At 37.8% G+C, this 57,671-nt stretch carries 70 protein-coding genes and 2 pseudogenes (1 of these 72 running past the window's edge); 62 read left to right on the top strand and 10 right to left on the bottom strand.

What is annotated here, in order from left to right; translation table 11 throughout:
- Positions 1-53: 53 nt before the first annotated feature.
- The 3 genes from ACFSMW_RS15890 to ACFSMW_RS15900 all read right to left on the bottom strand — a co-directional run bounded on the left by ACFSMW_RS15890 (position 54) and on the right by ACFSMW_RS15900 (position 3,910).
- Positions 54-329, bottom strand: coding sequence for an IS3 family transposase (locus ACFSMW_RS15890; RefSeq protein ID WP_390357663.1), 276 nt, complete (start codon positions 327-329; stop codon positions 54-56).
- 203 nt (positions 330-532) lie between these two features.
- Positions 533-844: a helix-turn-helix domain-containing protein gene (locus ACFSMW_RS15895; protein ID WP_390357282.1), complete on the bottom strand. Its 312-nt coding sequence runs from the start codon at positions 842-844 to the stop codon at positions 533-535.
- A gap of 621 nt (positions 845-1,465) precedes the next feature.
- Positions 1,466-3,910 (bottom strand): YheC/YheD family protein, encoded by a 2,445-nt coding sequence (locus ACFSMW_RS15900; RefSeq protein WP_390357283.1) that lies wholly within the window; start codon positions 3,908-3,910, stop codon positions 1,466-1,468.
- A 243-nt stretch (positions 3,911-4,153) separates the two neighbouring features.
- On the opposite strand from ACFSMW_RS15900, the gene ACFSMW_RS15905 reads away from it, so the two are divergent.
- The 6 genes from ACFSMW_RS15905 to ACFSMW_RS15930 all read left to right on the top strand — a co-directional run bounded on the left by ACFSMW_RS15905 (position 4,154) and on the right by ACFSMW_RS15930 (position 10,867).
- Positions 4,154-5,017, top strand: a complete 864-nt coding sequence (locus ACFSMW_RS15905; protein ID WP_390357284.1) for an ROK family protein — start codon at positions 4,154-4,156, stop codon at positions 5,015-5,017.
- A 196-nt stretch (positions 5,018-5,213) separates the two neighbouring features.
- On the top strand, positions 5,214-5,525 hold the full coding sequence (locus ACFSMW_RS15910; RefSeq protein WP_390357285.1) for a PTS sugar transporter subunit IIB: 312 nt from the start codon (positions 5,214-5,216) through the stop codon (positions 5,523-5,525).
- A gap of 32 nt (positions 5,526-5,557) precedes the next feature.
- Positions 5,558-6,886, top strand: a complete 1,329-nt coding sequence (celB, locus tag ACFSMW_RS15915) for a PTS cellobiose transporter subunit IIC (RefSeq protein ID WP_390357286.1) — start codon at positions 5,558-5,560, stop codon at positions 6,884-6,886.
- A 112-nt stretch (positions 6,887-6,998) separates the two neighbouring features.
- Positions 6,999-7,304, top strand: a complete 306-nt coding sequence (locus ACFSMW_RS15920) for a PTS sugar transporter subunit IIA (RefSeq protein ID WP_390357287.1) — start codon at positions 6,999-7,001, stop codon at positions 7,302-7,304.
- A gap of 74 nt (positions 7,305-7,378) precedes the next feature.
- The gene (locus ACFSMW_RS15925) at positions 7,379-8,767 is read left to right on the top strand and encodes a glycoside hydrolase family 1 protein (protein WP_390357288.1); all 1,389 of its coding nucleotides are present in this window, start codon (positions 7,379-7,381) and stop codon (positions 8,765-8,767) included.
- A gap of 165 nt (positions 8,768-8,932) precedes the next feature.
- A complete protein-coding gene (locus ACFSMW_RS15930) occupies positions 8,933-10,867 on the top strand; it encodes a BglG family transcription antiterminator (protein WP_390357289.1) in 1,935 nt (644 codons plus the stop codon).
- 534 nt (positions 10,868-11,401) lie between these two features.
- On the opposite strand, the gene ACFSMW_RS15935 is transcribed toward ACFSMW_RS15930, so the two are convergent.
- A complete protein-coding gene (locus ACFSMW_RS15935) occupies positions 11,402-11,533 on the bottom strand; it encodes a Uma2 family endonuclease (protein WP_390357664.1) in 132 nt (43 codons plus the stop codon).
- 91 nt (positions 11,534-11,624) lie between these two features.
- Between ACFSMW_RS15935 and ACFSMW_RS15940 the strand changes: the two genes are divergently transcribed.
- The 34 genes and pseudogenes from ACFSMW_RS15940 (at position 11,625) to ACFSMW_RS16105 (ending at position 37,234) form a co-directional block, all read left to right on the top strand.
- On the top strand, positions 11,625-12,140 hold the full coding sequence (locus ACFSMW_RS15940) for a hypothetical protein (RefSeq protein ID WP_390357290.1): 516 nt from the start codon (positions 11,625-11,627) through the stop codon (positions 12,138-12,140).
- A 15-nt stretch (positions 12,141-12,155) separates the two neighbouring features.
- A complete protein-coding gene (locus tag ACFSMW_RS15945; protein ID WP_390357291.1) occupies positions 12,156-12,749 on the top strand; it encodes a hypothetical protein in 594 nt (197 codons plus the stop codon).
- A 482-nt stretch (positions 12,750-13,231) separates the two neighbouring features.
- On the top strand, positions 13,232-14,218 hold the full coding sequence (locus ACFSMW_RS15950) for a sugar-binding protein (protein WP_390357292.1): 987 nt from the start codon (positions 13,232-13,234) through the stop codon (positions 14,216-14,218).
- Between the two features lie 31 nt (positions 14,219-14,249).
- Entirely contained in the window at positions 14,250-15,689 is a 1,440-nt protein-coding gene (locus tag ACFSMW_RS15955) for a sensor histidine kinase (RefSeq protein WP_390357293.1), read from the top strand.
- A gap of 2 nt (positions 15,690-15,691) precedes the next feature.
- Positions 15,692-17,101, top strand: coding sequence for a response regulator transcription factor (locus ACFSMW_RS15960; RefSeq protein WP_390357294.1), 1,410 nt, complete (start codon positions 15,692-15,694; stop codon positions 17,099-17,101).
- Positions 17,102-17,268: 167 nt separating this feature from the next.
- Positions 17,269-18,123 carry a GNAT family N-acetyltransferase gene (locus tag ACFSMW_RS15965; RefSeq protein ID WP_390357295.1) on the top strand — a complete coding sequence of 285 codons (855 nt, stop codon included), beginning with the start codon at positions 17,269-17,271 and terminating at the stop codon, positions 18,121-18,123.
- A gap of 368 nt (positions 18,124-18,491) precedes the next feature.
- A complete protein-coding gene (locus ACFSMW_RS15970; RefSeq protein ID WP_390357296.1) occupies positions 18,492-18,824 on the top strand; it encodes a hypothetical protein in 333 nt (110 codons plus the stop codon).
- Between the two features lie 184 nt (positions 18,825-19,008).
- Positions 19,009-19,506: a DUF402 domain-containing protein gene (locus ACFSMW_RS15975; RefSeq protein WP_390357297.1), complete on the top strand. Its 498-nt coding sequence runs from the start codon at positions 19,009-19,011 to the stop codon at positions 19,504-19,506.
- Positions 19,507-19,624: 118 nt separating this feature from the next.
- Complete coding sequence (locus tag ACFSMW_RS15980) at positions 19,625-20,449, top strand: alpha/beta fold hydrolase (RefSeq protein ID WP_390357665.1); 825 nt, start codon at positions 19,625-19,627, stop codon at positions 20,447-20,449.
- A 212-nt stretch (positions 20,450-20,661) separates the two neighbouring features.
- Entirely contained in the window at positions 20,662-21,012 is a 351-nt protein-coding gene (locus ACFSMW_RS15985) for a GNAT family N-acetyltransferase (RefSeq protein WP_390357298.1), read from the top strand.
- Positions 21,013-21,072: 60 nt separating this feature from the next.
- A complete protein-coding gene (locus tag ACFSMW_RS15990; protein WP_390357299.1) occupies positions 21,073-21,315 on the top strand; it encodes a hypothetical protein in 243 nt (80 codons plus the stop codon).
- Between the two features lie 47 nt (positions 21,316-21,362).
- Positions 21,363-21,524 (top strand): GNAT family N-acetyltransferase, encoded by a 162-nt coding sequence (locus ACFSMW_RS15995; RefSeq protein WP_390357666.1) that lies wholly within the window; start codon positions 21,363-21,365, stop codon positions 21,522-21,524.
- 227 nt (positions 21,525-21,751) lie between these two features.
- Complete coding sequence (locus ACFSMW_RS16000; RefSeq protein WP_390357300.1) at positions 21,752-21,952, top strand: hypothetical protein; 201 nt, start codon at positions 21,752-21,754, stop codon at positions 21,950-21,952.
- A gap of 463 nt (positions 21,953-22,415) precedes the next feature.
- Entirely contained in the window at positions 22,416-22,847 is a 432-nt protein-coding gene (locus ACFSMW_RS16005) for an HIT family protein (protein WP_390357301.1), read from the top strand.
- 228 nt (positions 22,848-23,075) lie between these two features.
- The gene (locus ACFSMW_RS16010; protein ID WP_390357302.1) at positions 23,076-23,297 is read left to right on the top strand and encodes a hypothetical protein; all 222 of its coding nucleotides are present in this window, start codon (positions 23,076-23,078) and stop codon (positions 23,295-23,297) included.
- Between the two features lie 147 nt (positions 23,298-23,444).
- Positions 23,445-23,756 (top strand): DUF3784 domain-containing protein, encoded by a 312-nt coding sequence (locus ACFSMW_RS16015; RefSeq protein WP_390357303.1) that lies wholly within the window; start codon positions 23,445-23,447, stop codon positions 23,754-23,756.
- Between the two features lie 46 nt (positions 23,757-23,802).
- The gene (locus tag ACFSMW_RS16020) at positions 23,803-24,165 is read left to right on the top strand and encodes a hypothetical protein (RefSeq protein ID WP_390357304.1); all 363 of its coding nucleotides are present in this window, start codon (positions 23,803-23,805) and stop codon (positions 24,163-24,165) included.
- 139 nt (positions 24,166-24,304) lie between these two features.
- Positions 24,305-24,580, top strand: a complete 276-nt coding sequence (locus tag ACFSMW_RS16025) for a YesK family protein (RefSeq protein ID WP_390357305.1) — start codon at positions 24,305-24,307, stop codon at positions 24,578-24,580.
- A gap of 321 nt (positions 24,581-24,901) precedes the next feature.
- The gene (locus tag ACFSMW_RS16030) at positions 24,902-25,567 is read left to right on the top strand and encodes an HAD family hydrolase (protein ID WP_390357306.1); all 666 of its coding nucleotides are present in this window, start codon (positions 24,902-24,904) and stop codon (positions 25,565-25,567) included.
- 554 nt (positions 25,568-26,121) lie between these two features.
- A complete protein-coding gene (locus ACFSMW_RS16035; protein WP_390357307.1) occupies positions 26,122-26,445 on the top strand; it encodes a hypothetical protein in 324 nt (107 codons plus the stop codon).
- A gap of 705 nt (positions 26,446-27,150) precedes the next feature.
- Positions 27,151-27,438, top strand: coding sequence for a hypothetical protein (locus ACFSMW_RS16040; RefSeq protein ID WP_390357308.1), 288 nt, complete (start codon positions 27,151-27,153; stop codon positions 27,436-27,438).
- 131 nt (positions 27,439-27,569) lie between these two features.
- Positions 27,570-28,016, top strand: coding sequence for an NUDIX domain-containing protein (locus ACFSMW_RS16045; RefSeq protein ID WP_390357309.1), 447 nt, complete (start codon positions 27,570-27,572; stop codon positions 28,014-28,016).
- Positions 28,017-28,459: 443 nt separating this feature from the next.
- A complete protein-coding gene (locus tag ACFSMW_RS16050; protein WP_390357310.1) occupies positions 28,460-29,707 on the top strand; it encodes an MFS transporter in 1,248 nt (415 codons plus the stop codon).
- Positions 29,708-29,850: 143 nt separating this feature from the next.
- Positions 29,851-30,054: a hypothetical protein gene (locus tag ACFSMW_RS16055; protein WP_390357311.1), complete on the top strand. Its 204-nt coding sequence runs from the start codon at positions 29,851-29,853 to the stop codon at positions 30,052-30,054.
- A gap of 456 nt (positions 30,055-30,510) precedes the next feature.
- Positions 30,511-30,723, top strand: a complete 213-nt coding sequence (locus tag ACFSMW_RS16060) for a hypothetical protein (RefSeq protein WP_390357312.1) — start codon at positions 30,511-30,513, stop codon at positions 30,721-30,723.
- Positions 30,724-30,788: 65 nt separating this feature from the next.
- Positions 30,789-30,974, top strand: a complete 186-nt coding sequence (locus ACFSMW_RS16065; RefSeq protein WP_390357313.1) for a PspC domain-containing protein — start codon at positions 30,789-30,791, stop codon at positions 30,972-30,974.
- 97 nt (positions 30,975-31,071) lie between these two features.
- Complete coding sequence (locus ACFSMW_RS16070; protein WP_390357314.1) at positions 31,072-31,377, top strand: hypothetical protein; 306 nt, start codon at positions 31,072-31,074, stop codon at positions 31,375-31,377.
- A 211-nt stretch (positions 31,378-31,588) separates the two neighbouring features.
- Entirely contained in the window at positions 31,589-31,798 is a 210-nt protein-coding gene (locus ACFSMW_RS16075) for a hypothetical protein (RefSeq protein WP_390357315.1), read from the top strand.
- Positions 31,799-32,071: 273 nt separating this feature from the next.
- Complete coding sequence (locus ACFSMW_RS16080) at positions 32,072-32,254, top strand: hypothetical protein (protein WP_390357316.1); 183 nt, start codon at positions 32,072-32,074, stop codon at positions 32,252-32,254.
- A gap of 814 nt (positions 32,255-33,068) precedes the next feature.
- On the top strand, positions 33,069-34,100 hold the full coding sequence (locus ACFSMW_RS16085; RefSeq protein WP_390357317.1) for a DUF418 domain-containing protein: 1,032 nt from the start codon (positions 33,069-33,071) through the stop codon (positions 34,098-34,100).
- A 421-nt stretch (positions 34,101-34,521) separates the two neighbouring features.
- Entirely contained in the window at positions 34,522-35,691 is a 1,170-nt protein-coding gene (locus tag ACFSMW_RS16090) for a VanZ family protein (protein ID WP_390357318.1), read from the top strand.
- 173 nt (positions 35,692-35,864) lie between these two features.
- A pseudogene (locus ACFSMW_RS16095) lies at positions 35,865-36,237 on the top strand (LbetaH domain-containing protein); the annotation flags it as partial.
- A gap of 93 nt (positions 36,238-36,330) precedes the next feature.
- Entirely contained in the window at positions 36,331-36,810 is a 480-nt protein-coding gene (locus ACFSMW_RS16100; protein WP_390357319.1) for a MerR family transcriptional regulator, read from the top strand.
- On the top strand, positions 36,791-37,234 hold the full coding sequence (locus tag ACFSMW_RS16105) for a hypothetical protein (protein ID WP_390357320.1): 444 nt from the start codon (positions 36,791-36,793) through the stop codon (positions 37,232-37,234). The genes ACFSMW_RS16100 and ACFSMW_RS16105 overlap by 20 nt, the downstream gene beginning before the upstream one ends.
- A gap of 399 nt (positions 37,235-37,633) precedes the next feature.
- Here the strand turns inward: ACFSMW_RS16105 and ACFSMW_RS16110 are convergent, their stop codons facing one another.
- A complete protein-coding gene (locus tag ACFSMW_RS16110) occupies positions 37,634-37,951 on the bottom strand; it encodes a hypothetical protein (RefSeq protein WP_390357321.1) in 318 nt (105 codons plus the stop codon).
- Between the two features lie 167 nt (positions 37,952-38,118).
- Here ACFSMW_RS16110 and ACFSMW_RS16115 point away from each other — a divergent pair, with 167 nt between their 5' ends.
- The 5 genes from ACFSMW_RS16115 (at position 38,119) to ACFSMW_RS16135 (ending at position 41,076) form a co-directional block, all read left to right on the top strand.
- Complete coding sequence (locus ACFSMW_RS16115) at positions 38,119-38,466, top strand: hypothetical protein (RefSeq protein ID WP_390357322.1); 348 nt, start codon at positions 38,119-38,121, stop codon at positions 38,464-38,466.
- 367 nt (positions 38,467-38,833) lie between these two features.
- Entirely contained in the window at positions 38,834-39,127 is a 294-nt protein-coding gene (locus ACFSMW_RS16120) for a TIGR04104 family putative zinc finger protein (protein WP_390357667.1), read from the top strand.
- Between the two features lie 69 nt (positions 39,128-39,196).
- The gene (locus ACFSMW_RS16125) at positions 39,197-39,655 is read left to right on the top strand and encodes a GNAT family N-acetyltransferase (RefSeq protein ID WP_390357323.1); all 459 of its coding nucleotides are present in this window, start codon (positions 39,197-39,199) and stop codon (positions 39,653-39,655) included.
- 262 nt (positions 39,656-39,917) lie between these two features.
- Entirely contained in the window at positions 39,918-40,439 is a 522-nt protein-coding gene (locus ACFSMW_RS16130; protein ID WP_390357324.1) for a hypothetical protein, read from the top strand.
- Complete coding sequence (locus ACFSMW_RS16135; protein ID WP_390357325.1) at positions 40,414-41,076, top strand: hypothetical protein; 663 nt, start codon at positions 40,414-40,416, stop codon at positions 41,074-41,076. Before ACFSMW_RS16130 ends, ACFSMW_RS16135 begins: the two co-directional genes overlap by 26 nt.
- Positions 41,077-41,094: 18 nt before the next feature.
- Here ACFSMW_RS16135 and ACFSMW_RS16140 read toward each other — a convergent pair whose 3' ends face one another.
- The 4 genes and pseudogenes from ACFSMW_RS16140 to ACFSMW_RS16155 form a co-directional block, all read right to left on the bottom strand.
- On the bottom strand, positions 41,095-41,535 hold the full coding sequence (locus ACFSMW_RS16140) for a DoxX family protein (RefSeq protein ID WP_390357326.1): 441 nt from the start codon (positions 41,533-41,535) through the stop codon (positions 41,095-41,097).
- Positions 41,536-41,607: 72 nt separating this feature from the next.
- A complete protein-coding gene (locus tag ACFSMW_RS16145) occupies positions 41,608-42,261 on the bottom strand; it encodes a Vat family streptogramin A O-acetyltransferase (RefSeq protein WP_390357327.1) in 654 nt (217 codons plus the stop codon).
- Between the two features lie 25 nt (positions 42,262-42,286).
- Positions 42,287-43,177 carry a Vgb family protein gene (locus ACFSMW_RS16150; RefSeq protein WP_390357328.1) on the bottom strand — a complete coding sequence of 297 codons (891 nt, stop codon included), beginning with the start codon at positions 43,175-43,177 and terminating at the stop codon, positions 42,287-42,289.
- Between the two features lie 174 nt (positions 43,178-43,351).
- Positions 43,352-43,849, bottom strand: a pseudogene (locus ACFSMW_RS16155) (DUF6022 family protein).
- A gap of 146 nt (positions 43,850-43,995) precedes the next feature.
- On the opposite strand from ACFSMW_RS16155, the gene ACFSMW_RS16160 reads away from it, so the two are divergent.
- From ACFSMW_RS16160 to ACFSMW_RS16170, 3 genes are all read left to right on the top strand, one after another.
- Entirely contained in the window at positions 43,996-44,679 is a 684-nt protein-coding gene (locus ACFSMW_RS16160; protein ID WP_390357329.1) for a MerR family DNA-binding transcriptional regulator, read from the top strand.
- A 260-nt stretch (positions 44,680-44,939) separates the two neighbouring features.
- Positions 44,940-45,110, top strand: coding sequence for a LysR family transcriptional regulator (locus tag ACFSMW_RS16165; protein WP_390357330.1), 171 nt, complete (start codon positions 44,940-44,942; stop codon positions 45,108-45,110).
- Positions 45,111-45,181: 71 nt separating this feature from the next.
- Positions 45,182-45,604 (top strand): LysR substrate-binding domain-containing protein, encoded by a 423-nt coding sequence (locus tag ACFSMW_RS16170; RefSeq protein WP_390357331.1) that lies wholly within the window; start codon positions 45,182-45,184, stop codon positions 45,602-45,604.
- 44 nt (positions 45,605-45,648) lie between these two features.
- Here the strand turns inward: ACFSMW_RS16170 and ACFSMW_RS16175 are convergent, their stop codons facing one another.
- The gene (locus ACFSMW_RS16175; RefSeq protein WP_390357332.1) at positions 45,649-46,404 is read right to left on the bottom strand and encodes a methyltransferase domain-containing protein; all 756 of its coding nucleotides are present in this window, start codon (positions 46,402-46,404) and stop codon (positions 45,649-45,651) included.
- 398 nt (positions 46,405-46,802) lie between these two features.
- Here ACFSMW_RS16175 and ACFSMW_RS16180 point away from each other — a divergent pair, with 398 nt between their 5' ends.
- From ACFSMW_RS16180 to ACFSMW_RS16245, 14 genes are all read left to right on the top strand, one after another.
- A complete protein-coding gene (locus ACFSMW_RS16180) occupies positions 46,803-47,798 on the top strand; it encodes a serine hydrolase domain-containing protein (RefSeq protein WP_390357333.1) in 996 nt (331 codons plus the stop codon).
- Between the two features lie 974 nt (positions 47,799-48,772).
- On the top strand, positions 48,773-48,955 hold the full coding sequence (locus ACFSMW_RS16185; RefSeq protein WP_390357334.1) for a DUF4190 domain-containing protein: 183 nt from the start codon (positions 48,773-48,775) through the stop codon (positions 48,953-48,955).
- A 164-nt stretch (positions 48,956-49,119) separates the two neighbouring features.
- Positions 49,120-49,302: a hypothetical protein gene (locus ACFSMW_RS16190; protein WP_390357335.1), complete on the top strand. Its 183-nt coding sequence runs from the start codon at positions 49,120-49,122 to the stop codon at positions 49,300-49,302.
- Positions 49,303-49,410: 108 nt separating this feature from the next.
- The gene (locus ACFSMW_RS16195) at positions 49,411-49,791 is read left to right on the top strand and encodes a hypothetical protein (RefSeq protein WP_390357336.1); all 381 of its coding nucleotides are present in this window, start codon (positions 49,411-49,413) and stop codon (positions 49,789-49,791) included.
- 429 nt (positions 49,792-50,220) lie between these two features.
- Positions 50,221-50,766 (top strand): GNAT family N-acetyltransferase, encoded by a 546-nt coding sequence (locus ACFSMW_RS16200; RefSeq protein WP_390357337.1) that lies wholly within the window; start codon positions 50,221-50,223, stop codon positions 50,764-50,766.
- Positions 50,767-50,957: 191 nt separating this feature from the next.
- Positions 50,958-51,410 carry an immunoglobulin-like domain-containing protein gene (locus ACFSMW_RS16205; RefSeq protein WP_390357338.1) on the top strand — a complete coding sequence of 151 codons (453 nt, stop codon included), beginning with the start codon at positions 50,958-50,960 and terminating at the stop codon, positions 51,408-51,410.
- Positions 51,411-51,791: 381 nt separating this feature from the next.
- A complete protein-coding gene (locus ACFSMW_RS16210; protein ID WP_390357339.1) occupies positions 51,792-52,643 on the top strand; it encodes an ATP-binding cassette domain-containing protein in 852 nt (283 codons plus the stop codon).
- Positions 52,640-53,356 (top strand): ABC transporter permease, encoded by a 717-nt coding sequence (locus tag ACFSMW_RS16215; protein WP_390357340.1) that lies wholly within the window; start codon positions 52,640-52,642, stop codon positions 53,354-53,356. Before ACFSMW_RS16210 ends, ACFSMW_RS16215 begins: the two co-directional genes overlap by 4 nt.
- 376 nt (positions 53,357-53,732) lie before the next feature.
- On the top strand, positions 53,733-54,485 hold the full coding sequence (locus ACFSMW_RS16220; protein ID WP_390357341.1) for a MerR family transcriptional regulator: 753 nt from the start codon (positions 53,733-53,735) through the stop codon (positions 54,483-54,485).
- A 22-nt stretch (positions 54,486-54,507) separates the two neighbouring features.
- On the top strand, positions 54,508-55,152 hold the full coding sequence (locus tag ACFSMW_RS16225; protein WP_390357342.1) for an ATP-binding cassette domain-containing protein: 645 nt from the start codon (positions 54,508-54,510) through the stop codon (positions 55,150-55,152).
- A 234-nt stretch (positions 55,153-55,386) separates the two neighbouring features.
- A complete protein-coding gene (locus ACFSMW_RS16230; RefSeq protein WP_390357343.1) occupies positions 55,387-55,704 on the top strand; it encodes a PadR family transcriptional regulator in 318 nt (105 codons plus the stop codon).
- On the top strand, positions 55,691-56,260 hold the full coding sequence (locus ACFSMW_RS16235; protein WP_390357344.1) for a DUF2812 domain-containing protein: 570 nt from the start codon (positions 55,691-55,693) through the stop codon (positions 56,258-56,260). Before ACFSMW_RS16230 ends, ACFSMW_RS16235 begins: the two co-directional genes overlap by 14 nt.
- Positions 56,261-56,511: 251 nt before the next feature.
- On the top strand, positions 56,512-56,985 hold the full coding sequence (locus ACFSMW_RS16240) for a stress protein (protein ID WP_390357345.1): 474 nt from the start codon (positions 56,512-56,514) through the stop codon (positions 56,983-56,985).
- A 533-nt stretch (positions 56,986-57,518) separates the two neighbouring features.
- A protein-coding gene (locus ACFSMW_RS16245; RefSeq protein WP_390357347.1) for a TetR/AcrR family transcriptional regulator crosses the window boundary here: on the top strand, positions 57,519-57,671 show its 5' portion. It continues 720 nt past the right edge of the window; 153 of the gene's 873 nt are visible here — the first part of the coding sequence; the start codon lies at positions 57,519-57,521; the stop codon falls past the right edge of the window.

The following is a 57,671-nucleotide window of genomic DNA, read 5'->3' on the forward strand; positions in this document are numbered from 1 at the left end:
AATAAAAAACTGAACTGCGAAGTAAGAGCCGTACGCACTCTCACTTACACAGTTCAGTTTACATTCCCGCGAAATAAACGGTTTTTCGCCACTTTTCCAACGTTTCCCTTATAGGAATTGTATTTACGAGATATCCGCATAAACTTTACACCTTTCAATCCTGTTTCTCGCATAAGTCGATACACTTTTTTATGGTTAACACAATGCCCTAGTTTCTTTGATTCCTTCGTGGTGCGTTTACAACCATATCGTTCATGAAACTTCTTAAACAGCTCGGTAATGGGTTCTTTTAGTTCTGTGTCCGGATCTTCTTTCTCAAAGTTCTTTATATGTTAGTGATAGGTTGCTTCAGGTATACCGCCAACTAAAAAAATTATCTCTTAATCGAAATCCTTCTTTTTTGAGTTTGGATGCCATTTCTGCTTGTGCTTTTCCTGAAAGGTATTCGGGTCTTCCCGAAAAGCTTTCAACTTTTTTAGATATGTATTTTTTAGCCTTAGTAGTTCATTCTCTCGTTCTAATTCTTCTTGCGTCAGCTTTTTCTTTTCGTTTTTCTTTTTGATTGGTTTTGAGACATAGAAGGTCGCCCCTTGTGTTTTGGATGCAGGCCTTCTTCCCCTTGTTCATCAAATGTTTTCATCCAACGGTGAATTAACGAGGAATTATTTAATCTAAATTGTTCAGCAGTTTCCTGATAAGAAGCACCTGTTTCTAACATAAAGTGTAACGTATCTAATTTAAATTGAACAGAATAGGCCACCTTCACTTTTCTTCGTTTTAAGCCCTCCACTCCTTGTGTATTATAGGCTCTTATCCAATCTCGTAAAGGGGTTTTAGAGGGCATATTGGATTTCTCCGCTAATAATTTATAACCAAGATTTCCATACAAATACAAATACTCGGTAACAAGTTTTACTTTTAAATTCCTCGCTATATTTAGCCATAAAAAACACCCCAAAAAGTTAGATTTTTCACTAAACCTTTCGGGGTCGGTACCAATTCTCCGGGTTCTTTTTTTATCATACGTGAAAGAGATAAATTGGGCCTATGAAACATAAAAAAGTTAAATCAGAGAGACAGAAGTTTTGGCCCTCAAGTTCCTTTTAATTAACGATGAATTGTAATTATATAGAATTTTTTAATAGGTTGCGAAGTAAATATATATTCTCCTAGAAAATTCTGGCTTGGATAACGAAAATCATAAAATAATATGCGTCTATTAAATATGATCTGTCTCTAAAAAAATTAATAAGTTTAAAAATCATTTACTGTATTCTGCAAGTGATTTAACATAAAAATGTCTTGTGGAACATTAATCGCCCTTAGAGGTTGTTTTGGTTGTGGGCGAAATAATTATGTTGCATACAAATTCATACATCATACAGATAATTGTAAATAAAATCCTATTTGAACCTCTTATCTGGAGATTCAAATAGGATTTTTGATAATGGTAAGATATATTTATTCAATTTACTAAAGTGCGGCAGTAATCAAGCACCGCCTCTGCCATTACCTCCTCCTCATGAAAATTACTAGGGCTATCTGGATTAATTTCAATTATGCTTATTTGACTATTACAATCAAGCAAAAAGATTATAGTCAATTCATTAATAAATTCTGTTGTGTTTTTTTCAACCATGCCAGGAACATACTGATAAAGTTCTTCTCGGCGCGCTTCAAACTCATTAACCTTATCAGTACTAAATTTATGTTTTAATACATCCGATGGATTTTGATTGACATTCTTATTATCTTGATTAGTGCTATTGACGTACTCGCTGACAACTATCCATTGCCCCAAACTATTCTTCATCATATGTGTATGAATTTCTACTCCAAGATCTGTAATAGGGTATTGCTGGATAATAAATGAATCATCTTTCAATAATTGCTTTAAAAAATGCTGAAAAGCAATCCGGTTATACTTCTTTTCCTTTTGCTCAGTTGCAACGATGAACTCTCCTGAAGAGTTTGGTATAAACTTATAGCCATTGCAAGGATATGATGCTTTATTTTGATTTAATAATGATGTACCATGGTTTTCAATGAATTTTGTAACATCTCTCGGCTTGGTAACCTGCATATAAGGCACAAGTAGGCTTTTTAATCTCTTGTTTTCTCCCCATTTATTGAAAAGCTCAACACGTGTATAGGTATGAGCAGGCCATTCATTTGTAAATGGAATATCAGCAAATTCATCGTAAATCAATTCCATATTTGCATTACCCCTTTGTTTTAAACGGTCGAAAATGACATCTGGATATGCTGTTATATGAGGAATCCATTCACCATTTTGAAAAAAATACCCTCGAATCAACATTTCGTCAAAATCAATATCTGTCGGTGAGAACGAGAATAAATGCATATTGGCTTTTTCTGCAGCTTGGGTACTTGCAATTGCCAGTGAATCAAACGTATTCTTCCCTACAAGCATGCCTAGCAAGGGCTTGCTACTACTCTCATGTATTGTTATATTGCTTTTTTTAGCTTGAAACTGACCAGGGTTGTTTATCCTCGCGGGATCTGTATGAAAAATGCCATTTTCTGCAATATATTTAGCGTAAGCTATTGTATTTACGGCTCTTTTTTGTTCGTGGTATGCGGTTTGTGGCCCATTGTTAGCTTCATGCATCCAATACTTGCCCTGGTCATCTATGGCTAAATCTATTCCTAGTTCATCAAGTGCTAACCCATATAGCTTATCTAGATGACGCGCAATTTCTAAAGAAAGGCCTAAGATGTTTGTTTCGTGAGTACTTCCAATGCTTTCTCCATACTCATTCATGAGAAAATCATGAAAATCTTCCACTCTGCCATCTGTGACAACATTACTTAGATTACTTTTCTTACTGCCGATACGTGGATAAATATGTGTCAGAGTCCAACGTCCTTTTCCGTCTTTTTGAACATGAGCCCGAAAATGATATGGCTCATCCTGCTTAGTACGGGTATGAATATATCGCTGCATAATAAAGCTTCCTTTTTCTCTCAAAATAACAGCTTGTAACCACTGATTAAAGGCTTCATGATTCATGATCTTCTCTTTTTTATGTGTCGATATGATATACCGACTGCCTTTTTTTGTCACAAAGTAAATGTTTTCTCCACGATTAGATAGCAGGTATTTAAATACAACTTTATTATTTTTGTCCAAAAAGTCATAGACATTCTTTTCATTCTTGCATACAAGGAAAGGAACAAGTAAATCAGTATATTTTCTGTATTCAGCCATCTTTTTAGGCAGCGTGTATTTATTTCCGACATGAAAACTAGTAAATGGGATTAATTTTCTCAGTTTTCTATCTGTCTGCGTACGTTTTCCTGCCCCAACATTATTAATTACATCAGGGAATGGAGATTTAACATGTTCCCATTTCCCATTGACCCATACTTTAGCGTCAATTTCCTCTTTATCAAAATTCACATCGTTTGAAGTGAAAAATAATAATCTAGCATGCTGACGCTCACTCTCCTTAACCATAGCATTCACACGTTCTTCTGGATAAAAATCAAGAGGATTGTAGAATGAATGGAACACTCCGATAGAGCGAATTTCATTCGGCTTTATTGGTGCTAGTTCATGCCTGATTATTGTCTCTATTCGTTTCAACTTTGGCATGAACGCGAATTGCACAATCTCATTAATTTTTATGAAATTACCTTTTTCGAAATGCCTGCTAATCATCAATAGGTATTCTTCTACATCTGTTATTGCTTTCGTAAGATCAACAGAAGCAATAGTTTTTGTAAACTGACTTACCGCCTCAAAACCCTCCACAATAGAAGTAAGGATAAAGATGCTCTGATTAACTTCCTTTTCTTTGACAAGGTTATGGAAGTGTTCTGTTGCCTCCAATAATGTTTTGATGAGGTTATGAGACTGCACTAATTGTTTATTATCAACGGACATAATACTGCTCCTATCAAGTGAAATTGTATATTAGCCTAGAAAGCCCTATTGATAATATCGGTTTAACAGTTGGTGTTGTGAAGTAAAGAAGAATTTGTTAATTCTTTGTATAGCTTAGAATAAATGGCTTATTCGTAAAGATGCTAAAAACATTTTGATTTACTTGAAACTTTGTCAATTCACCAACACCCCCACATATCTGCTATAATAAACCTAAACCCCACCACCAAAGGAGGCACTCTCATGAACATCGGCGCTATTGAGGCTGGCGGCACAAAATTCGTTTGTGCGGTCGCAGATGAATCCGGAAAAATTACAGCAAAAACAACATTTCCAACAGAGGATCCTGAAACAACTTTTCAAAACGTACAGCGTTTTTTCGGCGACCATCAAATACATGCACTTGGCATTGGCAGTTTCGGTCCGGTTGACTTAGATAAAAGCAGCAATACATATGGCAGTATCCTCAACACACCAAAAACAAAATGGAAAAACTATGATGTGCTCGGGCGATTAAAGAAAGATTTGCAGATTCCTATCTTTATAGATACAGACGTCAACGCTGCGGCATTGGCAGAATACCAGTATGGTGCTGGGAGAGATGTCAGCAGCTGCATGTACATTACAGTTGGGACAGGCATCGGGGCAGGTTTTGTCCAAAATGGAAAAACATATATTGGAAAGAGCCATCCGGAAATGGGGCATATTCTTGTCAGACAACACGCATCTGACCAGTTTGCTGGCAACTGTCCATACCATGGTAATTGTCTGGAAGGGTTGGCATCAGGTCCTGCTATCGAAAAACGTTATGGCAAAAAAGGAATAGAACTAGCGGATGCGCAGCATGTCTGGGAGCTGGAGGCATTTTATCTGGCGCAGGCGATCATGAACTATTTCCTAATATTGTCACCGGAGCGAGTGATCCTCGGAGGCGGCGTGATGAAGCAGGGGCAGCTATATCCGCTTGTAAGGAAAAAATTCCTTGAACTGGTCAATGATTATGTGGCTGTGGATGATATGGAAACGTTCATCGTCGCACCCGAACTCGATGACGAACAAGGCATAAGGGGAGCAATGGAACTGGTTCGTTCGGCGGATAACGTATGATTCATTAAAGCAAGTGGCTGAATTTCATACTGGGATGTGAATAGGATAGCACTCTAAGTGAGCCAGGGGATTTGTTCCTCTGGCTTTTCTTGAAGCATTTCCGCCTTATGAAGGAAAAAAGATATGTGTAGTTGTAAGCGCTTTTAATCTACAATGACAGTGTAAGGAAGTTAAACGATGGAGGGGGGAATAATCCGTGAAACGGATTTTATTAGCATGTTCATCAGGTATGTCAACAAGCCTGCTGGTTTCAAAAATGAAAGAAACAGCCAAAGAAAGAGGCATCGAAACGGAGATATGGGCGGTAGCACAGGATAAGGCAATGCAGGATATGAAGAGGGCTGATGTGTTGTTGATTGGGCCGCAAATGCGTTTCATGAAAAAGAAGCTCGGAAAAGCTGCCGAAGAAGCAGGCATCCCGCTGGATGTCATCGATCCTGTCGCATATGGACGAATCGATGGACAGGCGGTTTTGAATAAGGCTTTGGAATTGATAGACGGAAAATGATAGAGAAAAAAGGATAATTGGGGGGAACCACAATGAATAAGTTCATGGAGGTTTTAGAAAATATTCTGATGCCGGTTGCGGACAAATTGAATAACAACCGGTACCTGACAGCATTGCGCGATGGCTTCATGGTTGCTTTGCCACTGATTATTTTCGGTTCCATCTTCGTCGTTATCGCTAATTTCCCATTTTTGGACAAGATCATCAGCAAGGGAGCATTTGAAACCTATCAACAGATGCTTGGCCCTGCTTCAGATGCGACGCTTAGTATTATGGGACTGTTTGTGATCATGGGGATTGGTTACAAATTGACACAGCATTATGGCTTGGAAGCGGTATACGGCGGTGCAGTGGCGATTGCTTCATTCCTCATTTTGACACCGCAGACATTGGAAAATGCGACGGGTGTCATCCCGACGGAAGTGCTTGGGGCTAAGGGCATGTTCCTGGGAATATTCACTGCTTTCATTTCAGCGGAATTATATCGATTCTTTGTACAAAAAAATTGGATCATCAAGATGCCTCCAGGTGTTCCTGATGCGGTATCTAAATCGTTCAGTGCGCTGATACCGATCACGTTCACATTAGGTGCATTCCTAATCGTTCGGATCATCTTCGGCTTTACATCTTTCGATACGGTGCAAAACTTCATTTATACGATCATTCAACAGCCATTGACACATCTTGGCAGCGGTTTGACTGCAACAATTATCGCTGTATTGCTTATTCAGATATTCTGGTTTTTCGGATTGCATGGCCAAATCATCGTCAATTCGGTATTCGACCCGATTTGGTACGCGTTGAATGATGAAAATCTGCAAGCGTTCAAAGCTGGTGCTGGAGAGCTTCCGAATGTCGTCACCAAACAGTTTGTCGATTCATTTTTAGTTGGGATGGGCGGCTCGGGTATGACATTAGCTGTCGTCATTCTGATATTCATTATCGGAAAAAGCAGGCAAACAAAAGAGTTAGGCAAACTCGGGGGACCAGCAGGTATTTTCAATGTGAACGAACCGATCATTTTCGGGCTGCCGATTATCATGAATCCATTGATATTGATTCCTTGGCTGGTTGCGCCGGTAGTTGTGACGCTGACGACGTATTTCTCGATGTCCTGGGGATTGGTACCAAGACCGGCAGGGATTATCGTGCCGTGGACAACACCAGTTATCCTGAATGGGTTCCTTGCAACTGGGAATGCGTGGCAGGGTGCGGTACTGCAAGCCTTCAATCTTGGACTCGTTGTTTGTATCTGGTGGCCTTTCCTGAAATTATTGGACAAAAACTACTATGAAACAGAACGGGAAGATAAAACGAATGAAGTGAAAGCGAATCAGGAAAAACATCAGGTTCTTGGATGAACATCAAGCGGTTTGTTTACAAACTGGCAATACAGCTATTTTGAAAATTGCTGGCCATGCACAGTACAGCGCTTGACTGAACCAATTAGACGAAGCACAGAGGTGACTGGATATGGAACGTACAACAGAGATAGCTTTTCAAATCATTTTATATGCAGGCAACGGAAAATCGAACGCAATGGAAGCTATTCAGGCGGCAAAAGAAGATGATTTTGAGGAAGCGGATCGATTGATCGAGGCGGCTGGAGAAGAGCTGAGCAAAGCACATGGTTTTCAAACACAGTTGCTTCAAGAAGAAGCAAACGGCCAGGAGGCTTCTGTCAACGTTATGCTGGTTCATTCCCAGGACCATTTGATGACATCCATGACAGTCAGGGACCTTGCTGTCGAAATCATTGAAATCTATCGCCATAAATAAACAGGTGAACAAGGGACTGGTATGTGGATAGCCAGCTCTGCTTAAGTATCTATCAGCATATGGGAGGTATGTATATGTCTATGGAATATAAGTTTCCGGAAGGCTTCTGGTGGGGCAGTGCGACTTCAGCTACACAAATAGAAGGTGCCGCTAATGAGGGAGGAAAAGGGGAAAATATTTGGGATCATTGGTTTCAGACAGAACCGAATCGCTTTTTCGAAAATGTGGGGCCCGAAACGACGTCTGATTTTTATCATTGGTATAAAACAGATATACAGCTCATGAAGGAAATCGGCCATAATTCTTTTCGTATGTCCATCTCCTGGTCGCGGCTGATTCCGGGGGGACGCGGTGAGGTCAACCAGGAAGCGGTTTCCTTTTATAATCGTGTCATTGATGAACTTATCGCCAATGATATCGAGCCGTTCGTGAATCTATTTCACTTTGATATGCCATTGGCGCTGCAAAAAGAGGGGGGCTGGGAAAATCGTGAAGTGACAGATGCTTTTGAAGTATATGCTCAGGAAGCTTTTCGTTTATTTGGTGATCGTGTGAAAAAATGGTTCACTTTTAATGAGCCGATTGTTCCGGTAGAGGGAGGGTATTTGTACGACTTCCACTATCCGAATGTGGTGGATGGCAAAAGAGCTGCACAAGTCGCATATCATACGATGATCGCCCATGCAAAAGCGGTGCGAGCATTTAGAAAGAGTCAAGCGAAGGACGGCACTGTCGGCATCATTTTGAACCTCACTCCTTCTTATCCGAGGAGCCAGCATCCCGCAGATCTCAAGGCGGCCAGAATCGCTGATCTTTTTTTCAATCGCAGTTTCCTGGATCCAGCCGTCCTGGGATACTATCCCCAGGAATTGGCAGAGCTTCTTCGGGAACATGGACAATTGCCTGAAACAAAGCAATCAGACAAGGCACTGCTGGAATCCGGGAAAGTGGACATGCTCGGCGTCAATTACTATCAGCCCAGACGTGTCAAAGCGAAGGAGCATATGCCGAACCTGCATGGTCCATTCATGCCGGACTGGTTCTTTGATAACTATGAGATGCCTGGAAGGAAAATGAATCCATATCGTGGCTGGGAAATCTATGAAAAAGGTATGTATGATATCATGATGAACTTAAAAAAGAACTATCATAATATCCCTTCCTTCATTTCGGAAAATGGCATGGGTGTACAGGATGAAGCCAGATTTGCGGTAGACGGGGAAATCCAGGATGATTATCGGATAGATTTTATCCAGGAACATTTAAAATGGCTGCATCAAGCTATAGAAGAGGGCTGCAATGCCAAGGGATATCATTTATGGACCTTTATGGACAACTGGTCATGGATGAATGCCTATAAAAATCGCTATGGATTTTTATCAGTGGATTTGGATACACAGGAACGAACGATGAAAAAAAGTGCCCATTGGTTCAGTGTAGTATCCAAAAACAACGGATTTTAAGCTGTGGCGGGTTGTCTGCTGTGTTGGTATGAATCTTACGTGCAGCCAGATATGAACGGAAGCGCTGCAAAAAGTTCTGATCCGATTGGTCAGGACTTTTTGCACGATGTATTTCGCTTACTGCATCAAAACAAGAAATCTATCTGCTAAAAAAGGATGATAGATATGTTGAACACTAGATTGCAAACAATTTTACGGCTTTTAATGGGGGCAGAGCAGCCACTGACAGGTGACTACCTTGCCAATCAAACGGAAGTGACTGCCCGCACGACAAGACAGGATATTAAAAACCTGGCTGCACTGCTCGACGGCCATGGTGCTGTGATTCAATCCATCATGGGCAAAGGCTATATACTTGAAATCACCGAGCAGGATAAATTCCGTACTTATCTGCAATCCTGTATTGGTGAAGAGGACACGGGTGATGAAAAAATACCCGCTTCTCCGGAAGAACGGGTAGCCTATATGATGAAACGACTGCTGCTATCCGACTCATTTATCAAATTGGATGATGTAGCTGATGAAATGTATATCAGCAGATCTACCGTACAAAATGACTTGAAGCAAGTGAAACAAATCTTAAGCGATTATGATATTCAGCTGCAAACCCGTCCGAATCATGGTTTGAAAGTGGCTGGAAGTGAAATGAAATTGCGCTTTTGCATTGCGGAACATGTTTTTGACCGTGATACTTCTCCTGGAAATCATGTGGCAAATTTGCCGTTGCTGCCCCAAAAAGAGCTAAAGATCATTCAGGCGATCATCCTTAGACAAATCAAGGAGAACCACATTACTCTATCAGATATTGCCGTGCATAATTTGCTGATCCATATTGCCATTGCATGCAAACGGATCAGGAGCGGGTATCATGTATCTCTGGTGAAAACGGATATACAGGAAGTGGCAGGACAGATTGAGTACGGGGTCGCCGAGCGAATTGTCAGCGAAGTGGAAGGTATGTTGGATGTGCAGTTTCCGCAGACAGAAACAGCCTATGTCGCCATTCACCTGATGGGGACAAAAATGCTCAGACAAAACGGCGATAGTGAAAAAGTGGTTGCACATATCATCGATGAGGAATTATTGCAGCTGATCCATATTGCCTTGAAAAAAATAAACGAGGAGATGCATATGGATCTGCTGGATGATGATGAGCTGACCATTGGACTGGGGCTGCACCTGAAACCTGCCAGGAATCGCTATAAATATGGCATGAATGTCCGGAACCCTATGCTTTCCGAGATCAAGCGTAATTATCCGCTCGCATTTGAAGCGGGTGTCATTTTCGGGCTTGCTTTTGAAGATGTGACAGGCATCAAAATCGATGAAAACGAAGTGGGATACCTGGCGCTTCATATAGGTGCAGCGATAGAAAGGAAGAAAATGAAATCCGGACCGAAAAGGTGCCTGATTGTTTGCGCATCAGGACGCGGTACATCCCAACTCATTTACTATAAATTGAAAAATCATTTTGGGAAAAATTTGGATGTAGCGGGCACGACAGAATATTATAATCTGAACCACCATGATTTACACAGCTTCGACTTTGTTGTCAGCTCCATTCCGATAGCGGAATCACTGCCTGTTCCAGTCATTGAAGTGAACGCGATTGTGGACGATCAGGATTTGAAAAAAATTGAAAGCCAGATTCTCGGCACCTCCGGAAGAATGGAAAACTATTTTAAAGCGGACGTCATGTTCTTGCAAATGAACTTCACGACAAAAGATGCAGTACTGGAATTCATGTATAACAAACTACTGAAAGAAGGACTGGTGGAGCCGACTTTGCTTGATGCGATAAAGGAGCGGGAAAATATCGCTCCGACAGCTTTTGGCAACCTGGTGGCGATTCCACACCCAGTCACACCACAATCAAATGAAACATTTTTAAGTGTCTGCACACTGAAAAAGCCGATTATGTGGCAGGACAAGCCGGTCCAATTTATCTGCCTGCTTTGTGTGAAGAAAGATAGCCAGGAAGATTTACAAGCAATGTATGACCTGCTTGGAAAAGTCATCGAAAGCAGCACAGTTGTCCAAAAACTCATCAATGCCAAAACATACACCGCATTCATGAACATACTACTCACCGACACGTAAAGTCAGGGGGCCAGACTCCCCTGGCTTTTTTTGAAGGTAGGGAAAGTAAAAGATTTGCAGTTTATCTGTCTTGCTCTGTCGCCTGGTCCTTGAGGTCTTAGGCAGCTGCCTTACGTGACAAAAATGCCCATCCAAGGGCTGAAGCTTCTCGGGGCTTGCCAAGATGCTTATGCATTTCTCGAAGCATTTCCGCCTTATGAAGAAAAAAGATTTATGCGGTTGTAAGTATTTTAATATAGAATGACAGTGTAAGGGGGTTAAACGATGGAGGGGGAATAACCCATGAAACGGGTTTTGTTAGCGCGTTCAACAGGGAAGATTTTTTAGACATAGAAAAGCTTCCCAAAGGTAAAACAGATTTTTAATTTAATCTGTCTACCTTAAAAGGGAGCATGTCTCTTTTTAAATCTTCTTTGCTATGAAAGGTATCTTTTGAATTAATTGTCAAATTTTTTAAAACACAGACCAAGATATATTCTTCCCTCGAACAAACAATCTTTAATTCCAAGACCCCATTTTCCAAAAGATACACTTTTACCAATTGGTTTGCTGGACCCACTTCCAATATTCTTTCACTCCGCCCTTTCCATATGCTTGTTTATCTATTCGGTCAATTGTAGCAGTTGACGGAGAAATGATTTCAATGATTAAATCTGGACAACCAATAACACTTTATTTTTGTCACAAACAGCAATTAAATCAAGGATAACCCAATTTCGAATATACTCATCTATCCACTTTTTCCGATAGTCTTCAAATGAATAAAGGAGCTGCAAAAGAATTGGGGTTAATGTCTTCTATGGTGTTCTCTACTGTAGTACATGCCGAAGAAAGAGCTGGCAACGATTTTTTGGTTAACCCAATGGCAAATGATATGACCGGATATGAGTATGTACACAAATCAACATCCAAAAGTAAAAAAACTGAGTTTATTCATGATGCGTCTAACCCAAGTAGTACAACTGATTCCGTATCATATTCCGTTTCTGTAACTCAGTCATCGTCTGCTAATGTAACAGCAAGTGCTACATTTAAAACGATGGTTGCGAAAGCAGGTGTTTCCACCCAAGTGGGTTTGGGTACCAGCAAGACAAAGAAAGTGACGATGACCTGGTCCATCCCAAAAAAATCCAAATACCGGCTACGTGCAGGAAGCCAATGGGTTAAAGAGTCAGGCACAGAGAAATACTGGAAAGCAGGAAAATTAGTTAGTTCAAAGACTGTAGCAGGGAATTGGACATTTGCAAGTTGGAGTGACAAAGTTAAACAGTAGAGGGTAGGATACCAAATGAAATATTACACAGTATTTATAATTGCTCTTTTTATTATTTTTACCCAAGGTTGTGACAGTTTAGATGCGGCGGATGCCAAAAAAGATAGACAAAGCAACAACTTACAAACAAAAATAGATACGAATGAAACAAGAAATTCGGGTGCTGGAATATCATTGGAGGAAAAGTTCACTCCACCAAACTTTATGATTAGAGATTTTTCAGTAACCCCAAAGAAAAAAACCTTGGACTTGGAAATTATTTATTTGATTAACGAACAGTTATACGCAACACTGGAACAAAATGTTAATTATTATTTTCAGGTTGCTTTGCCTGGAAAAATACAGCGTTTTACCGGAGCAGATAAAACTCAAATTGTGCAAGGTCAAAAGGTGGAAAAGAATAGACTCGACTACAGTGTGAAGGTTAAAGTGAAATTAAAAAAGCCGGTTGAGACGCAGCAAATGGAAGAAATTAGGGAAGATAGAGAAGGGTATCAACTATACATTTTGGATCAGGAAAAAGACCCAATCCACTTTTTTGACGATATTGAGTTGTTTTCAACTATGGGCCCATTGAAATCTAAGCACGAGGTTATTAAGTCGAAGTAACTCTTCCAAAATGGGGGGGGTTTTTTGTTCTCGCAGAAGGGCAAACTCCAGTGGGTGAAAGTTCCAAATATGAACTTGTAGCGGTAAGTATTCAGCCAGAAGCAAGGGTGTCCATCACGACGTGGAATCTGAATAAAGCTAAAGGAAAACCTTTGGTCTGACGAATAGAAATCATATAGAAGGTAACGCAAAGGACAAGACTGCAAAAGAAGTTAAAATCCAATAGCTGCAATAATTATACGATGGTATATGGCAGATAGATGGAGAGGAAGAGCTCGCACTGGTCTACACCAAAATTCAGCAGAGAATTATGAGGAAGTACATGCTTAAGATGAAATAGAACCGCCGAATACGAACCTCATATGTATGGTGGTGTTAGAGGAGGAAGACTGTTTTCCCTCTCCTACTTGGAGAACCATTGGCCCTGTCCTCATGCTTTTATGATAAAATGAAGATACATTAATTTTTCTGGTGGGGTCGCGATGAACAATGATTCGAAATTCACCTTGATTGTAATTGGCTGTGTCATTTTTTTCATCAGCTTGATCGGTATGATCATTTACGGCTATAAAACGTTTGCCATCTCACCGCTGGACCAGAAAGCGGAGAAGGACTACAGTCATCATTTTGCTTTGGTTGCGGAGGAAAATGAAAACGATTACTGGCGCCTGGTAAAAAAAGGAGCAGAGGAGTCGGCGGAGAAAAATCATGTCAATCTGGAGTATGTCGCACCGAAAAAAGCCGATAATGATGAGCTGAATCGGCTGCTGGACCGGATGATTGCTGCCAAAATGGACGGCATCATCGTGCAGGGAATCAAGGGGCAGCGTTTTAAAGATCTTGTACATAAATCCGTTGAACGAGACATTCCGATAGTGACCGTGGACACGGATGCAAAAGCAAGCGAGCGCAAGGCTTATGTCGGGACAAATAATATAGAAGCAGGTAAGCTGCTTGGCAAGTCTTTGCTCGAAAATACATCTGGTGAACAGTATGTCGGCATTATTACGGGACGCAACGAGGCTATCAATCAGCAAGAACGTATCCAGGGATTTCGTGAGATGGTGAAGGGGCATAAGCGGATCCATATCATCGCTATCCGCGAGTCGCATATCACGAAAAATGGTGCGACGATCGCATCCTACAAGTTATTGAAGCAATATCCGAAAATCAACGCATTTGTCGGAATGAGTGCGCTTGATGGCCCTGGCATTGTGGAAGGCGTCAAGGAAGTCGCTCCGTTTAAAAATACCTATGTGCTGGCGTTCGATACGTTGCCAGAAACAATGCAGTTAATGAAAGCGGGGAAAATTGATGCGACCGTCGCACAGTACCCAGAGCAGATGGGCAATGATGCGGTGGAGGTGCTGATTCGTTTGCAAGGCAAAGATTTGCTGGACAATCTCATTTATACGAAAACGAATATCATCACGAAAGAAGATGTGCAAAGGCAGGATAAGACACAGTGAACATGCTGGAAAAGAAGTGTGGTGAAAAGCGATGAAGACGATCCAGGGGAAGCTGCTTGTGTATTTTCTTGTGTTTGTCATGATGTTCGAATGGACAGCTATATTCATTTTTATCAGCTCCAATAAATTGACCAACACCTATCAAACCAGTATTCAACGGTTTTTAATATTGAACCGGATATCACAGCATACCAATCACCTTGCTGACGATGTGAAAGCGTTGGTCACCAATCATGGGATAGAAAATACCAGCACCTATTATCGCGATAAGCGAAAATTGGGGGATGCGCTGGAGCGTTTTTCTACCGAAATGAATGAAGGCAATCACAGTGAATTGCAAAACTATCGTCATCTATTGGAGACTTTTTTGCATGAGACAGAACTGACTGTCGGATTTGTCATATTGAATGATGTGGAACAGTATACATTCCATCTGGATGAAATGCGCAATGCCGCAGATTATATCCAGGAAGCGACACTGGAGCTGATTGACACGGAGCTGACAGCTTATCAGCCATTTTTTGAAAAGCTGAAGGAACGCAATGATTATTTTCTGATTTTTATCATATTTCTTTTTACGACGATGGGGTTGTTAGCTGTATTTTTTGCATTCTGGTTTTCTAAAGGAATCACCAATCCGTTACGTAATTTATCTGCCTCGGCAAAAGAAGTTGCTGCAGGGAAGTTTGATGGGGAGCCGGTAGAAATCACTTCGAAGGATGAATTGAAGCTGCTTGGGGATACGTTCAACAGCATGCGCAGCAATATTTTCGAGCTGGTCCAGGAAATCAGGGACCAATCCGAACTGGATCGCCTGGTCAAAGAAATGGAACTGAAGCAGCTGCAAAATCAGATCAATCCGCATTTTTTATTCAATACATTGAATACATTATCCAAAATGGCATATTTAGAAGATGCGAAAACGACTTCCAATTTGATCGATTCTGTAGCGACGTTGCTGCGTCACAGTCTCACAGATATAGAAAAGCATGCCACATTGCGTGCAGAAGCAGAAGTGGTAAAAGACTATTTTCTCATTCAAAAGACACGGTTCGCCGAAAGAGTCACCTTCCACTTGAAGGCAGATGAATCCTGTCTGGATGTCGCAGTTCCCAGGCTGACACTGCAGCCGCTTGTTGAAAATGCATTCATCCACGGCATTGAGGGCAGGGAAGAAGGAGGAACGATCGAGCTGCATATCGCAGGAAATGGGGATAGGGTTCTTGTAGAGGTGACAGACGATGGCGTAGGGATGACGGAGGAGAGACGCAGACAAATTCTATCATTGGCGAAGGAACCTGATAATCATACAGGTCATTCCACCGGAATCGGATTGACGAATGTGATTCGCAGACTGCAGCTTTTTTATCAGGAAGACAACATCGTCGAAATCATTTCTGGGGAAGATCAGGGAACGACCATCCGGCTGATGCTGCCAAGGCAGGCTCCAGAGGGTACAAAAGGGGGATGATTATGCGAATCATCATTGCTGAAGATGAGCTGTTGGAGAGAAAAGCGATGAAAAAATTCATTCATGATCGATTTTCCGACATGGAAGTCATCGCAGAAGCAGCAAACGGCAGAAAAGCGATCGCATTAGCTGCCGAAATGAAACCTGACTTGATCCTGATGGATATTAAGATGCCAGGAGTCAATGGTTTGGAAGCTATCGAAGCCATCCATACCGCCGATCCGGCTATCCAATTCATTTTGGTATCCGCTTATGATTCCTTCGCATATGCGAAGGAGGCTATGCGGTTTGGCATCAAAGATTATATTTTAAAACCCGGCAGGAAAGAGGAAATCATCCAAGCATTATTGCGGGTGGAAAAGGAAATCAAAGCTGACAGACAAAAAAGAAACGAAGAAAGGAAAACGGTGCAGCTCTTGAAACAACAGTTTATGGCTGATGTGATGCATCATCCTGTAACCGAGGAGGCAAAACGGCTGCAGCAGCAATTATTTCCCTCCTTCAAAAGCTGTACGTTCATCGTTGCAAAAAACGCAAATCAAGATACATTCGCTGCACATTTGCAGGGGATGGCTGGTGTGGATTGCATCATCAACAAGAAAGATGGTGTTGTCATCGCCTGCTTGATTGCACAGCATGTCCTGCAAAAAGCGGAAGTGTTGAAAATTGCCAGGTATTTGCAGCAGGGGGAAACATTTATCGGGCTTGGTGATATCTGCACGCACATCGATAAACTGCCAGATGCTTATCAGCTTGCGTATAGTGCTTGTCTCCAGCATGCAAGTCAACAGACAAGTGGTTATGGATTTCTACATAAAAAAACGTTGATGGAAGCAGATATGAACTGGAAAAGGGATGTTTTTACAGCAATTGAAAAAGGCCATAGCGAGCAGGCAGCGGATCTGTTGAAAAAATATTTACCCCATGCAGCAGCAGACGAATTGGAAGGGCTATATATCGATGTCATGAATCTGCTGCGATCGAAAAACATGGAGCTGGAGAGCGGGATGTTTTCTTTAGAACAGGCTGCGCGTGACTGGCAGGCTTTTACCAAGCTTTGTGCTATGAAAATGAATGGCTATTATCAATCCAAAAAATATGCCGCGCAAATTGAAAGGTACATCCGGGAGCATTTTCAGGAAAAAATCAGTTTGGATGAGGCTGCTGATGCGGTGGGGTTGAGCGCAAGCTATTTTTCCAATCTGTTCAAACAGGAATTCGGGATCAATTTCACGGATTACATCAACAGGCTGCGAATGGAAGCAGCCAAAACGATGATCGAGGAAAATAAGCTGTCTATCAAACAAATCAGTTATATGCTCGGATATAAGGATCCCAATTATTTCAGCCGCGTATTTAAAAAATATTTTGCGGAGTCGCCAAAATCATTTCAAAAAAGCATCTTAAAATAAAGAATCGTAAGGGCAGATGCAGCTTTGAAATAGAGGTTGATAATGAGTGCGGGAACGGGTGCCGAGGATTTATAGCATAGTTTATCAATCGGGTTGACGGGCGGATGGATCGTGGATGCTTGATTGGTACGATGAATCTTATTTGATTAGGAATGGAGATATTGAAAATGAAATTTAAAGTGTATGATCATGCGTATGAATTTGAAAGAAAGATAGAACAAATTTTATTGGAAAAAGAAGATGTATACAGCCTCTTTTTGGGAGTACTGCAAGCGATTAAAGCCGGTAAATATGAAAACCCATTTACTGCAACAATTGAGGAGGATGGCAAGGTATTAGCCCTATTCCAAATGACACCACCGCAACCGTTAAATCTTATTTTTGTCGATGAAACTCGTTTAGAGGAGCTCATAGATTTTTTCATAAAAAGTATGATTGAACTTGAAATTGACGTTCATTCAATCATCAGTTCGAAACCGTGGGCATACAAAGTTGCGTCGATGTGGGAAACGAAAACAGGTATGCCCCATCATCTACTCATGAAACAGGGGGTGTATCGATTAAATAAGGTAAATGAAACGCTTGAACACAGCCCCGGTGCTTGGCGCTATGCACAAGAAAGTGATTCGCCACTTATTGAGAAGTGGTTCAACTTATTTGAACGTGATGCCGGCATGCCGATTTCACCAATCGAACACGTGCAAAAACGTGTCGCATTGTTTCTAAAGGACCGAGAGATTTTTCTTTGGGAGGATAAAGGAAAGATTGTATCCATGATGAAGAAGTCACGTCCGACCAAAAATGGTGTAACGGTTAGTTTGGTTTTCACACCAAAGGAAGAGCGCAAAAAAGGATATGCACGGACGCTCGTTGCTTCGATTTCAAGGGAATTACTCAAGGACTATGCGTTTTGCGTACTGTATACAGATATGATGAATCCGACGTCGAATAAGATTTACAGGGAAATTGGTTATGAAAAGATCGCGGATTCGGTTCATCTGGGGTTTGATAAAAGTGAATGATTTTGTTTCGACAGTTTTTCAATTAAAGCACATTTTGATGATTGGGCGCGGTTCCAGAACAAACGTGTTCAAAAAAAGCTCTTGAGCGAAAAAACAGAATGTATGGAGGTTTTGTCGTGAGTAGATTAAGCGTAGGAGCGTCTATATTTACAGCCATATTTACGGGGATAACGGTTTTTTTATGCTTTTCTTTTTTTCCTGATAGCCATGTTATTATCAAGGCTCTTATCGCTGGATTATTGGCCTTGCTCGGACAATTAATTGGAGGCGAATTATTTCCAAAGATAAGTAGGACTGACTGAACCCGCTCAAAAGATAATTCCAGAAGTAGTTCAGGTGGTTGCATACGATCGGAGGGATGAGGTGAGATGTCAAAGACGTTGAAAGCATTAGCAATCATTGTTTTGCTAACTATTGTTGGATGTGGTTGTTCTAATTCAATAAACAGAAGTGTAGAGAAAACCAATGGCGGCAAAACGACAACCCACTTTTTCACAGGGACAATCAAGGAAATCAACGGTGACCATGCGCTTGTTCACGCTGAATTAGGAGGCGGAAAAGGGGATATCCTTGTAGACCTTTCCGTTAATAGCGATAAAACATTTCAAATCAGAGACGAGATAAAGGTAGCATATGACGGCACAATTAAAGAATCAAATCCTGCTCAAATTAATACGCTTACTGTTGATTTGGCTGATTGATGAGTGTTCCGTTATCGGATGTGATTGCTTAATAAGCGAGCGCGTCCATACCGTACAATCGGGTCATACTGTGGAATAAAGTATGAAGGCGGATGAACCACTGATTTCGGGGTTCAGGGCTTGATGTAGTGGTTCATAAGCCGGATGAATAGGATGTGTTCAACGGTACAAAAGGAGCATGAAGATGGCTGGTAATATCGTAAAGATTAAAGCTTTGAAGTATCCTAATCTTCCCCATTACGAATGGGAGGGCGAAATTCTTCAAATATCATCTGATTACGTGCTAGTAAAATCTAAACCGGGACGGCAATTGATCCACCACACGAAAAATGCTGTTTTTACAATAAATAATACATCTTTAGAGTATTTTTCATTGAAAGAGTGGTTTACGGCTGCAATGGAAATTGATGAGGGAAATATCGTATCTTATTATTGCAATGTGGCAAAGCCTTGTCTATTAAATAATAGTGTGCTTAGCTTCATTGACTTAGATTTGGATCTAGTGCGAAAAAAGAATGAGAACTGGAAAGTTGTCGATAATGAGGAATTTGAAACAAATAGTATTAAATATGGATATCCCCTTGAATTGAAAAAAGAGACAATAAAAGCATTGAAAAGATTGAAGGCCAGGGTAAGAAAAGGTGATTTTCCTTTTAATAGGCAAATAGCTAAATGGATGTAAGTCTTTCAACTAATTGTATAAATTTCCATCACAGAAGGAGAAATATTATGTCTGGATATATTACAGTTGAAAATAAGAATATTTATTATGAGGTTCATGGTGGGACTCATTTGCCTGTATTTTTGTATTTACATGGGGGCCAGGTGCAGGTTCTTATGATTTTATTGAACATCAAAGTCAACGACTTTCAAAGTTTATGAGAGTCATTGCAATCGATCAAAGAGGGGTACTTCGATCGGAACCTATTAAAGATGAGGAGTCATTCGGAATCTTTGATCTGATAAAGGACTGTGAAGCTATTCGAGAGCAATTGGATATCGAAAAATGGGGTATTATTGGCCACTCATTTGGTGGTTATTTAGCTGTACAATATCAATTGCATTATCCTGAAAGAGTGACGCAACTTCTTTTAGAATGCCCTATGTTTGATTTTGAAAGCAGCGCACGCTCACTTTTGATGGGCGCTATTCAGGAATACAAGAGACTGGGACAAGATAAAATGGCGGGAGAGTTTTTGGTTTCTACAAAAATAACTGATACTAAAAAGATTTGGTACAAATGTATAGAGGCTCTCCGTAACCTGGGCGATAATAAGGACAATTTATATGTCTATGGGGAGCAGAAACATTTTTTTGATCGTCTTGTTGAAGAGTCTGGACTTCCACAAGAAAACTGGGAACGAGCCGTGAACCATCAACAAAAGTTATATCAGGAAGGGAGCGTTTTTGAATCACTTCTTTCTAAACTTGATTCCATTCGCTGTCCAATGTTGTTGATGAAAGGCAAATATGACTGGGTAACTGCAGAAGATCAACTTGCTGTGTTCGCTAACAGTCAATCCAATCGTAAAATATCAATGTTTAACTACAGTGGGCATTTTCCCAGGTTTGAAGAACCTGAACTGTATGCCCAAATAATAAAAGATTTCTTAATCCAAACTTAAGTGATCGGGCAATTTAATTTAATTAATGGAATAACGTACATTTTTTATGGCCTCAAGCAATCAAAATTATAAAAGCTGATAAAAGGCACACAAATGAAATTGCAAAAGTGTGTGCCGAGGGGTATTGGGCAATTTACGGTGATACGCACCCTAAAGAATATATCAATAGAATTGTAAGTGAGTTTTATAATATTGACAGAATATCTGAAGAAGTGACTGTATCAAACAGGCATTGGGGTGGTTATTTTGTTGCAATAGAGAATGAAAAAGTCGTTGGTGCAGGTGGTGGCGGTATGATTGGTGAGACTACAGGGGAAGTTTTTGTATTATATCTTGATCCTACAAGAAGAAACGAAGGGATAGGTACGTGGATATTAAATGCAATTACCTTCCAGCAAAAGAAATTTGGTGCTGACGAACAATGGGTTTCTGTGCAAAAAGGAAATCAGAAGGGGATTCCTTTCTATGAAGCGAAGGGTTTTTCTTTTAAATATGAAAAGGAAGGTTACGGCAATGAGAAGGAAGAGAAATTCGTATCGTTGAGGTACTGCCGACCGATATAATTCTTTAGACAAAAATCGTGTGCAATTGTTACAAGTATAATAAAACATGGGGAGTAGTGTATGGGGGAATATGAGATTGAACAGGTTATTAATCTGTTGAGTTATGATTTGGAAACTTTAGTAAAGCAAAGTAAAGAGGAAGGTTTTCGTTTTGTAGAACGGTTATTGAATGATTACAAAAATGGTAGTAATATGTTTAGCCATTGTGGTGAAGGGATTTTTGGTGTATTTAATAATGAGGGCGTCATTGTCGCTATCGGAGGCCTAAACAAAGACCTGTTTTCTAATGAGCACAATATATAGGCAGACTGAGAAGGTTTTATGTTAATCGGGAGTACAGAAGGAACGGTATCGGCAGCATGCTGGTTAAAAGGATAATTAACGAAGCAAGAAAGTGTTATAAAATTTTAGTGTTACATACGGATACTAGGCAAGCAGATAATTTTTACACCTCTATTGGATTTTCAAAGGGTAATCTTTATCCAAATTCAAGTCACTTTATGGAACTTTAAAGCTAAAATATGTATTAAGCTGTTGAAAATATTTAAGGTTGACCTTCATCAATCAGGCGATAATCGCATAATATGGTGTTCTGGAATCGAGCCAGTTAATTGAATAACATATTGTGAAAAGATAGTTTGAACCTAAATTAGATTATCGCACGCAGTATGCGAAAATTATGGGGAAGGGACTGTAAAAAATGAAGAAGCTTGCACATTCCGAGTGGAGATTAAGTGTAATGGCTCTAACGGCACTTCTTGGGACATTTGGTGCAATCTTTATCCTCCAACGTGAACTGAACTTAACATTTGTGATATGGTATCTGTCCGTTTTTGCATTAGTGGTGGCTAGTAATGCGATTTACGTGTTCTATAAGAAAAAGAAAAAAACAGGGCGGAAAACGAGAATCAAAAAAACGGTTAGTTCTGAACCAGACTGAGAGAAAAGCCCGAACCCCTTAATGGACAGAATTCCCGGTTGGATTTACTTGCTATGGATCATCTCGAACTTAACGTTTAAACAAACAGGCATAATTGTGGCATATCGGTAGTTTGAATCGGTCCAGGTCGTTTAATAAGTAATTATCAAAAGGAGCGGATGGGAGTTTAGAATGAAATATATAATTACTAGTATTGTCATGTCTTTGGTAGGCTTATGCCTGATACTTGTAGGATTATTTTCGCTAGAAATGATTTACGGTTATATTATTGCCGGCATCATTGTCAGTTATCTAGGTTCAGCTATATTGGTGGCTGGAAGTATTAAAAGGTATAAAAGTAAGTAAAGAAAAGAATCTATACCCAATCGGCGCTTTAAGGGAGTAAGGAGTGTCAAAAATTCATATCGGGCCGTATTGTTAAGCAGCTCATGTAAAAGGGACCCGGACAAATATAGGGGGAAGAATGGAGAATTGTATCTTTTGTAAAATAATATCAAGAAATGAAGGCGCCTTCATAATTTATGAAAATGATTATGTTTGCTGCTTTTTAGATAAATACCCTATTAGTAAGGGCCATATTCTTGTGGTTCCCAAAAAGCATTATCGAGAATTTAAAGAAGTTGATCAAGAAACTTTAAGCGAGATTATTCTTACAGCGCAACAAATTGCGATTGCTGTTGAGAAGTTGCTAAAAACAGATGGAATTACAATCATGCAGGAAAATGGAGCATTTAAAGATGTGGAGCATTACCATATGCATATTGTTCCCCGTTTTATAAATGACGGGTTTACTTGGGTGGAACCGAAGACTAAGATTCCTAAAGAAGCATTTAAATCATTGAGTGACAATTTGGAAAAGACGTTAGCAGAAACTTTTAAATACCTGGGGAGCTAATAGGAGGAACCACAGCAAACGGGTACGATGGTGGAAGATCATAAAAAACTCATGATTACATGGAAACAAAGTAACGAAAATCAAAATGATCGTTTTCCAACGTCGTCTTCAAACTATCTTTTTAGTTTACCGATTATCATTCAGTGTATAGTTTCCTTCGAGTATAGTATTTGCAATGTTCCTTAATATTACGCAAGATGAGTTTATCAATAAGTTGGAGGTGATATGATGAATTTGCTTAACATCTCTCTTGTAATAGTTTCAATGGCGGGACTGCTACTGCTCGTTTTTAGTTTCAAGAAGAAATCCCAATCCCCTATTCTGCTGGGTGGAATTGCTTTCATTGCGCCAATATTTTACTTCCTGGGGTGGATTTCCTTTTTACCTATTGTTCCTGTGATTGCATTGGCAATTTCGTATATAGGAAAGAAAAACGTACATTATACTTAAATTATTTAAATTGTATAAAAGGGACCCAAAATTTGAAATATGGAACTGCGCCCATTCAGCAATGGAGCTAGATTGTAATAAGTGAGGTACTAATACTAGGGGGTAAAAATTATTACCATAATTATTATTTTTGCTTTTATTGTTGTTTTGATGATTTTGTTAGGAGTTATATTTTTTCTGGGGAAAGGTCCTTCGCTGATAGCTGGATTTAATACATTATCAAAAGAGGAAAAAGAAAAATATGATACGGTTGCACTTGGGATATTCATGGGGAAAATGATGTTCGCCTTATCTTTTAGCGTAGTTCTTTGGTTAATCAGCCAAATTTATGACATGAACTGGTTATTTTATTTTGGTCTAGTTTTATTTATCGGATTATTTGTTTTTTTGCTAGAAACAGATTTAAAAAGATGTAGTACAGCAATCGGGCCAGATTGTGAAGGAATTACTAAGTCTTAATAAGAATATTACTAATTGAGGAATTGAAATAGAGGAGAGGATAAAATTGAAGCAATATACGTGGTACTTTAATCTTTCAGGTCAGGTACAAGTTTATGAAGGTAACATTAATGAATCTCTAATAAAAGATGTTTACACGATGGAAGATGCTATGAAAGACCAATCGATTAAGCATGAGCATTTTAAACCTGTACACAAGAAAAGATATTCAGGGATAAAAGGTTTATTCAATAATGAACAAACTACCACTTGGGAAGTTGATAATGTTACCTATGAAGAACGTCCACAAATTAAATATTGGATCCCAGAAGAACATGCAGAAACATTCTTTTTTTGTATAGAAGAACTGACTCCACCACCGGGTTCCTATGGTGTAACAGAGATTGATATTAGTGAGTTCTTGGATTAGTGACTAGTTTTTGGTTCGTTATAATAGGTTCAATTTCATTATTCAACAAACATGGCGCGTTTGTCGCATAAAACATCGTGCCCTTTATGTCATATAAGCGCCAGATTGTGTAATAAGTATAGGTAAAGGGGGTGAAAAAATGAATGCATTAATGTTAGAAGGATGGACACCGATACTACTAATTGGAATTGTTGTTGCTATTATTATCTTTTTTATATCTCGCAAGGTTTCAAGAAAATATCTTTTTTCAATGGCCATCATATTAACCTTAATCTGTTTCGGGGTACTTGCTTATAGTGTCATCGGTGTTGGAGGCTGGGAAGGTATGGGATTAGGATTTGTTACAATAAGTGTTTCCCTGGGGATATGGATAGGAACTATAATTGGAGCGATTAAACAGAAAAAGGGATATTGAATATAAAAACAATTACGAACCAGCCTCAAACATGTTTCTACAAGGAGGGGGTGGACAGTATTACGGACGGGATCAAGTCCCACGGGCGCGAACGTCCTACCCCGGCTTCCCTAAGCATAAAACCTATAAAAAATAGGTCAACCAGAAATAACTGGTTAACCATATAATACGAAATTGGTTGTATAGTGATTTTATTCTAAGCAACGGGGCATAAAGCTTATTCCAGAATAGGGCGCAATAATGGAACAAGATTGTGCTGGAATCGGTCCATTTTACTGAATCGATGAATTAATTCACCATTTTAGAAGGGAGAGAAAAATAATGTCTCAATCACTAATCTTTGATATGGATGGAACACTATTTCAGACAGATAAAATATTAGAATTATCACTTGATGATACTTTTAACCATTTACGGTCACTAAGCTTGTGGGATACAGATACCCCTATTGATAAATACCGTGAAATAATGGGTGTACCTTTGCCAAAGGTTTGGGAAGCTCTGTTACCTAATCATTCAAATGAAGTAAAGAAACAAACTGATTCTTATTTTCTAGAAAGACTAATTGATAACATCAGCAGTGGAAAAGGAGCTTTATATCCAAATGTAAAGGAAGTTTTCAGTTACTTAAAAGAAAACAATTATTCAATTTACATAGCTAGTAATGGCTTGGTGGAATATTTACAAGCAATTGTAAGTTATTATGATTTGGATAATTGGGTTACTGAAACATTTAGTATTCAACAAATCCAAACGCTCGATAAAGGAGATTTAGTTAAAACGATTTTAAAGAAATATGACATCAGAAATGCAGCAGTCGTCGGTGACCGTCTATCTGATATAAATGCTGCTAAAGATAATGGGTTAATTGCAATTGGATGTAATTTTGATTTTGCACAAGTGAATGAACTTACCCAAGCAGATTTTGTAATAGATGACTTAATTGAGCTTAAAACAATATTACCAAAAGCAAAAGTAGTTAAGTGAACAAGGGTCTTTCATAACAACTGTAGACCGTATATCTTATATATCAATCTTCCAGAATAGGGCGCAATTCTAAAATAAGGATCCGCGCCCTGCATTGAAGAATCAAGCCAAATAGTTTATATCCACAGTTTTATTTTTAATTTGGTTGTTATTTGCTTTGCAAAACGGTAAGTACCAAAAACAAAATATAATTGCTGAAAATCAATCGTTAATACAATCGGGTGCTTTTCTTGAACAAGAAAAAACGCCCTGCCTTATTTTTATGATAAACCAAAGAGTTTGTACCCTATTACATTTCGATTGGTATTGAAAAAGCATCTGAATATACATGCGCAAGTTTACAAGCTGATTATGACACTGAAAACAGAAAAATGAAAAGGACTGCTTCTTGCACCGACTAAAGTGTGAAAGCGTGCCATAAAGATTACGAAAAACACTATGAAATTCGAAGAATAATGGAATCGGGTGCGATCGCAATAGCAGATGCCGTTCATATCGTACTATCGGAACATTATGTTGTTAAAAGAAACTTAAAAGCAAAGGGGGAATGGTATATGATCGATTCGGGTTGGCTTAATATTGGCAGTTTCGTGTTTGGGTTGATTGCTTGGATACTTCCTGTTGGGAAGCTTCTGCGAAATAACAAGCAAGGGAATCAGAAGTGGTTCACTTTTTCTGTTATGAGTATGAGTGCTTGTGCGGTATCGTTGTGTTTTCAAATTATAGAGATATACTATCTGGTGACAATTGAAGATTGGTCTGCTCTTTCGGATACAATAGGTTTTGTGACGTTCGCAGCAACAGTACTACTCATTGTTACCATCATTTTAAACACAATTACTTTAATGGTTTACCGTGACAAAAAGCAAAGTACCTAATAGGTATAGTCTCTGCAATCGGTAACTATTGTGGTATAGTCGGATCAGATGGTTGCTATTACATGATGAAAGTTTGAAAATATGACAAATAAAAAGAGGGGAAATATTGTTTGAGTAAAGACCTAAGGCATACCATTGTTTTATTAATTATGCTTATCTTATCTGCATTCCTGTTTATATTCCTTGACGCAAAAATAGACCTAGATAGCCGAAGTATAAACAGCATTTTTTTTATAATTGCCAGTCTAATTGTAATTATGACAATGTATATAGTACTAAAGATTATAATTCAAAAGCACCCTGGGTTTTTGGAGACGGGTATTTGGAAGAATCCTTTGAATATGCTAATGATAGGTACCATTATTTTATTCCTATTTGTGCTAGTTTTCATTTTGGGTTCCAATAACTTACAACTACCCCCAATTATGAATAAGGCAATGATACTTACAATGACCTACCCCGTTGCTTTCGTTCTCATTTTGATGGTAGATGCATTTTATAAACGTATTTTTAACGTAGATAGAGAAAAAAGGTTATTTATTAGTTCTATATCCATTGTTCTGGTGCTGGCTATAATGATCTTGCTGGGCTATTAAGTAGAAGGTGAATAATGTCCTTTGTTCAGCAATCGGGGAGTGTTTTCGGCATGGTGGTATTGTAAAATTGGACTGTATTGTCTGTCGCAAAAGTAAAGGAGAGATTAGCATGCATATTGGTTTGATAGAATTGTTGACCTTGGTTGCAGTTCTGTATGTATTAGTACTGGTAGTAAAACTTGATGGGCGGATTAAGGGAATAAAATACACCTTGGAACAAATCACGAAAAAGACGGGTATCCCTTCGAGCGGTCCGATAGATAATGAACTCCGGGAACTAATCAATAATGGTTACGACATTAAAGCAGTTAAAAAAGCCAGAGAGGTAATGGGGCTGTCATTGTTGGAAGGCAAACAATATATTGATTCGTTGAAGTCAGAGGATAAACCTAGTTAAGCTACCGGACGCAATTCCTTGAATAAGAATCGGCACCTTGTATGAAAGAATTTAGCCATCTTGTTGCAAGGGACCAGTTGAATTAGAGAGTATTACAAGTTGATAAAAGCAGACTTTTTGGGGGAGAGTGGATGATTACCAAGAATAATGGATTTACATTTCTTGATTTTCTTGTTGTCAAAGAAGCCGAAATGAGTAAATATCAACGTTTGGCTGGCTCTTATGCAGTAATAAAATCGCACGGTAAATATCTTTTGTGTTATAACACTTTAAGAAGGCAATGGGAATTACCGGCAGGTCAAAGAGAAAAGAATGAAGCGCCTATGGAATGTGCAAAAAGGGAACTATACGAAGAGACGGGTCAAAGGGTTTCAAATTTAGAATTCAAGGGTTTGTTAAAAGTGAAAAACTTAACTAACAATGAAATTAAATTTAATCCTGTTTATTTTACTACGCTTTTAAATCTCCAACCGTTTAAGAAAAATGTAGAAACATCCGACATTCAGTTATGGGATTTGAAGAAAAGTATTGGTAACATAGACGAAGTGGATATGAAAGTATTTGATTATATAAATTAATTTAGTTATGGTATTTCAGAAATGGTCGCGATTGCGACATAGAATAATTTTATGAATATTCACCCAACATCTATTCTAAAGTTAATCGAATTGTAGTAAAATATCTGTAAATCAAAAAGCGATGAAGAGTAAAGTATATGTACTTAAACATGACAGAGAACTCCGTTAGCTGTGAGGGAGGATGTAGAAGTACATGGAACCAAGCCTCGGAGCTGCACATAGGATATGTCTTTCTGCGATTGATGATGTGCCGGGATCTCCCGTTATAGAGATAGAGTATATTCTACCAGAAGTACTCGAAAAGGTTTTTTGTGGCGACACAAAAACAAACTGGGGTGGCACCGCGAACTTCTAAATTCAGGGAGTCTCGTCCTCAAGTCTAATGACCTGGGGGTGGGATTCCTTTTTGATGTCTACACATATTGAATTTAGGAGCGGATACGATGCTGAAACTAATGAAGTGGAAAAACCCCTTATTACTTCTGTTTGGTATTGGCGTATCAAATCTAGGTGCTTGGATTTATTTAATTGCACTTAACCTGATTGTTTTGGGTATGACAGGATCACCATTGGCAGTATCAGTTCTTTATATTCTTATACCTGTCGCCACTTTATGTACAAACTTTTGGTCAGGAAGTTTTATCGACAGGTTAAATAAAAGAAGTTTAATGATTTCCTTGAATTTGATCAGAGCATTATTCCTATTTTTACTTCCATTTCTGGATTCAATGATTTTCATTTACCTTTTGGTTTTTATTATAAACGTTGCAAGTGCCATTTTTGAGCCTACATCTATGGTTTATATGACGAAGCTTATACCTAAAACAGATCGCCAGAGATTTAATGCACTTAGAAATTTCATTAATTCAAGTGGATTTATACTAGGGCCATCCATTGCTGGTTTTTTGTTTATTATAGGTTCTCCGTATCTTGCCATTGAGCTGAATGCTTTGGCATTATGTGTCTCAGCAGTAATAATCTTCTTACTTCCCAATTTGGAATTAAGAGGGGAAACTGTTATTGCTGAGAAAGTGAGTATTAAAGTAATCAGAAAAGATTGGAGAGAAATTCTTAGTTTCAGTAAATCAAATATGCATATTACGTTTGTTTATGTTCTATTTAGTGGAATTACAGTATTTATGACTGCATTAGACTCTTTGGAGGCTGCATTTGCAACAAAGGTTCTTTCGCTATCTGAAAGTGCTTATGGGTTTCTTGTAAGTATTGCGGGAATAGGGATTATAACAGGCTCATTAATAAATGCTTTATTCGCTAGTCGTTGGAGGACTAATATCCTTCTCGGTTTTGGTGCAATTTTCACACCAATTGGTTATTTAATCTTTGCATATTCACAGGAGTTTATTTGGGCGTCTATAGGCTTTTTTACATTAACATTTGCCTTATCGTTTGGAAATACTGGCTTTTTAACTTTTTTTCAAAGTAATATATCAGTAAATATCATGGGAAGATTTTCAAGTATCTTTGGCCTTTTAGAGGCGCTGTTAATCATACTGGTTACTACTGTAGTTGGTGTCTTTTCCGAGCTATATGATATTCGATTTATATATATTATAGGTTCCTTTGCTTTTCTGGCCTTGGGATTTATTATGAATGTGGTCGTTTTGGATAAAACAAAAAAAGCCTATTACCATCAAGAAAATAATGGGGGAGAGGAAACCCATCCCATTTAATACATTCCGTTCTTAACAAGAGAAAACTGCAACAACAGGAGCAATGCTGGAACAAGTATGTACTATATAAGACCCCGGTTGGCGAAATTAAATTGGGGAATATGAGTAAATAACAGGAAGTTATTGTTTGGAGGGGGATTGTTATGTTTAGTTTTCAAACATTTAAGAATAAGCGGTATTGGATTCTGTTGCTACCATTTGTCATGGCTATCGTGTTGATATATCATTTCGTTCCGAATCAATATGGTCTAATCCAAGTGTTTATATTGATTGCAGCGTTTTGGATTATATTTCATATTTGGAATTTTTATAGTGGTAAAAAAAGTCACCACGATAATGTAGAATAGGCCCTTTCAATTATCTAATACGATTGCGGCAGTGGCAGTGTTCCAGGACTGGGCGAGATTGTTGAATAAACACCCAATAAGTATTTGGATAATTTATATAAATGAGATAAAATGAAGAGGAAAATTCATAAGTTCCATCAGGATAGTGAAGGCTCTTTGATGAAAAAACACTTCGAAATTTATGCTGTCTGTTTGTTTTTCTTAACAATTGGCTTTCAGGGTGTTCTGTTCCAAGTGGTGATACGGTAACTATTTTCCACTAATCCTGATTCAGAATATATGCACAGTCCTTGTATGAAAGAGTGGGATCAAATGGCAGAACAACACGATAGTATTGTATTTCCGAAGGGGTGTCTCCTGGCTTGCAATCCATTATTTAATCATGATAAGTTCCGCTGCTGTTATATCAAGATAGTATTCAATGAATTTGATTAAGAAAAAATAGGAGGAAGTGAAATGCAGAATTCCCGGGACAGCCATTTTGGAAAAAGAAAATATTTTAAATCAGGCGACATGAAGCTTTCTTACCTTGACTCTGGTGGGAATAGTCAACATGTGTTATTCATGTTACATGGACATATGAATGATGCCAGAACATTTTCTGAATTAACTGCCGTATTTTCTATCTTTCCCGTTGGAAAATACAGCTTTGTATTATCGAAGAAATAATTAGCAACTTTTAACATAACCGGAGTGCTATTGTTTTATAAAAATTAGAAGCGGGTGGGAAGATAATGCAAAATAAATTAAGAAAATCCACAACAGATAAAGCTATATCAGGTGTCTGCGGTGGAATTGCGGAATACTTCGGTATTTCTTCTCTTGGCGTAAGGATTCTGTTTATTATTTTACCAGCGAACTTGCTCATTTATATAATCCTTGCTAATACAATACCTTATGGTCCACGATCATTGTATTGAAGTTTGTTCTTCAAATGGTGTGGGTTTGCTGAAAACTATGATGCATGTATCGGGACATTGAATAGAATCATAAACAAAAGAAAGGAGTTTCCCCACTTTGGAGATTGTGCGTACTTTATTACCTGTTGTTATAGTGAGCGGAATTGCAGGATTTGTCGTTTTAAGAATGAAATATAAGTTTCATCATGGCACCCTGGGTAAGAAAAAAACAAAAAGCGCTCAAAATTTATTGGATAGTCTCATACCACTTGGGATGATGATGGGGTGTGCCATGGCTATACTTCTTAGTATATTTCTTTCTATTTCCTTATTACCAGCAATTGCTTGGGGAGCGGGAATAGGATTATTATTTGGATATTTTGCTTATGAAATGTATAGCAAAAAAGAAGAAAGTTATTCATAACAACTATTTTCCGAAAAGAGCACAAAATGGTTTTGATGTAATCGGAACATACACAGATAGTAAAGGTGCACCAAAGATAATGCTAAAAAAGTATTGTGAAAATATCCTATAATCATGCCAAATTACAGGATGACAAGGTAAATGATATCCGTCTAACGTTATAAGAAGGGATAACATGAAAGCATGAAGAATATTTTTAAGTAGGGTTGTTTTGATTTTATTAACTGGTTTTGGTTGTTCCGATTCAGCGAATACAGGTAATACAGAAGTTTATCAAATTGGAAATCCTGATGCAGAAGAGATTTTAACATTGGACCCTAATGCTGATATATTTCAGTTCGACGGCGTAATTTATCAGACTGGAATTGACTGGGTTGAAAAGTTAACTTTAACAAAAGGCGAGCAAGTAAGGGACAAATAACAAGAAATGAGACAGACACAAACTTTGAAAACGAAATGTCGAATAAGTTACCCATAGGCGCAAAAATTTTTTCAACTAAAGAAAAAGAAGGGCCTATACTACTCGTAGAGACGAAAGGGAAAATCTTGAAATATTATGGAATGGTAGAGGGTTGATGAACATTCCTGTATTCTGTTAACGAACGTAGTCAGGGATTCATTTCAACATTATAGAATGCTCCATCTATCTTCAAAAGGTACAGATTGAAGAATAATAAGTTGAGGGGGGAAGAAAGTGGATTTGATTTCATTTACACCGTTGATCATTTTGCTTATATACCTCTTGATTATTGGTTTTATTGCCTACTTCCTTATCAATGTATTGCTATTCATGAGAAGGAAAAGCCACAGTGATGATTTACTTAAACAGAAAATCGAGGAGCTTACTAGAAAATTAGGTGAGCAGAAAGATAAATAAAATACGAAGCTTTGAATTAGTGTGGGTAGAAGTGAAAGTAAAGGGTAAATTGACATTTGGGGAACAATTGCTTTGCAAAAGGATGATAATTGGATGAACGTGACGATAAAAAGAACTTCTAAAGGGGAGACCAATTGATGAAGAAATATATATTATATTTTGCAGCAGGTTTCTTCATTTATTTTGTGATTTCTACCCTGGTGATTATTATAAAAACTGATTTAAAGAATTCTGGAAACGGATCAGCGTCCTGAGTAAAGAAGTCGATAAAAATTAAATTAAGGGATACATGAATAAATTAAAAAAGATGAAAGGTGTGTCAGCATCTTCAGTCTACAATCGCTCGATTCCCTGCAAGGGGGTCGGCACAAATGTTTTGGGAATAACCCCCGCCCTAAAATGAGCCGCGAACTCAAGGTTGGGGGTTATTTTTTACTGTTTTTTTCTGACATAATTGCTACTATTAACACTCCAAAACTAAGCATACGCATTAATGAGTCTGCAATCGTCACTGGCGTCCCCCGCCTTTTTGGGAGTGCGCGAACCACCGGTACACCCCTCACTTGTAGTTTCATAGCTTCGCTTTTTATACGGGATCTTGTCCCAACCAGCCTCAACCATGTTTCTACAAGGAGGGGCCTCCTTCAGGAACGCGGTCCTTTGAGACCAAAATCGATGGTCTGATCATATTTTAGGACATGACAAAATCGTAAGGTTTTACGCAGAAATTGTTAGGAAAATCGATGTTTGTTACGATGCTATTCTTTTATAATGGGTTTATTATTAGTTCATTTGAAAGTAGGGTGAATATAAAATGAATCCATCAATCTCTCAAAAAGAAAGAATTATCTCATTGGATATTATCCGTGGGTTGGCATTGTTCGGTATTCTGTTTGCAAATGTTAGGGGATACCCGACCTTCACCGAAGATCCAATCGTTCTCAATTATGGGGGTATCAATCATCTGATTGATACTCTAATCCCGATATTCATCGAAAAGAAGTTTTTTTCTATTTTCTCCTTTTTGTTTGGAGTCGGTTTTTATATTTTTGCTTCACGTGCAGAAAGCCGGGGAGATAAGCCGAGGTGGCGTTTTACCCGCCGGCTATTAGCTCTTTTTTTCATTGGCGTGCTTCAATTAGGCCCCTATTTCGGCACAATTTTACCCGCATATGCTCTTATTGGCCTATTGCTTCTTCCTTTTTATAAAGCGAGCGTATCGACAATTAGTAAATGGCTGGGCGGTATTACGGGTATTTATATCGTTTCCCTTATTTTACGAATCGCTTTTGGAGATTCAGCCTTTCTTGAATATATCGGGAATGATCAGACATTAATATTTATCATGTTTTTGGCCGGATTTCTTGTTGCGAAGGCCGATTGGATCCGTCGTATCAGTGAATTGAAAAAGCCGATTTACTGGATTCAATTGGTAACATTGCCGATTTTTATTGGCTTCTCTATATGGATTTGGGTTGCACCTGATCATGAGTCAAACTACATTATTGCTTTAGGTACAATTCCAACATTCTTATTCTATATCACAACCCTTTTTTTACTAATGGAAAACAAGGCCATCCGTACCCTTTTAAAGCCTGTTGCGCGTGTAGGTCAAATGGCCCTTACAAATTATGTATCCCAAAGTATGATTGGTTTGTTTATCATCTCGTTAATGGGGATGGAATCACCACCCTACATGATATCCCCTGTACATGTTGTCGTGGTCGCTTGTCTTGTTTTTATTTTTCATCTAATCGTGAGCTCCATTTGGCTAAAGTTTTTCAAAAGAGGGCCGTTGGAAATTTTATGGCGGTTTATGACATACGGAAAACAAACCATTAAATGACCACGAGTTATGGTCCTAGATAGACGTTTGTTTATTCAAGTATAGGGGTACTGTTTGCATTGTGGATGATTCTACTTTTTGAGCATCACCATTCTTTGTGTCCATCTTCAGTTTGTGGGGTTTATATGAAAAATAGCAGCATTCAGAAAACCACCTGATCGTTATCAGTCAAATGCTAAACAATTTAAAAAATGACTAAAGAATATGAAGATGAACGTTTCGCAGCAATTGGTAAGAGATTTACTTTTATGAGATTTTTAGTGTCACCTCGAAATCTTGAAGTGGGGTCATCCTCCCCGTTAAAGGGGATAAAATCTGCGCATTAGGGGTCTATATGCCACTTTTGTTGAATTTAGGTTTCTTGTGTAATAGCATTGCATTTAAATTATTGACTATTCATGATTGGAGTTAGGAGTTAGTTATGTCATCATATATAGCGCCTGTAAGTGTTGCAGCCATTATATTTATTATTCTTGGTTTTTTTCTCATTATACCATGGCTCATTTATAGCTATAGAAAATTTGGTTATCTTAGTTTTTGGTCTTCTGTTGTAGTTTTTTCTTTTATTTTCTATATGCTGTCGGCCTTTTTTCTAGTCATTTTACCGCTTCCGGCCACACAAGATACATGTGCATTGCAACCCCCGGATACGGTTCCTTATCAGTTGGTGCCATTTTACTTTGTATGGGATACTTTGAAAGGGAGTTCAGTTGTTTGGAACCATCCAGCGACTTATATACAAATCTTCAAGCAAGGTGCGTTTTTGCCGGCTGCCTATAACTTTTTGTTATTGCTGCCTCTAGGCGTCTATTTAAGATACTTCTTTCGCAGCAAGCAATACTGGAAACGTGCATGGCTGATTGGATTTTTAGTCTCGCTGTTTTTTGAAATAACACAATTGACGGGTATATATGGAATATATAATTGCCCGTATCGCTTGTTCAATGTGGATGATTTGCTGTTAAATAGCGTTGGCGCTCTTACCGGCTTTTTGATTGCACCTATTATTCTTGCCTTATTTCCTTCGAAGGCAAGCGTCTTAGCCAAAAAAGCCACTATATTAAGAAGAGATATTGTATTACCGATTCCGCAATTACTGGCAATACTCATCGACTCTTTCTTAGTAAATGTAAGTTGGGCCGTCACTGGATTATTTATGACGACAGGTAATATTTTCATTGAAATAAGTTATAAAACTGTCGCCTTATTTTTCGCTCTTTTCATCGTTCCGGTTATCTGGAAAGGAAAAACAGTCGGAACAAACTTTATGCGATTTAAGCTAATGGACATCGGGGAGAGAAGCCCCCAATGGTCGTCGTTGCTTAAAAGATTTTTTGCATTGTACTTACCCTGGATAACGTACAGGTGTCTGAAGATAATCACGAACATGGAATTGGATCATCATTCTGCGTGGTTTATCCCGCAAATATGGCTTTACGTATTAAGTGTTCTAGCTTCCTTTATTTTAGTGGCTGTATTGATGATTCACATGATACTTGTGATTTTCAAAAAAGGCCAACGACTTTTTTACTTTGATCATGTTGCGAATGTGTTACCAAGGTATATTAAGGAGAGATCGAAGAAGAAGTGACAAATGTGTTTGGTTGTAAAAACAGACTGTTCCTAATACGGTCTGTTTTTTTTGATAATTAAGGCAAGAAAGGAGCTAGATTCTTACATTTTATTTCTTGTCATACTAGCTTTTTCATTCATAATAAATTCAATGATTATTCCATTATGGGATCGGGTCAGTTTGTGTAATAAATGCAAGCTTATATGGGTAAGAGTGTATGTTTTATAAAGAATATAATTACCAGACCTAATATTGTTGTGGGAGATTATAGCTGCTACGATGATGTTAACGGGGCAGAAAAGTTTGAAGAACACGTCACACATCATTATGAATTTCTTAATGATAAACTGATTATTGGTAAATTCTGTGCTATTGCAAGAGGTATAGAATTTATTATGAATGGAGCAAATCATCGGATGAACTCTGTAACAACCTATCCCTTTAATATTATGTGGGGCGGTTGCGAAAAGACAACGCCATGATGTAGCCATTATAGCAGCAAATTCTGTAGTAGCAAAGGATGTTCCTGCTTACCACATTGTAGGTGGGAACCCCGGCAAGATCGGGCTATAAAAGTTTCATGGGAAGTAAATGTTCTAATGGACTATTCAAGTAAAAAAAGCAGCTTGACATTGAAGTTAACTTCAATGTTATTCTATGGTTATGGAAAAATTTTATTCAATACAAGAAGCTTCGCAAATACTTGGGGTATCCAAGGATACCCTTCGGTACTATGACCGGATTGGGGTCGTCTCACCGTGTCGGGAAGGCAATCAGTACCGCAAGTATTCGAGGAACGACCTTGTCGACGTGATGAATATTCAGATCATGAAGTATGCAGACTTTTCCCTCGATGAAATTAAGGGAAAATTCAGCTTCCACAGATTGGAGAGTGTTGATCCCGTTTACTGCGAGGAGGTTGCTGAGTTCCTTGATGCCAAGAACACGGAAACGCGCAGGAAAATAAATCATCTGGAAAGGGTCAGCCAGATGCTCACGATGACATCCAAAACGTTGAGGGATTTTAATTACGAAAATAATCAACAATTGGCAGAATTCGCCCGTGAACTCTACAAGGATATTCGGGGGAATGAACCGCAAATTTCTAAGGAGGGTTGTGATCAACATCAAAGTTAGGAATATTTGTTATTTTATCGCAGGTATTCTTGCCGTACTGTTTGCTTTCACGCATGGGTGGAATGGCCAATCCACAGTGCTGCCGATGCCTGAGGTTCAGGCGATGTCGATGGATACCCAGACGGTATTCACGTATGTTTGGCACATTATAACTGCGGAAAATCTGATTTTTGGCATCGTATTCTTTTTTATGTCATTCCAACGTGAGCAATCTAGGGTTCGATTCGCTGCATGGATGATCGTGGCGATCCTAATCGTCCGACTAATGGTCATCTTGGGGGTAACGGCATTACTTAACGTTTCGGCCCTTAAGGGTACGTTTATAGATTCGATTGCTATCGTAATCTATGCTGCTTTGATTATTGTGGGAACAACTGTGAAGGAAAAAAGGTCGATTGGTAAACAGATACAGAAACAGGTATAAATTAGAGCGGCATTTGTTTAATTAGAAATGGCAGAATCATAATGGTTTTTCGCACTTCAAGAAAAGGGCGCAATTCTGAAATAAGGATCTGCGCCAAGTATTGCAGAATCGAGCAATTATGTGAATAATGGCCCTTAATGATTGCCAATTAAAAATTGAACTTAGAAATGCCGTGATTCTTTTGGAATCTCGGTTTTTCTTTTTTAATATGACATAAATAGTTTCTTCTTTAATCGTTGCAGTACTGTCATTTAACCAAAAAAATAATCCACACTTGAGTTGACAGCTTGGTGGATTATCTTCTACCCAATGCTGACCCCCTTCAAGGGAGCCTGCTATTGTAATACCGTTAGTGTTACAGCACAAGCGGTATTTTTATTGTATGCTTATCTATCTTTATTATAGACGGTGATAGCAAAAAAAATAAAATGAAACAGCCAAATCATTTTTTAAATAGTATACTCCAAAAACTTTTTTCTCTCCCGCAGCAGCTGTTTCAAACTTTGGCTGGTGCATTTCCTTCATAGTTTGAGTTAGCATTTTATCTCGCTTCTTAATCGACTCACTTATATATTGATTTTGCTTTTCCAGGCATTCCAGGAGCAATTGGTTAAATTGTTCCTTTAAGTTTTCCAGTTTCTCTAATATCTGATCGTTGCTATCAGGCTTTGAATCGGGTTGTAGTGGATCTTCTCCAGTGGATAAAAAATAATCCATTTGTTTAAGCGAATATCCTTGCTCTTGGATTAATTTTTCGATTAGAAAAATCGCCTTAGTGTGGATTTGAAATAAAATTTGGAAATTTATAATAAAGATTAATTATTTGGAATAAAATCCGATAATTTATAAAAAAGTTTGATACAATTGCATTGATAAGATGGATTATGAAAATTCAACAAACAGGCACGACTGCTTCACAATGGTATGCAACTACCGGAACAGATTGTTTAACAATGGTTCAAAAAGGGGGAACAACTTTGAAAAAGAATAAATTGGGAATTTTATCACTGTTAACCGTGGCAATAAGTATCATTTTTTTCTTTATAGTTAGAGGACCAAATGTAAATATAATCTTAGTTGTAAGCGTGTTTACAGGGCTTTCTGTACTTGGTATGATTTTCGCCATCATTTCTAAAAAGCTATGGTTTATCATTACTGGAATTTTACTAAATGGTGCAGTGTTAGGCTCTGCATATTTTCTTCTGCTTGCAGTGGGAATTAGCGAACCTTAAACGTTTATTCTAGAAATGGGCGCAATTACTTCATAAACGATTGCGTCCATACCGCACGATAGGGCCAGATTGTGTAAAAAGCAATTTGTTTTATTGCAGGAGGTGTGATGATGGATCGCTGGTACACTCCTTTCATTACGGGGATATTAGTATTTTTATTTTTATTTTTGATGAAAGACGATCTGAGACTTTCAATAAACATCGGCATAGGAGTATTTTTGGTGTATTTAATTGTGTTTTTATTTAAGACGTATAAAAACAAACCCAATTCCTAAGAGTTATATCAACAAACGGACACTTTAACAGAAGAAAACTATACTAGTTGTGAAGGACCATTTTGTAGACCAGGGAGAGAATTAAAATGCCTATGCCCATTTGTGAAAACTGTAATACCAAATGGAACTGGGAACAAACCATTAAAAAGATGTTTGCAATAGATGGTCTGACGATGGTGTGTCCGTGTTGCGGAAAAAAACAATATCTAACGAAAAAATCAAGGATAAAGTGCAGTTTATTGCTGAGTATCACCTCGTTTTCACTTGTTTTGCTTGCAAATTATCTTCATATGTCGATAGCTGGTTCATTTAGTTTCCTCCCTGTTTTAATCATTATTGTATTACTTTTTTTTCCACATTTTATGGAGTTGAGCAGTACGAGATAATATATTATGTCCTTGGTTTTATGAAGGACGGAAAGGGCATAGGATATTGGTCAGAAAGGGGAAGGAACGATGGCAGTGATATTAAAAATAATGCGTTCAGATGAATTTCAACATTATCTTGGTTATGCAATTGAGAACTTCGCAAACGAACAAATTAAATCTGGAAATTGGCAGCAAGAGGGCGCAATTGGTAAGGCAGCGGAGGAATATAAACGGTTACTTCCTGACGGGCTGAATACCGATAACAATTATTTATTTACGATTCGTGATGGAGACGTGAAAGTTGGAATGGTATGGCTAGCAAAAAAGGATGATAATAGGGGTTTCATTTATGATATTAACATTTGGAAAGGGAATCAAGGCAAAGGTTATGGAAAACAAGCAATGAAGCAAATTGAAATTATAGCCAAAGAGATTGGATTGAAAGTGATTGGACTTCACGTCTTTGGCCATAACAAAGTGGCAAGAGGTTTATATGAACAACTAGGATATATTGAAACAAATATAAAAATGGAAAAGTCATTATAGACTATTCTAGAATCGGTCCATTTTCAGAATAAGCTTTAAAACTAAAGAGGGGTTTGTAGAGGAAGACTGTTAACGTGGCTTTGAAATAAAGTTTGATAATTTATAATAAAGATTGACCGTTTGGTATAAACTCCGATAATTCATAAAAAAATTGATACAATTACATTGACAAGACGGATTGTGACAATGCCCAATCGAGTCATTTTGTTGAAAAATGCAATTGCCATAAAGTACTTAAAATCATTCGATTGGAGAGTGGTGTATGAAAAGAGATATTCATTTATCCGAGAAGTTTCTAGTTTTGGCATATGTCTTTATATTGCTATTTATGATTGTGCAAGATTTGGTTCCGTTGGGAGCATTAAATGATGTTGAAGCTATTGCTTCAATAGAATCACTCAATGAAATAGTGGTGACAACTCTGATTGGCGTAGTTCAAATATTACTTATATTGGGGGGGATACTCTTGTTTATGGGAAGGAGATATCCCCTTTTGGTAAAAATTTGGCTGATCGTTCATCCTGCATGTATTTTGTTGGGCGCAATCATGTCGTGGTGGATTCCATACTTCTTCGGAACAGGTACGGAAGAAAAAATAGAAAGGTTCAATATTATGTTCGGAAATACGCATTCTTTCTTGCCTGTTATGAACGGAATAGTACCGAATACAATTCATACCTTGTTTCACTTGATGCTGCTAATCTGTATCATTTTAACAAGCTATATTTTTTTAACGAGGAAAAGTAAGGGGAAAGGAATTGGGGAACGCTATGGTCAAAAGTAAGATTGATTACTACGAAAAAGAATCAAGATATTTTAATCCACTAAAACATTTTTCTACACGTATTCAGGAAATGGAAAATAAATCAAAATATGGTGCAGTGGTGGCTTCTAAGTGGAGTGAATTTGTCATCCAGTCTCTTATGGATGAGATGTATCCGGTAGTCCATCCAATTGGGCAGGAAACGTTTTCCTTATATGCCGAGTTCCCAATAGGGGTCTTTGAGTACGCTCTAGATATAGGTGGTGCTACCTCACTTATAGGGGAAAAGAGTATTAAGCCTGTAATTTTTGAGCCATCCAAAATTATAGCTTCTGTTGATGGAGGTAACATAAATAAAGATACAAGTAATATAAAAACCAATCATAAAAATCCTGTAATGGTAATTCAAAGCCACCATTTAACAGAGGGTAAGCCTTATTGTATAAATGGGAATCATCGAATATTTGAAGCCCATCGTAATAACAACAGGCAAATAGAAGTGTACTTATTTAAAGACTTAGAATTTGTACCATTCTTCTACGATACTTTGAGTAAAGCGATGTATTATTTTGAAATGGACTATAGTAATGTAATAAATAATAAAAGAAACTTTCTAAAAGGTGAATATGATGCATTTGTATATGTTTTTAATGGGTGAAAATGCATTGCTAGTCTATTACTGCAATCCGGCAAAAATAACAGCTGTAAAAAATATGATTTGTAAAATTGTTCGAGGAAAAATAGGTGTACTTGGTTTTCCACCAATGTTTATCCCTTTTCGTGCAGCGCGAATGTTAGCTGGGAACATAACAATAAGTAAGAATGCTAAACCGAATGAAGCAATACTTGAAGTGATAGGAATCAACAGGCCTATGGCGCTAAAGATTTCGAATATTCCAGTAATAGTCACGATGAGACCTTGTTTTGGCAGAGCCGGAGGTACCATTTTGATAAGATCGGGACGTCTCTTACCCCAATGAGCAGCTGCGGTGAATAAAAACATTAAAGCAACAGCGAATCGTAAAGAAGTTTCCCAGCCATCCAAATAAGACAGTCCGAAAAAACCAAGTAAGCGAAAAGTCAGGAATGATCCAATCAAAAGGATAAACGGAGCCATTCGTATTCCTCCCTTAAAGTCCATTGGAAATCATTAAATACAACAGGTATTATTCTAAGAAACTGTTACTTTTCAAATTTTACTCTTTAAATTTCTTAGATTCTCTATCTCTCCATTTACGATCATATCAATATGATTAGAAATTATATCAATATCGAAATCCCACCATTTAATTTCCAGTAATTCGTTAATCATTTCTTCTGAGAAACGATTTCTAAGTTTTTTTGCAGGATTTCCTCCAACGATCGTGTAAGGTTCCACATTTTGTGTGATCACTGATTTGGCTGCTATAATTGCACCGTTTCCTATTTTTATTCCAGGCAAAATAACAGTATCCATCCCAATCCAAACATCATTTTCAATTATGGTATCACCTTTAAACGGAAGCTGATTTAATGTTGGCGTATATTTTTCCCAGCCGTTTCCAAATATATTGAATGGGTAGGTTGAGAAGCCATCCATTCTATGATTAGCACCATTCATAATGAATGTTACACCGGGTGCTATAGCGCAAAATTTCCCAATAATAAGCTGGTCTACGAAGAACTCATAGTGATATAAAACTTGATTTTCAAAGGATTCACCATTTCTTGCATCGTAATAGGAGTACTCACCTGCAATAATGTTTGGTCTGGTAATAGTATTTTTAATAAATTGAACCACTTGATTTCCTTTAATTGGATATTTATCGTCAGGGTTTGGCCCAAGCTGGTTATTTGATGCCATAGAAATCTACTTCCTTTCAGGATTCTTATAATAAACTTAGCCTGCCTATCTTATTGCATTCCTCAGCGAACCAAATGGCACCGTCGGGTCCTAATACAATTCCGTGTGGCTCCGCATTTTGTGTGGGAATTAGATATTCCGTCATTTCACCTTTCATGGTAATCCGTCCAATTTGATTGCTTCCCCACTCGGTGAACCATAAAGCACGATCTGGGCCTGTCACTATTGCGTGTGGGCGAGCATTTTCAGTGGGGATGGTAAATTCACTTATTGTTCCAGTAGGAGTGATCCGTCCGATTTTATTTCCGTTAATTTCAGCGAACCAGAGGGCGTTGTCAGGTCCACTTGTAATACCTACAGGGCAAGAGTCTTTTGTAGGCAAAAGGTAATTCGTTACGTCTCCAGAAATTGTAATTCGTCCAATTTGATTGCTTTGATTCTCCGTAAACCAAATGGCATCATCCGGCCCAGCAGCAATAAAAGAGGGGAAGGAACCTGGATTCGGTAAATCATACTCGATCATTTCACCTGATGGTAAAATCCGTCCTATTCTATTTCCGTTCATTTCCGTAAACCACATGTCGCCATTGTGTCCTTCCGCTATTCCAAAAGGTGCTGAATCCGGGCATGGCAGAACATATTCGATGATTTCACCTGTTGTTGCTTTCAATTTTCCAATTTTATTAGCCTTATTTTCCGTAAACCATACATCACCCTGGAATGTGGAAATTATAGACAGCACACTTGCATCGGGTGTAGGAACAGCGAAATGAGTGACTTCGCTATTAACCGTCATTCGTCCAATTTGATTGGCTTTATGCTGTGTAAACCATAGCGCACCATCATTTCCAGCGGTTATTCCATAAGGACCTGAATCTATGTCAGGCAGTTCAAATTCATTGATTGTTATCATCATGCAGTTCCTCCTTTTCTTTTAAGTATTCGTGAAAAAATAATTGGATTCGTGTCTAAGAAGCTTTTATAAGGCTGAAAAAGTTAGATTCCATAAAAGTTTGTGTCGACGGGTAATTTTCATGAATCTATTTCTTATTAGAAGGCATAATTCTTAAAGGCTAAGTGGTTCATCTTATCAAGACAAGTTCTCTTCTAGTTGAATAATTTTTTTAACGATTTCTTTTCGATTAATTTCTTTTAAAGGCAGTAACCTTGGCGGCGCTGGCAAATTAAAGTCGATATGTGAATGAGATAGCTCAAACAGTAGTGTTCCTATCTTATCTTTATGCTGATTTTCAATCACAATCCAAAAAACACGTTTTTCATGATGAGATGTGCCTCACTTAGCCTTTTCCATTGAATTTCTAAAGTGTAGACACTCTCCAATAACAAAGTCATCTACTTTCGTTTTTTCTGTAGAGCGAAAACCATTTTCTTTTACTAGTTTCCATATTGGTGGAATAAGTTTATCTAAATACATGCCGTATGTTGCATCTTCATATTCCGGGAATAGCTGTTCAAGATCTTTGATATTCCCGTTCAGTACTTTTTTCCACCGTTCTTTTATATAAGTAGACAGCACTTCTCCCAACTCATAGATCGTCATCTGCGGTTGAACATTTACTGTTGTCATATGAATCCCTCCATATTTTTCATCTTACAAATCAAGCTTACAACATTAAAGCCAATTCTAAAGTTTTTAGAAAAATGGCTGTATTTACAATGCTTTATTTGATAAACTTTACACATAAGTACAGTTGTCATATTGGAGTGTACTCATTGAAAAAAATAAGACCTATAGATATTGCTAAAAAGTTAAATATTAGTACAAGCTCTTTAAGAAGTTATGAAGAAAGAGGGATTGTACCGAAACCTGAACGGTCATTTACTGGTTATAGGATATTTACAGAGGAACATGTAGCCTATTTTGAGTGTATTGTAGCTATGTCTCCTGGGTTTGGAATGGAAATAACATCAGCTGTTCTAAAAAAGTTGCAACGAAAAGAACTAGACGCTGCGCTTTGGATAATAAATAAAGCACAAGTAGCTAATTATGAAGACAAAATTATTATTGAACAGGTGAATAATTATCGGGAAAACTTGGCGCATGAAAACTCTATGACTATCGGAGAAGTGTCACTTCAGACCAATATACCAGCATCAACTCTTCGATATTGGGAGAAGGAAGGATATGTTCATTCAAAGAGAGGTGATAATAATTATCGCTATTTTAATTCATATCAGTTTATTAAAATTTTGTTAATGAAGCTTACGCAAAACGCTGTGTATTCACACGAAATTATTCAATTAAAAAAAACTATTAGAAATTTGGAGGAATACGATATTGAAGGGGTAAAAAGCATTGTCGAGGAGTGCCAACAGCATTTAAATAAACGTAATCAAGAACAGTTTCATGGGTTGTATTTTTTGTATCAATTATGTGCAAAGTTAGGATTAAAATAACTAAGAAAATATTAATATAGATAAGCGTCATCAATAATTCATACCTTTATTATTTTAATTTAATATAGTTATAAGTTTTTATTCAAGAAAAGGGCGCAATTGTCGCACAAAATTATGCCGTTATCGGGTCATTTTCTTGAATAACACCAACCAAGTAAAATTGGATACTTATGTTAAAATATTTAAGCCTATTCAATAATTAAGGTATATTAAATGATCTAATCTGATTGAGATTGCAAATTATAAAGGTGGAAAAAAATATGGAAATAGAGCTACTAAAAACATTCCTATTGGCAGCGAAGAAGGAGAATTTTCGAGAAGTTGCGGAAGAAATGATGATGACACAATCGGCTATTACAAAGCAAATTCAAAAACTCGAAAAAGTATTGCATATCCAATTGTTGATCGGGTTCAAAAACGAGTTATTTTAAATGCAAATGGCCATTATTTTTTACCACGGGCACTGCAATTAGTAGAGTTTGAAGAGCAAATAGTCCAAGAAATGAATGCATTTCAAGCCGGATATTCCCAAAAGGTTTCTTTAGGGGTAGCTCCTCAAATTGCAAATTCTACGCATCCCCTTATCATTCAGCGTTTTAAACAACTTCAACCGGATGTAATTACTCAAATTGAAATCTTACCATCAAATGAAATTGGTGAGGCTGTTTTTCGACAACAAATTGATATCGGATTATCAAAGGTTCCTTCACCTAGAGAGCTTCTAACAACGGTGATTGCAAATGAACCTGTTATGATTGTAGGTCCTCAACCATTCATTGCAGAGGAGGTAGAAAAGGGGGAACTGTTTGCGCAAATTCCTCAAATAGATGATGATATTCGATCTGCCACATTCGTTTATACTAAATACGTACATCCTTTATTTGACCAGTTTATACAAGCATGTGTCACTATATATAAAAAATGAACAGCAGCTTAGATATATGGAGAGAGTATCTAAGCTGCTGTTCATTAAGGCTTTTGGGCAATAAAACGAATGCGCCAATAATCTGCAACCCAACCATTTTCTTTATAAAGTTGAGGGAGTAAAATACGCTCACATTCGCTATAAATTGCTTCTTTTTCATCGTTTGTAAGGTTTTTGAACATATTGTTACTGAACATTTCAAGCCAATTACGAATACCATCTTCTCCAACTAAAGGTGTTGGTCGTTCATAATGCTCGATTGTTATCGCATTAAAACCAACATTGATAAGATGCTCTGTCATTTCCTCTTTTGTTGGAAATACCCATGGAAATAAAGTAGTATCGTATGGAATTGATAGACGATCAGAAGCCTCTTTTATAGGATCAATAATAGATTGGATATTATTAGCTCCACCTAATTCAGCCACAAAACGACCATTGGGAAGAAGAACATCATAGCAATTTTGAACAACCTTCTGCTGATTTTTCATCCAGTGAATGGCAGCATTTGAGAACACCGCATGGAATTGAGGGTCAAAAGAAAATTGTTCGCCGTCTTGCACACGAAAATGGATATTAGGATACTTTTCTTTGGCAGATTCAATCATGGATTGTGCAGCGTCAATGCCAGTAACAGTGGCTCCACTTTTTGAAATATCATAAGCTAAATCTCCTGTACCACAACCAACATCTAAAATATGTTCACCCTTTTGTGGATTTAGGAGGGAAACAAGACCTTCACCAAAATTTGAAACAAACTTGTGCTTGTTATCATAAAGTGTCGCATTCCAATTGGTCATTTACACCATCCCCTAAGTGTTGATACATTCAGATTATCATGTCAGATGTAGATTAATCTAATAATTAATTAAGCAATAGTACCTTTTTACTTTAAGATTTTCATCATCAATACGTTTTACCTTCATACTGTAAACATTGTAGACATTGGGCTTGGGTTTGACTACATCATTTTGGGGCTTATCAATAACTATTTCCCATTGCTTTGATTTTTCAACTGATGGCAAATGCTTATGTAAGTAACAATAGTATATAATGTATTTAATTATTTGACTAATAGGAGGGGATCGGATGATCCGTTACATGGTGTGAACAAACTAACTGAATTCCTTTAGAAGGAAAATTACAAAAAAGGAATTCAGGAGGAATTATAATGAATAAAGAAAACAAATTGAATTACTTGAAAGAAGTACAGGCAAAACATCAATTTTCAGGAGCGTATTACGCTCAAAGAGGAAATGGAATTCTAAAGGGGAGTAATGGTTTCGCCAATCGCTCGGAGAAAATCGATAATCAAGTGAATACAAGGTTTGCGATTGCTTCTGGCTGTAAAATATATACGGCAGTAGCTATTTGTATGTTAGTAGAGAATGGAAAGCTTTCTTTTGATTCAAAATTAAAGGACCGCCTTGATACAGCATTTCCTTATTTTGACAATAACATCACTATTCACCACCTGCTGACTCATACATCAGGTGTATATGACTACTTTAATGAAGAGCTAATGAGTGATTTTGAGTTATTATGGAAATCCCACCCAATGTATCATGTTCGTTCTCCAAAAGATTTCTTGCCAATGTTTCAGTATGAAAAAATGCAAGCAAGCATCAATAGTCATTTTGAGTACAACAACACTGGTTATATACTGCTGGGCCTTATTATAGAACATGTGGCTAAGTGTGATTTTGCAGCATTTGTGGAGGAAAACATTTTCCGCAAAGCAGGCATGATGGATTCGGGATACTTTGAGGCAGACCGTTTACCTGAACGGACAGCACTTGGTTATATTGAGGATCCAAAGGGTAGTTGGAAAACAAACATTTACTCCTTGCCCGCAAAAGGCACACCAGATGGGGGCGCTTATACGACGGTTGAAGACAGGAGCAAATTTTGGGAAGCTTTAATGGGGAATCAACTGTTGTCAAAAGAGATGACGCAAATGTTATTAAAACCGCGTGTAGCAGTTGCTGCAGAAGACGATATTTATTATGGCTATGGCGGCTATATGGAATTAAATGCTGATAAAGAGGTAGTTAAATATATTCAAATGGGATATGATCCGGGAGCGAATTTCCGTGAAGTATATTACCCTGATACTGGAACGGTAATTATAGTGTGCTCTAACGAAGAAGAGGGAGCTTACGAACTTCTGAAAGAAATTGAAAGCATCCTTTAAACGAAAAATAATTATAACAAAAGGGATTAACGATTATGTTAGTCCCTTTTTGATGAAACGGAGAAGTAGAAATGGACGATGATAAATTCCGGGAGTTCTTAAAAGTAACGAAAAAATTAAATGAAATTCAAATCACCCCACTATTGATGGGGGCAGTTGGTTTGGAGATTGTCACAGCAAGTAGTTGATAAGAGTGGGTTTTGTATCTGTTAATACATTCATGCAAAAGGATGTGGACGGCAGTCATGTTGCATTTTTGAAGATGAATTATGAATGGTGAAATTAACAGTTTTAAGTGTTTACTATTCTTTCGTTATAGGGCGCAATTACAGGTAAGAGATATCCAATTAGCATTTCCTATGTCGTATCGATATTCCACTTCCTATGTTGTATAATAAGCATAGGATTCGGGGTAATTGAATAATCGTATTCGCAAATAATCATTTTATGGAGGAACATGATGCCTGTAAATAAAAAGCCTTCCTGTAAATGAAGGAAGGCTTTTGTGGATACTCTTAGACCATTATCCATGACATATACACCATAAAACCAGGTAGCCATAGAGAGGCAACAAAAGCAATACTTGCGATTAATTTTTTCTCGTTTTTTTTCATTAGTCCATACATTGACAACAATAAACCGATTATCGAGAGTAGTGTCAAAGTAACCGTAATACCTTTGGGAATTGCAAGGGGTAATAAAAACAGTAAAGACGTTAAGCCAAAAATCAGTGCTGCATAACTAAGTGCACTACATCACATCGTTTCATGAGAAAAATTTCACTCTTTTATGAATTTTCTTGTTATAAATTTCCCTAATATTACCACAAAATTGAGTCTGATTCAAAAGCTTTCGCAGTTGGATCTGGAAGAAAAATCTGCTTCCTGCATGTGGAATCGGGCGCGATGAAGAAACGAGAACCCGCGACTTTTTATGGATAATGAACATTATGGAATAAAATGGAAGGAAATAAAATGACCCATTCTGAGGTTTCAAAAGAAATTGTGACAAATGGAAAAGCAATTGTTTCTTTAGTTCTTGGAATTTGCTCCATCGCGCTAGTATCATCTATGGGATTCGTACTTGCTATTGTAGGATTGTTCCTTGGAATTATTTGTCTGGTGGAAATAAAACATTTGGATCAGGAAGGCAGATAGGTTGCAATATCTGGTATAGTTTGTAACAGTTTCAGTATTTTGCTGCCAATACTCTGTTTTATTTTTTGGAGGCAGTGTTGTTTCTTATATTCAGTGATCGGGTGCATTTGTTGGACTTTATCGTGCCTGAATCGAGTTAGTTTGATTAGTGAGGAGGGTTATAAGTGAAATATATTAACGGGCTGTATCTCTCACTGGTGATAATATATTTTGTTCAATTAGCAAGTATGACTATATTTGATGACAGTTATTCAGGGATAGCAACGTATATTTCATTGGGTGTATTCATAATTGGAACTGCATTTTTTATAAATGCAAAACGGTTAAAAGTTAATGAAAAAGAGTAAGCCCATGTTGCAATACGATCCGAGCGCGATTACTTATAAGTGATGGTGTTCGTATCGTACAGTTATGCCATTGTGGTACTAAAGAGGTACCCAAAAGGGGGAAAGTAGTTGAAATTTAAAATCATTTTGATCCTATTGATTTTTAGTGTTGCTGTGAATTTATTTATCTTGGGGAAGTGGTTACTGGTTGATCAATGGTATGAGCCATCACCTGATGAAAAAACGGTTTTAAGTGAAATGGTTCAAAAAACAATTGAGAGCGAGGATTATAAAAGGATAGCGAATAAAGAAAAAGTGATTGCTATCGATACTGGAATTGATAAGAAGAAAGGCGGCGGTTTCCCATATTATTTTGGTGTGAGCGTCAGAACCGATAAGCAAACCTATATTTTTTCTTGTAGTGACGAACAATGTTCGAAAATGGAAAACGGTGAATGGACATATTCCATATATCAGGACGAAAAACCCCAACTTCCATTTGAAAAATAAAAGCTTACATAGATATTTGATATCGGGCGCAATTGTTTAATAACAATATTCGTTTATCTAGCCAGGTTGTGAAAGAGAGTCTTGTATGGGGAAGATTATTTTATATGGCTTAATTGGAACCGTATTATTTGCTTCCATACCATTAATTGTTAGCTTCATAATAAGGGGGGCAATTGATTTGCGTAATTGGTAAGAAAATTGCCAAAAAGTCATGGCTTGTACGTCTGAATTTCCCCAAAGCACCTGGTGCTGACTTGGCCTAAGGGCAAGTATTTTTAGCTAAGAGTAAGGAAAAGGGATGGTTTGTCTGATTTAAGTATCATTAACCAATGTTTGTTATTCAGCTAACTGGCGCGCTATTAGGCGCACTGATCCGGAAAAGGATTAGATTAAAAGCAGCGTTTGATTAAGGGTTTGGGGGTAGAGGTTTTGTTCGAGCATAAAGTTGATGAAGAGGTTTCTTTGAGGTTGTTCACTAATAATGACAGTGAAGAGTTTTATGCTTTAGTAATGAATTCCAAAGAACATCTTCAAAAATGGCTTACTTGGGTTGCTTCTGTTGAAAGCAAAGACGACACTGATAAAAGTTTAAAGCTGAGAATAGAAAGCTTAGTGGAAAACAATGGATTCCCTATGTGGTTTGCTATTATATTTAAAGATAAACTGGCAGGCACCATTGGCTTTAATGACATTGATAGATCCAATAGTGTTGGGGAGGTAGGATATTTCCTTGGTGAACCCTTTCAACGAAAAGGAATAATGTCTAGAGCATTTAAGGAAATTCTAGATTATGGATTTAAGAATCTTGAACTTAACAGAATGGAGGCCTACGTCGCTGATGGAAATTTGAAAAGTAAGGCTTTGCCAAAGCGTTTTGGATTTCTTGAAGAAGGAAAAATAAGGCAGGCAGAATGGCTATATGACCACTATGAGGATGAAATCATCTATGGGCTTTTGGCAAAGGATTGGAAGTAGCAATGACGGTGTCTTATTAAACAATCGGGTGCTTATCTGGAATAAGGATTAAGATACAATACCAAAGAAACGAGTCATATTGTCGAGGTGACAGGGGGAGAACCTGTTTAAACAAAAAAATATTTCTATTATCTATTATTCTAATAGGATGCCAGGATAGTGGTAGTAACGAAAATTCAGTGCCAGAACACTTGGAAGTTGATAGTAAATATGACCATATAGCAAATAAAGTTATTGAACAGGAAACGAATATTGGAATTTATATCAATAAAAAAAGATATTCTTTACCAATTAACAAATTGAAAACGGTAATACATAACAAAGGAACAAAAACAGCTGTATATGATAACTCAGTTTACCTTGATAAATTACAAGATGGGGGTTGGGTTCAGATACCCTACAAGGATGATTTGGATTTTTATATGGAAGTGCTTGAATTAAAACCTGGAGAAATTTCCAAACAGGAAGTAACTATTGAGAATTTAGATTATGAATTAACAGATGGTGAATATCGTATTAGAAAAAGTATGCAAGTTGGAGCAGAAAAGTTACCGTTGCGGACAAATTTGAAATTGAAAATTGAACCAATGGGAATAAAACTTTTTCAACTAATGCGCTCGATTGCAGAAGATGATAAAACATGATTAAATGAAGGCAAAGTAATGAAAACATTTGAATCAACAATTCACCCCATTAAAGGAGATATAATTGATGCTCCCGGATTTGACTCGTGATGTCATAATGGATATGAGTTGTAAAGGTTACTGTAAATTATAAAACAAACGAATGCCAGTTATCTCTACATCCACTTGTACCGGAATTAGAGGAAATGGTATCAATGAATATATAGACAAACTTGTAGTAATGAATGGCGGATTGTTTCAAAAGAAGCATTATTAAATTTAATGATTTATGTACAATTAGCGGCCACGGTTGTTGAATAAGCCGTTATTTCAATATTACATAAAGGGGTGAGTTTTTTTAATAAAGTAAGCTGCTTAGATCAGAACGGAGTGACTATATTCGTGACCACATTGATTGAAGTGCAAGAATTAACAAAAGCATACCCTGGTTCGACTAGTATATTTTCTAACCTTACCCTGTCTATTAATGAAGGTGAGTCGCTTGCAATACGTGGTGATAATGGTGCAGGGAAAAGTACGTTCCTGAAAATTCTTGCAGAAATTATAACTCCTACATATGGTTTTGTGAAACACATGAAATCGGACATGGTAATCGGCTATGTACCAGAAAAATTTCCTTATAACATTCGTTTTACCGCGAAACAATATCTTTATCATATGGGTCGGATTCAGGGAATTGCAAAAAGCGAATTACATCATCGTACGTCAAACTTGCTTAAACAATTTAATATGAGGGATCAACAGGGAAATGCCATCAATACTTTTTCTAAAGGCATGAAGCAAAAAATTGGGATGATGCAGGCCTTATTGGCAAATCCAGATATCCTTTTACTGGACGAGCCACTTTCGGGACTTGATCTCAGAACGCAAAATGATCTGGAATCCATTTTATATCGGTTAAAAACAAATGGCCTTACGATCATTTTCACTTGCCATGATAAAAAGTTATTAAACAGGATCGCTGACAGGGTAATTACTTTGAATGGTAAACAAGGCCAATTGGAATATATCTCTGCTGAAAAGCCCGCTTTCCATATAATTATTGAAATGGATACGAAGGGTCAAAGTCTTGACTTCTTGATTGGAATAGACGGTATTATAAATAGAGAACGAATGGATCAAGGGGATACAGTACGATTAGAGGTAAATCCGTCTGTCAGTGATTATCTTTTACTAGAACTTATTCAACATGGCATTTCCATTCAATCTTTATATAGGAAGCGTGTCTTATGAAAGCATTAATAAGTTATTATTTTTTAGACTATATGAGATCGTTCCGTTTTGTCCCGCCATTAACTATTTATTTGGTCACCCTCATTGCCAATTACACTTATAAGTCAAATCATATATTGAGTTCTACAGCTGTAACAGCGATATACTTGTTTTTGCTTATGACTTGGTTTACGCTAAGTTTTTTTCATTCGGAAGACCCTAATCAGCAGAATTTGACGATCCTGCATGCGAAAAGCAGAGCGAAAATATTTTTATCCAAATATATTACGATGGGTTTATGTGTTATTGTACTCTCTGCCTGCTCCATAATATATCCCGTGGTTTTTGGCATGTTTGAAGAAAATCTTTCTGTGCCTAAATTAATCATTGGATTTCTTAATCATTTTTTTCTGGGCATTCTATCGGTTTCAATGGCGGCTTTATTTACCAGGAACATAGTCAACAATACAGGCATCGGTTGGCTGGGTGCTTGTTTTGCATTGGTTATCTCCATTGCTTCAGCCGGTTTTAGCAACACTTTGCCGCACATGCTGCGATTTATTGTATGGATTCTGCCTCCTATTCCTTCCTTAATGTCATTAATGGAAAGGAATGATGTTCCATATATTGCTTCGACGGTCGGTTTAGTTTATTTATGGATAGTGGGATATACTGTCGTCTTAGTTCTTATATTTTTCTGGATGCAACAAAAAGGCTATCGTGACCTTTCATGAATTAGCAGTTATTTACTAACCTTCATTTGAAGAACTTCTCAAAGGCTTACGTACAAACAGGCTTGATGATCCCAATCAGCAGCAAACGAAAAAGATGATTACAAACCAGTGGCCGGTGTAGAAAATGCCATCAAACTATTAAACTAATGAAAGATGGACAAAGGATCAGGGAAGCACAGATGGTTATATTGAAATATGATGATGCTCAAGGTCAGTCAGAAATTGATTTTCTGGTTGACCTTATTCTATTACTGATACGCCATATTATTTTTCAATGCCAATGAAATGTGTATGATGAAAAAGAATAAAAAAAGCTAAGGTAACTATTGACTCTCCTCTTGGGGGAGGTTTTAAAGTCATTCATGAGGTGGTTAAAATGTTGTACACGGTAAAGGAAATGTCACAATTGGCCAATGTGACGATCAAGACATTGCATCATTATCATAAGATCGATCTGTTATTGCCCTATAAGGTGAGCGAAGCCGGCTACCGTCTTTATGGAATAAAAGAGCTCGAACGTCTCCAAGAAATCCTGTTTTATCGTGAACTGGATTTTCCACTCAAAAAAATCAAAGAAATGCTGGATGGTCAGCCTGATCGGTTGTCGATCTTGTCGGGGCAGAAAAAGCTGATTCTTGCACGAAAACAAAGGCTGGAACAGCTTATTCAGACACTGGATGAATCGATCATGCACACGCGGAAAGGAGAAGTTATGGACAAAACGGCACTATTTAAAGGATTTGAAAGTGAAGAGGAATGGAAGGAAGCATTATCTGAGCAATATGAGTATCTGAATGAAAAATACGGCTACGATTTACATGTGGAAAAACCAATTGACGTACAATCCATGAACGAATCCGCTATGGAGGCGAAGCGTTTTATGGGCGGGATGGCTCAGTCACTAAAGGATGGATTAAGAGTCGATGATAAAAAAGTACAACAGTTGATTGGTCAGCACCTTGATTTCTTGAATACACACGGTCATAAAACAACGGCTGCAGATTTTGAAAAGCAAACAAGATTCTTTTTGAATGATGATTTTCATCTTAAAATGTTTGAAAGTCAACAGCAAGGTCTTTCCTATTATTTATGTATCGCAGCCGAGACGTTTGCATCTGCTAAGAGATAATCGAGACAGGAAGGGGTACGAAATGAACAAATATCGTTTAGCGTCTTCCGATGCTAAGTTAGCTATTCACATGACAAATTTAACCAAAACATATCGTGGAGGCGTACGTGCGTTAAATGGATTATCTTTCTCTGTAAAAACCGGCACTATTTTTGCACTTCTTGGTCCGAATGGTGCGGGCAAATCAACTGTGGTCAAAATCTTGACCACATTGTCGCGCCCAGATCGTGGGGAAGCCCAGGTAGCAGGTATCGATGTCACGCGTAATGAATCACCAAATTATTCCGCCTTGGCCAAAAGCTTTTTCAGCTGGCAAGGAGTTACAATGTACTTATCAAAGGAAGAAGGATATCAAACATTAAATAATATATCTAAAGTGGCTCCTTCTGGAAGTATGGTTGTGTTTGATTACTTCAGCATTGATGAATTTCATGAGGAAACCACTTCCACAGATTTACTAAAGAAAGAACAAATGATGAACAAATTAGGAGAGCCAATGAAAACAGGCTTTGATCCAACTAGCATGCAACCCAAAATGGCGAAACTGGGATTGGATTTGGTTGAGAATCTAAGCCCGATGGATATTGAAAAACGCTATATGACAGGACTGAATGAGAACTTAAAGGCACATAAAAACGTGTACTTTGCACGAGCTGTAGTTAAATAGGTTTTATTTCATTCATGGTGCGATTGCATAATAACAATTGCATCATTCAGGTTGGATAACCAAATAAGATTATCACAAAAAGTCGATTTCTTTGGGAGTCGGCTTTTTTCCTTGTGTTGAAGTTTTTTCTTTATGTCTTTTGTGATTTTTAAAATGTTATTGACTATTCAGTTGAACTGTATTATGCTGTTATAAAGTTGAACTATATAGTTAGACTGAATAGAGGGTGAGAGTATGAAGCATAAATTATTGCCATTGTCTGAAACCATGCATTATATTTTATTAGCCTTACGTGAGCCGCTTCACGGCTATGCCGTCATGCAGAAGATTGAAAAGATAAGTAATGGCACTGTTATTTTGGCAGCTGGTACACTATACGGCGCGATTGAAAATTTGAGTAAGCAAAGTTGGATTGAACCTGTTGGAAATTCCGGACGAAGAAAAATTTATATGATAACGGCGGAAGGAAACGCTGTTTTGGAAATGGAACGAAAAAGGCTGTTGCACATTTTATCCTTGTACGAGGGGAATGAATCAAATGATGAGGCTTAAAGTATTTTTTAATATTGAAAAGGAAGAGGAGTGGCTGAATGAGCAGTTAGAAAAAGGCTATCTCTGCACAAATATTAGTAGTTTAGGAATATACACTTTCGAAAGAACGAACAAGAGATATGTTGTGCGGCTTGACTATCAAGATTATTTACCTAAGAAAAGGTTCGTGGAATATAAAGGAATATATGAGGATTTCGGTTGGAACTGTGTAAAAGGGACCCGACTTGGTGGAATACAGTATTGGCAAAAAGAAGACGATCATCAAAATGAAATCTTTTCGGATCGCCAATCCAAAGGTAATTACTATAAAAGATTAATGAGTTATTCATGTATGTTAGGGATGATGTGTTTGATTTTTTCTTATTTGCTTTACAAGGATTCAGGGTTATATTTAACGGAAGGTCTGTGGAGTATGAAAGGTGCATTGTTTTGGAAAGCGTTTTTATTTGAAACGCCATTTGTTCTTTTGAGGTCGTTACCTGCATTTATGGTTATTATTTTTGCCAGCAGCTTCTATAAATCTTATCGAAAATATTCCATGTTAAAAGAAAAATAATATGATAGGGTAGTTCTACAAAAGGGCTGGATTGTGGTATACATCTGATCAAATCCGAAGGCTGTAAACAGGCACAATTTTGGAATAAGGAACTACGCTTATTCAGCTATCGGACCAGATTCTAAAATAATAGAATGAAGTATACCTGCTAAAACAGTCAAGATATGATGGATTTTTTCAGTAAAAGTTTTAAATTTGGAAAAAAAAGGAAAGGGTTCTAAGAATCACATTTTACTAGAGGAGGAGATCGAATGAGAAAAGCGAAACAAGCTGTTGTAACCTCAGCATTAGGGTTAGCTGTATTAGCGACGCCATTAGCTCTACCGACTTTAGGGGGTTCTGATGGTACCGCAGAAGCAGCAGAGGTTGGGGGAGATGTAACCGTCGATCCCGTTGCTATTGGACAAGCTATTGCGGATGCTAAAAAAACAGCTGACAATCGAAGTGGCTTTGTCAAGGGAGCAATGGAAAAGGCGTTCTTTGAAGCAGGTCAGCAACACAATGTAATGGTGATGAATCTGAGTCAAGGGTACAATTCCAATCAATTACAAGGAGTACAATACTTTGATACGGTAGAATACGATGGTGTCACCTTTGGAGTTTGGGTGTTTGACGAAGGAACATTTGTTAATGAAGGTGATGGGGGCTATGACAATTGGGCCTTTAGAGGCTGGTTTGAGCGCACGGGAGATGATCAGAAAACGATCGATTTTCATCGTCCATAATGAAAGGCAGAGGTGAAAATAATAGTGGATTTTAGTATTCGAAAGCTTGAACCATTTCATCAAAGCAATTAACGAATCAGCATCGCCTTTTAAATAAGGGACACCTGTTAAGTTGTATCAATAGGTATAACAGTAAATATATGAACCTCCCAAGGAGCCGCGAAGATGCTTATTGGGAGGTTTTTTATTTCATCAAACGGCAACAATCTCGGTATATCCCGGTGAAGCAAAATAATTAACAAAACCAACTGGTCACGATCTGTGTTTTTATTTAGTACATATAAACAAACGCATACCAAGCAAGGGGCACCTGCTTTTTATTAATAATATTCTGCCACGATAATCATAGCTGAAAAACATGTATATCGATTGACAAGAACTAACCGGTCAATTAAAATAAATAGCATTCCTGACTTTTGGGTTCTTTAATGACCAATTAGTCATATCATGAAATCAGGGATGATACGTCAGATGAATAGGTACATACTTGACGCAGAGGGAGGCGATGGAAAATAGATAAAAGAAAAGAAATTATGCTGTCAGCGATACGTCTTTTTTCAGAAAAAGGATATTTCTCCACTTCAGTACAGGAAATTGCTGATAACTGCGCCATTTCAAAGGGAACATTATATAAGTTTTTTGATTCCAAAGAAGATTTATTAATTCAGGTCATTGACCAGAGTCAT

The organism is Tigheibacillus halophilus (genome assembly GCF_042683165.1).
GTDB lineage: Bacteria > Bacillota > Bacilli > Bacillales > Amphibacillaceae > Tigheibacillus > Tigheibacillus halophilus.

Bases quoted from the DNA above. Each gene is read 5' to 3' on its own strand.
- ACFSMW_RS15895 (WP_390357282.1), bottom strand. From the start codon at position 844: ATGCCCTCTAAAACCCCTTTACGAGATTGGATAAGAGCCTATAATACA.
- ACFSMW_RS15900 (WP_390357283.1), bottom strand. From the start codon at position 3,910: ATGTCCGTTGATAATAAACAATTAGTGCAGTCTCATAACCTCATCAAA.
- ACFSMW_RS15905 (WP_390357284.1), top strand. From the start codon at position 4,154: ATGAACATCGGCGCTATTGAGGCTGGCGGCACAAAATTCGTTTGTGCG.
- celB (WP_390357286.1), top strand. From the start codon at position 5,558: ATGAATAAGTTCATGGAGGTTTTAGAAAATATTCTGATGCCGGTTGCG.
- ACFSMW_RS15920 (WP_390357287.1), top strand. From the start codon at position 6,999: ATGGAACGTACAACAGAGATAGCTTTTCAAATCATTTTATATGCAGGC.
- ACFSMW_RS15925 (WP_390357288.1), top strand. From the start codon at position 7,379: ATGTCTATGGAATATAAGTTTCCGGAAGGCTTCTGGTGGGGCAGTGCG.
- ACFSMW_RS15930 (WP_390357289.1), top strand. From the start codon at position 8,933: ATGTTGAACACTAGATTGCAAACAATTTTACGGCTTTTAATGGGGGCA.
- ACFSMW_RS15940 (WP_390357290.1), top strand. From the start codon at position 11,625: ATGAATAAAGGAGCTGCAAAAGAATTGGGGTTAATGTCTTCTATGGTG.
- ACFSMW_RS15945 (WP_390357291.1), top strand. From the start codon at position 12,156: ATGAAATATTACACAGTATTTATAATTGCTCTTTTTATTATTTTTACC.
- ACFSMW_RS15950 (WP_390357292.1), top strand. From the start codon at position 13,232: ATGAACAATGATTCGAAATTCACCTTGATTGTAATTGGCTGTGTCATT.
- ACFSMW_RS15955 (WP_390357293.1), top strand. From the start codon at position 14,250: ATGAAGACGATCCAGGGGAAGCTGCTTGTGTATTTTCTTGTGTTTGTC.
- ACFSMW_RS15960 (WP_390357294.1), top strand. From the start codon at position 15,692: ATGCGAATCATCATTGCTGAAGATGAGCTGTTGGAGAGAAAAGCGATG.
- ACFSMW_RS15965 (WP_390357295.1), top strand. From the start codon at position 17,269: ATGAAATTTAAAGTGTATGATCATGCGTATGAATTTGAAAGAAAGATA.
- ACFSMW_RS15970 (WP_390357296.1), top strand. From the start codon at position 18,492: ATGTCAAAGACGTTGAAAGCATTAGCAATCATTGTTTTGCTAACTATT.
- ACFSMW_RS15975 (WP_390357297.1), top strand. From the start codon at position 19,009: ATGGCTGGTAATATCGTAAAGATTAAAGCTTTGAAGTATCCTAATCTT.
- ACFSMW_RS15990 (WP_390357299.1), top strand. From the start codon at position 21,073: ATGGGGGAATATGAGATTGAACAGGTTATTAATCTGTTGAGTTATGAT.
- ACFSMW_RS16000 (WP_390357300.1), top strand. From the start codon at position 21,752: ATGGCTCTAACGGCACTTCTTGGGACATTTGGTGCAATCTTTATCCTC.
- ACFSMW_RS16005 (WP_390357301.1), top strand. From the start codon at position 22,416: ATGGAGAATTGTATCTTTTGTAAAATAATATCAAGAAATGAAGGCGCC.
- ACFSMW_RS16010 (WP_390357302.1), top strand. From the start codon at position 23,076: ATGAATTTGCTTAACATCTCTCTTGTAATAGTTTCAATGGCGGGACTG.
- ACFSMW_RS16025 (WP_390357305.1), top strand. From the start codon at position 24,305: ATGAATGCATTAATGTTAGAAGGATGGACACCGATACTACTAATTGGA.
- ACFSMW_RS16030 (WP_390357306.1), top strand. From the start codon at position 24,902: ATGTCTCAATCACTAATCTTTGATATGGATGGAACACTATTTCAGACA.
- ACFSMW_RS16035 (WP_390357307.1), top strand. From the start codon at position 26,122: ATGATCGATTCGGGTTGGCTTAATATTGGCAGTTTCGTGTTTGGGTTG.
- ACFSMW_RS16040 (WP_390357308.1), top strand. From the start codon at position 27,151: ATGCATATTGGTTTGATAGAATTGTTGACCTTGGTTGCAGTTCTGTAT.
- ACFSMW_RS16045 (WP_390357309.1), top strand. From the start codon at position 27,570: ATGATTACCAAGAATAATGGATTTACATTTCTTGATTTTCTTGTTGTC.
- ACFSMW_RS16050 (WP_390357310.1), top strand. From the start codon at position 28,460: ATGCTGAAACTAATGAAGTGGAAAAACCCCTTATTACTTCTGTTTGGT.
- ACFSMW_RS16055 (WP_390357311.1), top strand. From the start codon at position 29,851: ATGTTTAGTTTTCAAACATTTAAGAATAAGCGGTATTGGATTCTGTTG.
- ACFSMW_RS16060 (WP_390357312.1), top strand. From the start codon at position 30,511: ATGCAGAATTCCCGGGACAGCCATTTTGGAAAAAGAAAATATTTTAAA.
- ACFSMW_RS16065 (WP_390357313.1), top strand. From the start codon at position 30,789: ATGCAAAATAAATTAAGAAAATCCACAACAGATAAAGCTATATCAGGT.
- ACFSMW_RS16085 (WP_390357317.1), top strand. From the start codon at position 33,069: ATGAATCCATCAATCTCTCAAAAAGAAAGAATTATCTCATTGGATATT.
- ACFSMW_RS16090 (WP_390357318.1), top strand. From the start codon at position 34,522: ATGTCATCATATATAGCGCCTGTAAGTGTTGCAGCCATTATATTTATT.
- ACFSMW_RS16100 (WP_390357319.1), top strand. From the start codon at position 36,331: ATGGTTATGGAAAAATTTTATTCAATACAAGAAGCTTCGCAAATACTT.
- ACFSMW_RS16110 (WP_390357321.1), bottom strand. From the start codon at position 37,951: ATGGATTATTTTTTATCCACTGGAGAAGATCCACTACAACCCGATTCA.
- ACFSMW_RS16115 (WP_390357322.1), top strand. From the start codon at position 38,119: ATGAAAATTCAACAAACAGGCACGACTGCTTCACAATGGTATGCAACT.
- ACFSMW_RS16120 (WP_390357667.1), top strand. From the start codon at position 38,834: ATGCCCATTTGTGAAAACTGTAATACCAAATGGAACTGGGAACAAACC.
- ACFSMW_RS16125 (WP_390357323.1), top strand. From the start codon at position 39,197: ATGGCAGTGATATTAAAAATAATGCGTTCAGATGAATTTCAACATTAT.
- ACFSMW_RS16130 (WP_390357324.1), top strand. From the start codon at position 39,918: ATGAAAAGAGATATTCATTTATCCGAGAAGTTTCTAGTTTTGGCATAT.
- ACFSMW_RS16140 (WP_390357326.1), bottom strand. From the start codon at position 41,535: ATGGCTCCGTTTATCCTTTTGATTGGATCATTCCTGACTTTTCGCTTA.
- ACFSMW_RS16145 (WP_390357327.1), bottom strand. From the start codon at position 42,261: ATGGCATCAAATAACCAGCTTGGGCCAAACCCTGACGATAAATATCCA.
- ACFSMW_RS16150 (WP_390357328.1), bottom strand. From the start codon at position 43,177: ATGATGATAACAATCAATGAATTTGAACTGCCTGACATAGATTCAGGT.
- ACFSMW_RS16165 (WP_390357330.1), top strand. From the start codon at position 44,940: ATGGAAATAGAGCTACTAAAAACATTCCTATTGGCAGCGAAGAAGGAG.
- ACFSMW_RS16170 (WP_390357331.1), top strand. From the start codon at position 45,182: ATGAATGCATTTCAAGCCGGATATTCCCAAAAGGTTTCTTTAGGGGTA.
- ACFSMW_RS16175 (WP_390357332.1), bottom strand. From the start codon at position 46,404: ATGACCAATTGGAATGCGACACTTTATGATAACAAGCACAAGTTTGTT.
- ACFSMW_RS16185 (WP_390357334.1), top strand. From the start codon at position 48,773: ATGACCCATTCTGAGGTTTCAAAAGAAATTGTGACAAATGGAAAAGCA.
- ACFSMW_RS16215 (WP_390357340.1), top strand. From the start codon at position 52,640: ATGAAAGCATTAATAAGTTATTATTTTTTAGACTATATGAGATCGTTC.
- ACFSMW_RS16220 (WP_390357341.1), top strand. From the start codon at position 53,733: ATGTTGTACACGGTAAAGGAAATGTCACAATTGGCCAATGTGACGATC.
- ACFSMW_RS16225 (WP_390357342.1), top strand. From the start codon at position 54,508: ATGAACAAATATCGTTTAGCGTCTTCCGATGCTAAGTTAGCTATTCAC.
- ACFSMW_RS16230 (WP_390357343.1), top strand. From the start codon at position 55,387: ATGAAGCATAAATTATTGCCATTGTCTGAAACCATGCATTATATTTTA.
- ACFSMW_RS16235 (WP_390357344.1), top strand. From the start codon at position 55,691: ATGATGAGGCTTAAAGTATTTTTTAATATTGAAAAGGAAGAGGAGTGG.
- ACFSMW_RS16240 (WP_390357345.1), top strand. From the start codon at position 56,512: ATGAGAAAAGCGAAACAAGCTGTTGTAACCTCAGCATTAGGGTTAGCT.